The organism is Streptomyces sp. XM4193 (genome assembly GCF_023072595.1).
GTDB lineage: Bacteria > Actinomycetota > Actinomycetes > Streptomycetales > Streptomycetaceae > Streptomyces.
Genome location: NZ_JALLGK010000001.1, coordinates 288,358 through 346,028, shown reverse-complemented (window position 1 = coordinate 346,028; position 57,671 = coordinate 288,358). Strand labels below are relative to the sequence as shown.

Here is a 57,671-nt window from a genome sequence, read left to right as displayed (position 1 = left end):
AGATGTCACCACTTCTCGATCATTTCCCTTCAAGTAACTCTCGACCGCGGGGAAAGCTCAGGAGAACGCGCGCTAACCGAGCCCGGATAATCAACACCAAAGGGACATCGCGCCGCCGTTGAAACGATCTTCGAGATTTCCACAGCTTGGCCAGGTGAACTGTGGACAGAATGTGCGAGCGTCACCTCGCCTGTGGATAACGCAGGGCGACGACCTTCTTCCACAGGGTGCGGATTCAGTGGTCGCACGGGCCCGGCAGGCGACCCACCACGACCGGCGCGACCTCTCCCCACCCCCGGTCGCCCCACCCCGGCCACCCGTTCGGACCCGCCCGTTCGGACCCGCCTCGACCCACTCGGCACCCTCCGCCGCCCCCGGGCCGCTCCGCCGCGACGGGCCGGCACTCGCCGATACGACCGCACCGGCCGCTCGCCGAACCTCCCCGAACCTCCCCGACCGGAATCAGCCCTCACTGCAATAAAAGGCCACACTCGCCACCAAAAGGAACTATCGCCTGCGGCGGGATATCGCATGGCTCTCCGCCGTGCCGCACCGGTAGCCTGGCCCGGTGATTGACCTTCGCCAGCTTCGTGAGGACCCCGACCGTGTGCGCGCTTCGCAGCGCGCCCGAGGAGAGGACGTCGACCTCGTCGACGCCCTGCTCAGCGCCGACGAGCGACGCCGGTCCTCCAGCGCTCGCTTCGACGAGCTGCGCGCCGAGCAGAAGACCCTCGGCAAGCTCGTCCCCAAGGCACAGGGCGAGGAGAAGGCCGCGCTCCTGAAGAAGGCCGGGCAGCTGTCGACCGCCGTCAAGGAGGCCGACGCCGCGCAGAACGAGGCGGCCGAGGAGACCCAGCGGCTGCTGCTCCGCCTCGGCAACCTCGTCCACCCCGACGTTCCGGTGGGCGGCGAGGACGACTTCACCGTCCGGGAGACGCTCGGCACCATCCGCGACTTCGAGGCCGAGGGCTTCACTCCCCGGGACCACCTGGAGCTCGGCCAGCTGCTCGGCGCCATCGACGTCGAGCGCGGCGCGAAGGTCTCCGGTTCGCGCTTCTACTACCTCACCGGCATCGGCGCGCTGTTGGAGCTCGCCCTGGTCAACGCCGCCATCGCCCAGGCCACCGAGGCCGGCTTCACCCCGATGCTCACCCCGGCGCTGGTCAAGCCCCGCGCCATGGAGGGCACCGGCTTCCTCGGCCAGGCCGCCGAGAACGTCTACCAGTTGGAGAAGGACGAGCTCTACCTGGTCGGCACCTCCGAGGTCGCCCTCGCCGGCTACCACATGGACGAGATCCTCTCGGTGGACCAGCTCCCGATGCGGTACGCGGGCTTCTCGCCCTGCTTCCGCCGCGAGGCCGGCACCTACGGCAAGGACACCCGGGGCATCTTCCGGGTGCACCAGTTCGACAAGGTCGAGATGTTCACCTACGTCGCGCCCGAGGACGCGGAGGCCGAGCACCTGCGGCTGCTGGAGTGGGAGAAGCAGTGGCTGACCGGCCTCGAACTGCCCTTCCAGGTCATCGACGTGGCGACCGGCGACCTCGGCGCCTCGGCCTCGCGCAAGTACGACTGCGAGGCGTGGATCCCGACCCAGGGCAAGTACCGCGAGCTGACCTCCGCCTCCAACTGCAACGAGTTCCAGGCGCGCAGGCTCTCGATCCGCTACCGCGACGGCAAGCAGGTCCGTCCGCTCGCCACGCTGAACGGCACGCTCTGCGCCGTACCGCGCACCATCGTCGCGCTGCTGGAGAACCACCAGCTCGCCGACGGCTCGGTGCGGGTGCCGGCGATGCTCAGGCCCTATCTCGGTGGCCGCGAGGTGCTGGAGCCGGTCGCCAAGTGAGTTTCCCGTACCGGCTGGTGGCCACCGATCTCGACGGCACCCTGCTGCGCGGCGACGACACCGTCTCGCCGCGCACCAGGGCCGCGCTGGACGCGAGCGTCACCGCGGGCGCCGCGCACATCGTCGTCACCGGCCGGAACGTCCCCTGGGCCCGTCCGATACTGGAGGACCTCGGCCACGTCGGGCTCGCCGTCTGCGGCCAGGGCGGGCAGGTCTACCACGCGGGCGAGCGCCGCCTGTTGACCTCCGTCACCCTGGACCGCAGGGTCGCGGCCTCGGCGCTCGCCGAGATCGAGCGGGTCACCGGCCCGCTCGCGGTGGCCGCCTCCCGGGACGGGCTGGACGGCGAGGTGCTGCTCAGCCCCGACTACCGGGCGTACGAGGGCGAGCTGCCGTTCCGCAGGTTCGAGGACCCCGCGGAGGTCTGGGCCGAACCGCTGTCGAAGATCTACATCCAGAGCGCCGGCACGGGCGACGACGAACTGGCCAAGAAGGGCCGCGATCTGGCGGGCCACCTGGTCGACGTGGTGATGGCCGGCCCGGGCATCGTCGAGCTGATCCCGCTGGGTCTGAGCAAGGCCACCGGCCTGTCGCTCGCCGCACGGCGGCTGGGCGTGCAGCGGGCCGGGACGATCGCCTTCGGCGACATGCCGAACGACATCCCGATGTTCCGCTGGGCGGCCCACGGCGTCGCCATGGCGAACGCCCACGCGGAGCTGCTGGCCGTCGCCGACGAGGTCACCGCCTCGCACGAGGACGACGGCATCGCCCTGGTCCTGGAACGCCTCCTCGCCGAGTCCCGCTGACGCACGTACGGCCGGTGCATCCCGTACGGCCCGTGCAGCACCCGCGCCGCGGTGCCGTTCCGCGCAACCGGCCGCGGTCCGGCGGGCGTTGCGGGCGCGTCGGTACGGTTGCGGAAGCGGTGGGTTACTCTCCGCGTATGACTCGGACTGTGGTGATCAGCGGCGGTGGGACGGGCATCGGACTGGCCACCGCACACCGGTTCGCAGCCGACGGGGACCAGGTGCTGGTCGTCGGCCGCCGGGCGCGGGTGGTGCAGGAGGCGGCCGGGCGAGTGCCCGGCGCGCAGGCTCTCGCCGCCGATCTGGCGACCGTCGAAGGTGCCGAGCAGGTGGCGCAGTTGGTGAAGGCCGAGTACGGCGCGGTGGACGTGCTGGTGCACGGCGCCGGCGGGAACGGCCTGCTCGAACCGGACGCCGACGACGAGCGCGGCCCGGTGGCCGACGCGGCCCACCACTGGACGGCCAACTTCCGCCTCAACGTCCTCACCGCCGTACTGCTCACCGAAGCGCTGCGTCACCGGCTGGCGAGCCCGGGCGGGCGTGTCCTCTTCCTCAGCTCCATCGCCGCCCACCGCGGTTCGGGCTCGGCCGCGTACGCCGCGAGCAAGGCGGCGCTGCACCCGTACGCCTTCGACCTGGCCCGGCAGCTCGGCCGGCACGGCATCACGGTCAACCTGGTCGCGCCCGGCTATGTCGAGAGCACCGGTTTCTTCGGGCCGCGGGGGATGCCGGCGGAGCGGCGCGAGGAGCTGGCGGCCGAGACCTTCACCGGTCGCGTCGGCACACCGGGCGACGTGGCGGAGACCCTGCACTGGTTGGCCTCGCACGCCGCGGGTCATCTGACCGGGCAGTGTGTCCAGGTCAACGGCGGTGCACAGCTGGGGTGTTGACCCTCGGGGCACAGCCGCGGCGCACCGCCCGCAGCACACCGTCCGCATCGCACCGTCCGCGTCTCCGGGCCGCGTCGCGGACCACCCGCGAGCAGCACCGCCGGGACATCCGTGCGGCGCCGACGGGCCGTTCGTACGGCGCCGACGGGCTGTTCGTGCGGCGCGGCGCACGAGATGTACCACGAAACCATGATTGACGTGCCCATGCCTCGTGGGTAGACAGGGCGACACGTGTGTCTCCGTTCGCCGGACAACCGGCGGCCCCCCTCACGCAGGCATGGAGAGCTGATGACAAACCACCGTCACCGTTCCAGCGGTCCGAGAGCCAGACGCACCGCCCTCGCGGCGCTCGCCGTCGTCGCCGCCGGAAGCCTCGTCGTCACCGGCCAACTCGCGGGCGCCGCACCGGCACCCGAGAAGGCGGGCACCGCCTCCGTGGCCGACGCCTTCGGCGAGGCGGCCGAGGAGTACCAGGTCCCCGAGGACCTGCTGCTGGCCGTCGGCTACGGCGAGACCCGGCTGAAGGACCACGGCGGCAAGGCCAGTCAGGCCGGCGGCTACGGCCCGATGCACCTGGTCAGCAACCCCACCCACCGCACTCTCGACCGGGCCGCCGAGCTCACCGGCCTGGCCGAGGCCGAGCTGCGCACCGACCCGGCCGCCAACATCCGCGGCAGCGCCGCGGTGTTGAGCAGCGCCGCCGACCGGCTCGGTGTCCCGGACGCCGACCGCGACGACGTGAACGCCTGGTACCCGGTGGTCGCCGAGTACAGCGGCGCGAGCGAGGACGGCGGCGCCAAGCTCTACGCCGACCACGTCTACGAACTGCTGGAGTACGGCCTCGCCGCCGAGGTCGGCAAGGGCGAGCACGTCTCGGTCGCGCCCCGCGAGACCGCGCCCGAGCGGGGCCGCTACGCCTCCGTCGACTCGCTGGACGTCGCGCCCAGCAGCGACGACTACGGGCCCGCCAAGTGGGCCCCGGCGCACAGCTCCAACTTCACCGCGGGCCGCACCCAGTCCATCGACACGGTCGTCGTCCACGTCACGCAGGGCTCGTACGCCGGGTCGATCAGCTGGTACCAGAACCCCGAGTCCAACGTCAGCGCCCACTACACGATCCGCTCCTCGGACGGCGAGGTGACCCAGAGCGTCCGGGACGCCGACACCGCCTGGCACGCGCGGAACGCCAACTCGCACAGCGTGGGCATCGAGCACGAGGGCTACGTGGACGACGCCGCGTGGTTCACCGACTCCATGTACCGCTCGTCGGCCGCGCTCACCAAGCACCTGGCCGCCAAGCACAACATCCCCAAGGACCGTCAGCACATCGTCGGCCACGTCGAGGTGCCCGGCAACGACCACACCGACCCCGGCCCGCACTGGGACTGGGACTACTACATGGAGCTGATCGACGGCGACCCCGGTGACCCGGGCGATCCGGACGACCCGGTCGAGCTGGACTTCGGCTCCTACGAGACGCTGAAGGACGGTTCCTCCGGCGCCCAGGTCAAGGCCGTGCAGCACCTGTTGAACACCAACGGCCACGACGCCGGCGCGGTCGACGGGGCGTTCGGGCCCACCACCACCGCCGCGGTGAAGGCGTTCCAGACCGCCAAGGGCCTGTCCGCCGACGGCACCGTGGGCAAGCAGACCTGGACGGCGCTGCTCTCGGCCGGCGACAAGCCGACGCTGAAGCAGGGCAGTTCCGGCGCGGCGGTCTCCCGGGTCCAGCGCGCGCTCACCGCGGCACTCGGCAAGACCGTGGGGATCGACGGCAGCTTCGGGCCGGCGACCGACCAGGCCGTGCGCGACTACCAGACCGCCCGCGGCCTGGGTGTGGACGGCGCGGTCGGCAACGAGACCTGGACCGCGCTCCAGTCCGGCAAGTAGCCGCGCCGGTGGCGGGACACGGCCCCCGCACGAAGCACGGCAGGACGCGTCGCACGAGCACCGTACGACGCACCGCATGACGCACCGCACGACGCACCGCATGACGCACCGCATGACGGCGCCCCGCTCTGCGGCCGGTACAACTCCGGTCGCGGAGCGGGGCGTTCGTGTCTCCCGCGGGTGTACGGGTGCGGTGTACGCGCCGTACGGGGCGGTGGGCGCGGGCGGTCAGCCGCGGTAGGTCTCCAGCAGTCGGAGCCAGATCTCGCTCATCGTCGGGAACGCCGGTACCGCGTGCCACAGGCGCTCGATCGGCACCTCCGCGGCGACCGCGATCGAAGCGGCGTGCAGCAGCTCCGCCACGCCCGGCCCGACGAAGGTCACGCCGACCACCACCTGCCGGTCCTCGTCCACGATCATCCGCGCCCGTCCGCGGTAGCCGTCCGCGTGCACGGCCGCACCGGCGACGCTGCCCAGGTCGAAGTCGACGGCGCGCGCGTTGACGCCGCGCTGCTCGGCCTCCTGCGCGGTGAGCCCGACGGACGCGGCCTCGGGATGGGAGAAGACCACCTGCGGCACCGCGTCGTGGTCGGCGGTGGCCGCGTGGGCGCCCCAGCGGTCGTTCTCCAGCAGCGGTACGCCCTGGGCGCGGGCGACGATCGCGGCGGCGGCGATCCGGGCCTGGTACTTGCCCTGGTGGGTCAGGAGCGCACGGTGGTTGACGTCGCCCACCGCGTACAGCCAGCCTCCGGAGACCTCGCCGACCCGGAGGGTGTCGTCGGTCTCCAGCCAGCCGCCCGGCTCCAGGTCGACGGTCTCCAGTCCGATGTCGCCGGTGCGCGGCCTGCGCCCGGTCGCGAACAGCACCTCGTCGCAGACGAGTCGACCGCCGTCGTCGAGGGTCAGGGTCACCTCGCCGTCCGGCTGCGGGCGGCGCACCTCCGTCACCGAGACACCGAGCCGCACGTCGGCGCCGGCGTCGGAGAGGGCACGGTGCACCTCCTCGCCGACGAACGGCTCCATCCGCGAGAGCAGCCCGTCGTCGCGCACCAGCAGCGTGACCTCCGAGCCCAACGACTGCCAGGCGGTGGCGAGTTCGACGCCGACCGGGCCGCCGCCCACCACGGCGAGACGGCCGGGCACCCGCTCGGCGGAGGTGCCGCGGCGGTTGGTCCACGGCTCGGCCCCGTCGATCCCGGGCAGGTCCGGCAGCGCCGCGGAACTGCCGGTGCAGACCGCCACCGCGTGCCGGGCGGTGAGAGTGCGCCGCACGCCCTCGGGCGTCTCGACCACGACCCGGCGCGGCCCGTCGAGGCGCCCGTGGCCGCGTACGAACTCGGCGCCGGTGGAGTCGATCCAGTCGACCTGCCCGGAGTCGTCCCACTGCGCGGCGAAGGAGTCGCGGGAGGCGAGCACGGCGGGCACGTCGAGCGAGCCGGTCACGGCGCCGGCGGCACCGGGCGCCTGCCGGGCGTCGGCCAGCGCCGCGGCCGGACGCAGCAGCGCCTTGCTGGGCATGCACGCCCAGTAGGAGCACTCGCCACCGGCCAGTTCGCTCTCCACCACGGCGGCGGACAAGCCGGCGGCGCGGGTCCGCTCGACGAGGTTCTCGCCGACCGGACCCGCGCCGAGCACGATCACGTCAAAGAGGTCCATGTCGTCCATGATGCGGTCTGTGCGCCGTGTCACAACCGGCGAACGGGGACGGCGCCCGGACCCGCCCCGCCGCGCCCCCGTACGGAGGGGGTGGCGCGGTGCCCGTACGCCGTCGGGGAGGTTCAGGCCGGTCCGGTCGGCCGGTCCGGTCGGGTTCAGGCCGGTCCGGTTCGGGTTCAGGCGGTCGGGCGGTCCGCCGCGAAGGCGGCGAGGATGCCGGCGGCCAGCGCGGAGCGTTCCACCATCCCGGCCGCCGACACATGCTCGCTGCGCGCGTGCGCCCCGCCGCCGATCGCGCCCAGCCCGTCCAGCACCGGTGTGCCCGTGGCGAGGGCGAAGTTCCCGTCGCTGGCGCCGCCCACCGCCGTCTCCCGCAGGTCCACGCCGAGCGGGCGGGCACAGGAACGCGCCAGTTCGTACAGACGGGCTACGCCGGGGGTCCGCTCGAAGACCGGCCGGTTCCAGCCACCGGTGAGGCGCACCGTGGTGCGCGCGTCGAGCGGGGTGATCTCCGCCAGCGCGCGGGAGATGCGTTCGCGCTCCCCGGCGGTGGCCACCCGTACGTCCAGCTCGGCCCGGAAGTGCCCGGCGGTGACGTTGCTCCGGGTGCCGCCCGCGACCACACCGACGTTGACCGAGGTGCCGAGGCTGAGGTCCTGCAAGCGGTCCAGCGCGATGATCCGGTGGGCGGCCTCCAGCACCGCGCTCGCCCCGTCGGCCGGGTCGAGACCCGCGTGGGCCTCGACGCCCTCCACGGTCAGGGTGAAGAGACCGACGCCCTTGCGGGTGGTCTTCAGCGCACCGCCGTCGGCGCTCGCCTCGAAGACCAGCACCGCGCGCGCCGCCCGTGCCTCCGCCTCGATCACCGACTGCGAGGCGGCGCTTCCGGTCTCCTCGTCGCCGTTGAGCAGCAGTGTGCACGGCGGGGTGGGCAGTCCGAGCGCGTGCAGCGCCCGCAGCGCCCAGACCACCTGCACCAGGCCCGCCTTCATGTCGAAAACTCCCGGCCCGACGATCCGGTCGCCGTCCCGGCCGAACGGCCACTGCTCCAGCGTGCCGGTCGGCCAGACGGTGTCGTAGTGGGCGAGGAGCAGCACCGGCGGGGCGTCGCGCAGCGTGCCGGTGCCGGAGTAGCGGCGTATCAACACGTCGGCGGCACCGGGCCGTTCGCGGCGCTCCTCCCGCGCGGGCGCGCCCAGTGAGCGGTCCAGCCAGCCGCGCAGATGCTCCAGGCAGGTCCGGAGCGCGTCCAGGTCGTCGCTGGCGCTCTCGACGCAGGTGTAGGCGGCGAGGTCGGCGACCATCTCGTCGTGGTGCTCGGCGAGCCAGCTCTCCACCTTCCGCGCCTGCTCGACGTCGAGGCCGGGGTGACGCGGCAGCCCGGCCACCTTGTCCGCGGCGCCCTCGGACACGGAGGCGGATGCGGTGTCAGGGGTGGCTGCGGATGCGGCGGCAGGAGTGGCGGTGGATGTGGCGGCAGGAGTGGCGGTGGGGTCGGTGGCGAGGTGGTCGAGTTCGTCCAGCAGCTGTTCGGACATGCCGGCCGGGTCGCGCTCCAGCGCGCGCAGACCGTCCAGCACCGCCCGCAGCACGGGTGCCTCCAGACCTGCCCGTTCGGCGCCGGCCAGCACGGAACCGTAGTGCGTGGTCACCTCGACCGGACGGCGCCGAACGGCGAGATCGCGCCAGATGCCGCTGCGGTCCTTGGGCTGGCCGCGCAGCCAGCGGACGAGTTCGTCGCAGGCGGCCTCGCGGACCTCGGGCGCGGACCGCGGGCCCATCGCGACGGCGTCGAAGGCGTCGAAGGACTCGCGCCGCACGCCCGAGGCGTCGGCCACCGCGAAGATCTCCCGCACCAGCGCGAACATCGCCGGGCGGTGCCGGTCGATGAGATCGGCCATCGGTGCGTCGGCGAGGGCGGTGGCCGAGAGCATCGCGCCGAATCCGGCCTTCGCCCAGAGATAGCCCTCCACGTTGTCGCTCGCCAGGGCCGGGCCCCACGCCTGGAGATCGGCCACCATCGAGCGGACCCGCGGTGAGACGGGCGCTCCGCCGACCTCGCCGAGAACCAGGGCGCCGGGACCGCCGTAGCGGATCACCCCCGGCTCGGCGAGGTCCGCGAAGATGTTGACGAAGGCGGCGACCGTACGTCCGGCGCCGACGTACGAGGCGATCAGGTCCTCGTTGAACCCGTTCTGCACCGACACCACGCAGCCGTCCTCCGCCAGACGCGGCGCGATCCAGGCCATCGCGGCCTCGGTTGCCTGCGCCTTGACAGCCAGCAGCACCCGCCCCAGCGGCGGGCCCGCGTACTGCTCGGGGGTGGTGGCCTCCCGGGGCGCGACGGTCTCGCGCTCCTGTCCGCGCAGCACGGTCAGACCGTGTGCACGCACCTGCGCGACGTGCTCGGCGTCGGTGTCGACGAGGGTGACGGGGTGTCCGGCCGCGATGAGGCTGTGGGCCAGGGTGCCGCCGATGGCCCCGCCTCCCACCACGGTGTAGCCGGTCTGTTCGGGGACGCTCATGATTCGCGGTGCCTCCGTGCGCGGTGAACTGTCCGTTCGCCGCGCGGATTGGGGGTGGTACGTCGGTCGGTTGCGGTGGGAAGCGGTCCGGGCGGCCGGGCAGTCGGACCCGAGCAGCCGTCGGACCCGAGCAGCCGTCGGCGCAGTCGGCCCGGTGGGCCCGGGCGAGTCCCGGTGGGTCCGGGGGTCCGGGGGTCCGGCCGCGTGCTGTCAGCGCGCGGTCGGGCCGGCCGGAGGCTCCCACTGCGGTCGGTCCGGCCCGTCGGGTTCGTCGGGCGGCGGCCCGTCGGGTCCGTCGGGCGCCGGCCCGTCGGACGCGGGCCGGGCGGATACGCCGGGCCCGGGTTCGCCGGGCGGCGGCCAGAGGCGGGGCAGGCCGGGCGCCCCGGTGCTGCTGCCGCCGTCGACCCGCAGGATCTCCCCGGTCACCCAGGACGCCTCCGGCCCGGCGATCCAGTGCACGGCCCGGGCGATGTCCTGCGGAGTGCCGGGCCGGCCGAGCGGGTTGGTCGTGACGGCCGCGGTGTACTCCTCGGTCACCGGGTTGCAGGCGCTGTCCACCCGGACGAAACCGGGGCTGACGGCGTTGACGCGGATGCCGTACGGCCCGAGCTCCAGCGCGGCGGCGCGGGTGGCCATCTCCAGCGCCGCCTTGGACGCGGCGTACGGGCCGCCGCCGGGGCGGGCGCGGAGCGCGGCGCCCGAGGAGATGTTCACCACCGAGGCGGGCGTTCCGGCCGCTCGGGCGAGCCGGGCGAGTTCGGCCGTCGCCAGTACGGGGGCGCGGACGTTGAGCGCGAACAGCCGGTCCCACTGGTCGGCGGTGACGCCGGTCATCTCCAGCGAGGGGTAGACGCCCGCCGCGTTGACGAGGATCTCCACCGGTCCGGCGGACCCGGCCCGGCGGACCGCCGCGGCCGGGGCGTCCGCGTCGGTCAGGTCGAGGCACTGGTGGCGGGCGCCCAGTTCCCGGGCCACCGCGGCGAGCCGGTCTCCGTCGGCGTCGACCAGTTCCAGCCGGTGCCGGCCCTGCGCCGCGTACCGTTCGGCGACGGCCCGGCCGATGCCGCTCGCGGCGCCGGTGATCAGGACCGCGCCCACCGCATCGGGGGATTCGGGCGCTTCGGGAGTTCGCTGCGGGTGGTCGCTCATCAGGAGAACTCCTTGTCCTTCGTCTCCGGCATGGTCAGGTAGACCAGCAGCGACGCCAGGGCCGCGCCCGAGACGTAGAGCCACAGCAGATCGGCGTGGCCGGAGTCGCTGAGCCAGGTGGTGAAGTACGGCGCCGTACCGCCGAAGAGCGCGACCGCCAGCGCGTACGGCAGGGCGATACCGGTCGCCCGCACCTCCGGCGGGAACTGTTCGGCCATGATCACGGCGCAGTTCGCGGAGTAGCCGAGGATCAGCAGCATTCCGGTGAGCTGCACGAGGAAGAGCGAGAGAAAGCTGTCGTTGAGCAGGTGCAGCATGGGCCAGGCCAGCACCACGAAGCCGAGGGCGAAGCCCGCCATGGTCGGTTTGCGGCCCACCCGGTCGGAGAGCAGCCCGACGAACGGCAGCAGGATCACGAAGATGACCAGACAGAAGGTCTGTGAGAGCAGCGCGGTCTCCAGCGGGATGCCGGTGGTCAGATTGGCGTACGTGGGCAGGTAGTTGACCCAGATGTAGTACGTCAGGGTGCCGGCGATGGTGATGCCGGCGACGCGCAGCGCGGCGGCCGGGTGCTCGACGAACATTGCCTTCACCGGGTTGGAGCGGGCCCGACCGGCACTCTGGGTCTGCTGGAAGGACTCGGTGTCCTCCACCGACACCCGCAGCCACAGGCCGACCAGCCCGAGCACACCGCCGATGACGAAGGCGGCCCGCCATCCCCAGGAGTGCAGTGCGTCCTCGCTGAGCAGCGAGGTGCTCAGGGTGCCCAGCAGCGAGGCGATCAGGACACCGCCGGCCACCGAGACCTGCTGCCAGGAGCCCGCGAAGGCACGACGTCCGCGTGCCGCCGACTCCACCAGGAAGGCGGAGGAGGAGCCGAACTCGCCGCCCGCCGAGAAGCCCTGCACCAGCCTGGCCAGCAGCAGGACCAGCGGCGCGAAGATGCCGATCGCCTCGTAGCTCGGGGTGAACGCGATGACGAAACCCGAGCCGGCCATCAGGCCGATGGTGAGCGTGAGGCCCTTCTTGCGGCCGACCCGGTCGGCGTACGCGCCCAGCACGGCCGCGCCCACCGGACGCATCACAAAGCCGACCGCGAAGACGGCGAGGGTGGCCAGCAGGCCGACCGCGCCCTCGGACTTCGGGAAGAAGACGTCCGCGATGACGGCCGCGAAGATCGAGTACAGCGCCCAGTCGACCCATTCGACCGTGTTGCCGATGGTGCCGGCGATGATCGCCTTGCGCTGGCGCGGCGAGAGCCGGTGGCTGTCGCCGGGTGGGGCCTGGGAGGTGGAGAGTTCGGTGCTCACGAAGTCTGCTCCTGGTTCCGGGGAGGGGAGTTGAGGGGACGGGAGGGGTCCGGGGACGGGGTTCTGTGGACTCGGGCGTCGCCCGAGGGTCCGACCGGGGTGCGGGAAGCGGGGCGTACGGGGTCCGGTGCGGCGGGGTGCGGCGGGAAGCGGGGCCGGGGTCGCCGGGCCGGCGCGGAAACGGTCGTCTGCCGGGCGCGCGGAACGGGACGGACCGGCGGGGGCACACCGGCGGGGCGGATCGGCGAGAAGGTGCACCGGCGGCGGGTGGGCCGGTCGGGGCCGGAGCCCGGCGGGGTCGGCCGGACGGGGTCGTCGGCGGGGTGAGCCGAGCGAGCCGGGTGGGGTGACCCGGGCGGAGGTGCGGGCCGACGGGTGGGGCTGCGGGCCGACGGGTGGACGCGGTCGGTGGACCGGCTTCCTCCGGCGGCGGCCAGGGGGGATCGTGCGGTCAGGGGGTGCCGAGGGCGGGCACGGCCTGGCTCCGGCAGTGGTCCGCCAGCTCGCGGTGGGTCGTGAACCACACCTTGCCGCGTTCGGCGATGTGCGTCAGCAACTCGTCCAGCACCAGCAGCCGGGATCGATGCCCGATGATGTGCGGATGCAGGGTCAGCTGAAAGACCCCGCCCTGCTCGTACGCGGCGTCGAACTCGTCCTGCCAGATACCCAGCACGCTGCGCGGTGGCGTGTACGGACGCAACGAGGCGAAGCGTTCCATCATGAAGTACGGCGCGTCGTCGCGGATCCACTCCACCGGCAGCTCCACGACGCCCGTGGGTTCGCCGCGCTCCAGCAGTTCGTACGGCTCGTCGTCCGCCATGAGCGAGGAGTCGTAGCGCAGTCCCATTTCCCGGGTGATCGCCAGCGTGTGGGCGGAGAAGTCCCAGGAGGGCGTGCGGATGCCGACCGGGGCGGTGCCGGTGACGCTCTCCAGCACCTCCGCGGCGCGGTGCTGGAGCGTGCGCTCCTCGTCCTCGGACAGGGCGGTGTTGCGTTCGTGGATCCAGCCGTGCAGCGCCACCTCGTGGCCCGCCGCGACGTAGGAACGGGCCTCTTCGGGACGCAGCAGCGCACAGACCGCGGGGACGAAGAAACTGGCCGGCACCCGGTGGTGCTCCAGCAGCCGCAGAATGCGCGGCACCGCGACACGGGCCCCGTACTCGCCCTGGGCCATCTTCGCGGGGCTGGTGTCGGCGTCCCGCAGGGCGGGCGTCTCGTGGTCGGAGTCGAACGACACCGCCACCGCGCACCGGGCGCCGCCGGGCCAGCTCCGGGGAGCGAGGGAGCGGCCGGCGCGCACCTGCTCGACGTGGCCGCGCCAGGTTGTCTCGCTCCACTCCCACGGCTGCTGCGCATCCTGCTGAGGCACGGTGCACCGCCTCCTCTCCGCCGAGTCGCTGCCTCGGATCGTGCTCCTGGTTGCTCCGACGGGCACCTCGAAGAACCGTTTCGGGGACCGCTCTTGCGAGGTCGTCGTGTGGTGCTCCATCGTGGCGAGCACAATCGGACAACCGCCAAATCGTTGGGAACCGTCAGGGGGCGAGATCGGATGAAGGATTCCGTCAGAACGCCGGTCGAGCTGGACGAAACCGACCTGGCGCTCGCCCACGCCCTGCAGATCGCTCCCCGCGCGCCCTGGTCGACCGTGGGCGCGGTGCTGGAGCTGAGCCCGGTGACGGTGGCGCGCCGCTGGAGCCGTATCACCGACGCCGGCGTCGCCTGGGTCACGGCCACCGGTTCGCCCGAGCTCTGGCGCTCCCTGTGCAACGCGTTCATCAGTGTGAACTGCGAGCCGGCGCTGCGTTCCGAGGTCGCGCTCTCCCTCGCCCGCGACCCGCGGACGAAATCGGTGATGGAGCTCGCCAGCGGGCCGGACATCCACGTCAACACCGTGACCCGCGACCTCCCCGGCCTCTCCCGCTTCGTGCTCGACCAGGTCAGCCGCATCCCCGGCGTGCTGCGGGTCGAGACCCAGATCACCACCCGCATCCTGACCGCGGGCAGCGCCTGGCGCCTGGACGCCCTCTCCCGGGCGCAGCAGCAGACCCTCCAGCGGCACGCGGCAGAGACGGGTGCCGCGCCCGTCCCCCGTCTGAGCGACGCCGACCGCGCCCTGCTGCTCGCACTGGCCCCGGACGCCCGGCGCAACATCGCCGAACTCGCCCGGCTCACCGGCACCAACGAGACCGCCGCCCGGCGGCGCCTGCACCGGCTCGAACGCGAGGGTGCCGTGTCGTTCCGCTGCGAGGTCGCGCAGCACGTCACCGGTTGGCCGGTGACCTCGCTGATGTGGGGCAGCGTCCCCTCGGCGGACTGGCGGCGCGCCTGTGAGCAGCTCGGACGGCTGCCGCAGGTACGGCTGTTGACCACCACCAGCGGCTCCACCAACGTCTTCCTCAGCTGCTGGCTGCACTCCCTGGACGCCGCGCTGGACCTCGAGGAACGCGTCGCGGTCGCCTGCCCCGCCTTCGAACGGGCGGACCACGCCATGGTGATGCGCACCGTCAAGCGGCAGGGCTGGATCCTGGACGACCTCGGGCGGCGGCTCTCCAGCGCCCCCATCGACCCCTGGTACGAGGACGACGTTCCGCCGTTGCCGAACCTGGGCACCGAAGACGTCCGCCCCCGCGGCTGAGGCAGCGGCGCGCGGGCCGGGTGCGCGGGCCGTGGCGCGTACGCACTCGGCGCACTCGACGCACCCGGCCCGCACGCCAAGTGGCCAGAACGGGACGCGCCTGCGCCCGTGGGCGGCGCCCGTACCCAGGGCGTGCGCCGGTCCTTGCGCGACGCCGCCCGTACCGGCCGCGGGGCGGCAGTACGGGCGGCGCGGGGGCGGCGAGCCCGCCGCTGCGTGACGCAGCGGGGCGCGACGCAGCGGGGCGTGACGCGGCGGGGCGGGGTCAGCCGCCTGCGGGGACGCGTGCGGCGGGGGCGGTCAGTTCGGTCGCGCCCTCGGGCACCGGCACCGCGGCGAAGATCTCGCCCTGCTGCCTGGCCAGTTCCTCCACCCGCTTCGGCGGGGTGTCCGGCAGCCGCTGCTCCTCGTAGAGCGGGTGGGTGTCGGTGGCCGCCTGGCGGCTCGCGGGGGTGTGCAGCTGGATCTCGAACTTGTGCTTGGTCCGGGCGTCGGCCCAAGCGGTGTTGATGGCCTTGTAACTGGTGCGGTTCTTCCAGGTGTTGCTCCACCGCACGTTGGCGTGGCCGTAGTCGGTGAGCATCCGGGCAGCGGTCTCCGCGCCGTCGGTGTACGCCTCCTCGGGCCACTGGAAGGTGTACCGGATCGAGTCGTTGATGTCGCCGAGCGCGTCGTGCACGCTCTGCTCCGGGTCGGCCCGCAGCCAGGTGGCGATCTTGCGCTTGAGCGAGTCCTCGGTCTTCAACCGCTTGTCGAAGCCGACGAGTTCGGCGTCGCTCCAGGAGGCGACCGTGCGCACCTGGGCGCTGATCTCCTTCTCCGCGTCCCGGGCACGGTCCAGGAACGCGTCGACGGCCCTGTTCTCCTGGGCGTTCAGGCGCAGGCCGTCCTTCTGCCAGCCGGAGTCCTTGGGTGCTGCGGTGGCGGTGGCCGGTACGGCGACGGCCGCGGCGAGCGCGGTTGCCAGTACGGCACCGGTGACGGCGCGCGGCGCGCGGAGCTGCAACGACATCGAGTGGTTTCCCCTCGCTGGGTTGGGTGGATCGACGCCGCCATAACGCCGCTCCGCCCCCGCCCGTCACGGCCCCGCGCCGCGAGCACCCGAACGCGCAAGGGGGGCACGAGAGTGCGGGAGGGGCGCGGCGATCAACTCGCCGCGCCCCTCCCGCACTCCGGATCCCGACGGGCCCCGCCACGGCGTCCGGAACCTCCGCTCCGGGCCCGTGCGCGCCCGTACGGCTACTCCTCGCCGGCGAGCTTGAGCACCCGCAGCCGGTCGACGGCGAACCAGGTGCCGCCGACGGTCACCACCACGAGCAGCACGGCGGCCGTGGGCAGCGACACCGCGGAACTGACGTCCACCCCGCTGCCGGTGACCTTCTCGGCCAGTGCGAGCGCCCACTGCTGGACGCTGAGCGTACGGGCGCCGGGCACGAGCGAGCCGAACAGCGCCTCCCACACCAGCGCGTACACGAGGCCGATGACGACCGCGTTCCGGCTGACCGTGCCGAGCAGCAGGAACAGCGAGCAGTACGCGATCGAGGCGACCACGGCCGCGATCGCGAAGGCGACGGCGATCTGCTGGCTGGCCCCGACCAGGATGAATCCGGCCAGCAGCACCGGCAGCGCGGAGAAGAGCAGCGTCACCCCGATCGCGACGAAGAGCTTGGTGCAGATGATGGTCGACCGCTTCAGCGGTTTGGACAGCAGATAGACGATCGACCCGTCGTCGATCTCCGGGCCGATGGCGCCCGTACCGGCGATCACGCCGATCAGCGGCACCAGCGTGGCGAGGGCGAACCCGCTCAGCAGCTGGGTCGCGACGTCGTCGGTCGACGCGTCGAAGACACGCACCAGCGTCGCGATGAGCAGCAGCAGCGCGGGCAGCACCATGAGGATGAGAGCACGGCGTCGGCCGAGCAGCGCCCGGTAGGTGAGCCGGGCGACCGTGGGGTCGTACATGGCATGGCTCCTTGTGAGGCCGGGACGGACCAGTCCGTCGCTCAGGCCGAGACGAGGTAGGAGAAGACGGACTCCAGGGACTCGTCCGAGGGGGACACCGTGAGCAGCCGGATGTCGTGGCTGCGGGCGATCCGCGGGAGTTCCCTGGTGAAGCGGCCGAAGTCGATGGCCTGGACGCGCAACGCCTTCTCGCTCCAGTCGAGTTCGATGCCGGCGGTCGAGTCGTCGGCGATCAGCGCCGCGGCGAGCGCGCGGTCGTCGGTGGAGCGGATGAGGTAGCGGTGCGGACGGTCCGTCATCAGCCGGCGGATGCGCCGGAAGTCGCCGCTGGCCGCGTGCCGGCCGGCGACGATCACCTCGATGTGGGCGGCGAGCTGCTCGACCTCCTCCAGGATGTGCGAGGAGAACAGCACGGTCCGCCCGGCGGCGCCCATCTGCCGCAGCAGCTCCATGAGTTGCATGCGCTGGCGCGGGTCCATCCCGTTGAACGGCTCGTCCAGCAGCAGCACCGAGGGCTCGTGCACCAGCGCCGACGCCATCTTGACGCGCTGACGCATGCCCTTGCTGTACGTGGAGATCTGCCGGTCGGCCGCGTACTCCATCTCCACCGTGCCCAGCGCACGGGCGCTGGCCGCGCCGGGGTCGTCCAGCCCGTGCAACTCGGCGTTGGCGAGGACGAATTCGCGGCCGGTGAGGAAGTCGTACATCGCCTCCCGCTCGGGGACGATGCCCAGCCGCCGGTAGATGGACTCGTTTCGCCAGATCTGCTCGCCGTCCAGGGTGACGGTGCCGACGGAAGGGGCGAGGAAGCCGCCCATCATGTTGATGAGGGTCGACTTGCCGGCGCCGTTGGGGCCCAGCAGCCCGGTCACACCCGGGCCGATCCGGACGCTGACGTCGTTGACTGCGACGACGTTCCCGAACCAGCGGGAAGCGTGCTCGATGACGATCGTGCTCACGGGGTCTCCATCCTGGCTGCCGGGTGACGCGTGCGGCTCGTGCGGCTCGTACGGCTCGTGCGGCTCGTGCGGCAACGCGGGCGACGCGTGCGGAAAGCCGTACGGCTCGTGCGGCAACGCGGGCCGCTGGTGCGGGGGTCGGGCCGCTGGTTCACAGTCCGGCCTTCCGGTAGCGGGCGTTCAGCAGCAGGTACGAGCCCGCGATCACCGCGGCGATCACCAGCAGGTAGCAGATGCCCGCCGTGTTCGACGGCACGATGGAGCCCGGGAAGTCCGTGCTGCCGTCCAGGAACTTCGACTGGAAACCGTCCATCAGCGTGCCCGGCGACGCCAGGCCGAGCCAGCTGACGGCCTCGCGCGAACCCTCGTCGTAGACGATGAACTGCATGATGGTGGTGGCGAAGTAGGGGATGGTCAGCACACCGATGATCGCCGCGACACCGAAGCCGCGACGGGGCGTGATGGCGGCGACCAGCAGACCGATACCGGCGTGCAGCACCGAGAAGACCAGCGCCATCACGAGACCGAGCGCGAAGCCCTTGGTCTGGTCGACGAAGCTCAGCTTGGCCAGCAGCCCGCCCACGTACATCACGAGCATCGGCGTACCCACGAAGATCAGCAACGCCACCGACATCGCCGAGTACTTGGCGATCACGTAGTCGGTTCGCTCGATCGGGCGGGAGAAGTAGAGCGGTGTGGTGCGGAAGCGCAGATCTCGGGAGACCGACTGCGGCGCCATCGCCGCGACGTAGAGCCCGATCAGCGGGAGCATGGTCAACGGGTAGGCCGTGTACTCCACGGGCAGTTCTTTGGCGTCGGTCGCCACCGCGATCGCGACCATGATCAACGAGGGTGCGAGCACCACGCCGAAGAGGACCATCGGCAGTACCTTCGACTTGGCCGAGCGGCCGAGCCCGTACGCGCCGCGCAGCGACTGCACGAAGAGCGAGCGCCTGGCGTATCCGCGGCCGAGGCGTTCGCCGTCGTACTTGCGGTAGCCGATGTTGTGGATGGACGCCGCGGGGGTGCGCGGCGGCGCGGCGGCACCTGTCGCGGGGCCTGTTGCGGCGGGGCGGCCGGACGCGCCGGGGGTGGGGTCAGCGGACATGGCTGCCGCCTCCTTCCGTGTCGTCCCGGCCGGTGACGGTCGGCGTGACAGCCGGGTCGGCGGTGGAGCCGGACGCGGCGGGTTCTGTTGGGGCGGGTTCTGTTGGGGCGGGTTCTGTTGGGGCGGAGCCCGTGGCGGACTCCGTGGCGATCTCTGTTGCGGCGGAGTCCGCCGCGGCTTGCGGATCGTCCTGGAAGACCTCGGCGATGCGGTGCCGCCGCTGTTCCATCCGTACGAGCCCCAGGCCGAGTTCGACGACCGTGTCGCGGACGACGTCGTACGTGCTCTCGTCGGCGGCGTCGACCATCACCAGATGGCCCGCTCCGGGCAGGGTCTGCTCGCCGGAGCCGGGCGCGGCGACCCGCAGGCCCGCCGCGGTCAACGCCTCGCGGAGCGCGGTGGCGCCGTCGGGGCGAGCGGGGTCCGCGGCGTGCTCGGCGTGCTCGGCGTGCTCGGCGTCCGCGGGGGTTTCGGCCCAGTCGGTCACCTCCACCGCCAGGGTCGCGGTGGCCTGGGTGAAGTCCGCGGTCGAGGAGGACCGCAGCAGCTTGCCGCCGTCGATGATGACGACGTGGTCGCAGGTGCGCTCCAACTCGCCGAGCAGGTGCGAGGTCACCAGCACCGAGATGCCGAAGTCCGTGTGGACGCGCCGGATCAGCCCGAGCATGTCGTCTCGGCCGACCGGGTCGAGTCCGTTCGTGGGCTCGTCGAGAAAGACCAGATCGGGGTCGTGCACCAGCGCCTGGGCCAGCTTGACCCGCTGCTTCATACCGGTCGAGTAGCCGCCGATGGGACGGTAGCGCTCCTCGTAGAGGCCGACGTGCCGCAGGGTGTCCGCGGTGCGCTCGCGGGCCGCGGTCGGCGGCAGACCCGACATCCGGGCCATGTGCACGACGAACTCCGTCGCCGACACGTCGGGTGGCAGGCAGTCGTGCTCCGGCATGTAGCCGACCCGCTCGCGGATACGGGCTCCGTCGACCCGTACGTCCATGCCGAGGACACTGGCGCTGCCCTCCGTGGCGGGCGCCAGCCCCAGCAGGATCTTGATCAGAGTGGATTTGCCGGCCCCGTTGGCTCCGACCAGACCGGTGACCCCCGGCTCGATGCCGAGGTTCAGCCGATCCAGTGCGGTCACCCGTGGGTACCGCTTGCTGAGGCTTTCCGTCGCGATCACTGTCACGGGTTCGACGCTATGCCAGTACCCGGCCGTTGACGTCCGCCCCTGCGTCGGCTTTCTCCGCGCCGCGGGTCCGCCTCAGGTTGTAGGGGTTACCCCCTCCGGGACGCCCGTTGGTCGCGGCCCCCTCGACGAAAGTCGCGACGGGGCGGGGAGGTTGACCACCGGGTGCGTGGGCGGCGGGACGGCGGGCTTCGCGAGAGAGCGGCAGCGGTGGGGGTGACTGGCAGACGGTGACTGGGAGGTGGTGACGGGGAGGCGGCGGGCGGCCACGGGCGTGAACTCCGTTCCGGCGGAGAGGAGTTCACGCAGGTCAACCCCCGGGCGCCGGCGCCGTGCCCGGTCGCCCTCCGCGTACGGGCGCCGCGCCGTGCCGCGTTCCGTCGGCACGCCTCGGACGGCGTACGGCGGGCGACGGACGGCGGTTGCGGGTTGCGGATTGCGGGCGGCCGGTTCGGAGAGGGTGGACGGGCGGGTTGCGGGGAGGGGCAGTCGGGCCGCGACGGGTGCGTTACCAGCGGTATCCACAGGCTTCGGAGCACCCTTGACGCAGCCACGAGTCGTTGTCACATTCATCAGTGTCAGGTTGCGAACTCGTGACCGGTGCGCGTCCGTTCGGCGTTGTGGCGCCGTCGTCGACGCGTGCTGTGCGGCGGGCAGGAGGGAAGCGCATGGGAAGCGGTCTCGCAGGTGCGACCGGTCGGCGGCTGCGCACCGAGGAGGGTGTGGAGCTGGCGGTGCTGGAGCTGGGCGACCCCGCCCTGCCCACGGTGGTGCTGGTGCACGGCTATCCGGACTCCAAGGAGGTCTGGAGCGAGGTGGCTCCGCGCCTCGCCGACCGCTTCCACGTGGTCCTCTACGACGTGCGCGGCAGCGGCTCCTCCACCGCGCCCGTGCCGCTGCGCGGCGGGTTCACCCTGGAGAAGCTCACCGACGACTTCCTCACCGTCGTGGACGCCGTGAGTCCCGACCGCCCGGTGCACCTGGTCGGCCACGACTGGGGATCGGTTCAGGGCTGGGAGTTCGCCACCGTGCGCCGCACCGAGGGCCGGATCGCCTCGTTCACCTCGATCTCCGGACCCTCGCTCGACCACTTCGGGCACTGGATCAAGAAGCGCGCCGCCCGGCCGACTCCGCGTCGCGCGGGTCAGCTCCTCGGCCAGACCGCCAAGTCCTGGTACGTCTACGCCCTCCACACCCCGGCGCTGCCGGAGCTGGCCTGGAAGGGTCCGTTGGGCAAGCGCTGGTGGCCCCGGCTGCTGGAGCGGATGGAGAAGCTGCCCACCGACGACTACCCCACCAAATCGCTGCCCGTCGATGCCGCGCACGGCGCCTGGCTCTACCGGGACAATGTGCGCTCCCGTCTCGCCCGGCCGCGCGCGGACGCGTACGCCCACGTCCCCGTGCAGCTGATCACGCCCACCGAGGACGCCTTTCTCTCGCCGCGGCTCTACGACGATCTGGAGCTGTGGGCGCCCGAGCTCACCCGCCGCACGCTGCGGGCCAAGCACTGGGTGCCGCGCACCCGTCCCGACCAACTCGCCGGATGGATCGCGGAGTTCGCCGCGGCCCGGGAGGGCGGCAGGAAGTCGGAGCGGCAGATCCTCGCCGCCGGCCCGCACGCCGACCGGTTCGCCGGCCGACTGGTGCTGGTCACCGGCGCGGCCAGTGGCATCGGCGCGGCCACCGCCCTCGCCTTCGGCGCCGCCGGCGCCCGGGTCGTCGCGGTCGACCTCGACGAGCAGGGCGCGGCCGGCACCGCCGAGAAGGCGCGCGAGGCGGGTGCGAGCGAGGCGTGGTCCGAGGTGGTGGACGTCTCGGACGAGCAGGCCATGGAGAAGCTCGCGGCCAGGGTCGCTGCGGAGTACGGCGTCGTGGACGTCCTGGTCAACAACGCGGGAGTCGGTCTCGGCGGCGGCATCCTGGACACCAGCACGGAGCAGTGGAGGAAGGTGCTGGACGTCAATCTGTGGGGAGTCATCCACGGCTGCCGGCTGTTTGGCCGTCAGATGGTCGAGCGCGGGCAGGGCGGCCACATCGTCAACACCGCCTCGGCAGCCGCTTATCTGCCCTCCCGGGCACTCGGCGCGTACGGCACCTCCAAGGCAGCCGTGCTGATGCTCAGCGAGTCGCTGCGGGCGGAGTTGGCCGGTGAGGGGATCGGAGTCTCGGCGATCTGCCCCGGCGTGGTGAACACCAACATCACCCGCACCAGTACCTTCGCCGGCGCCGACCGGGGCGAGGAGCGACGGCGCCAGGAGAAGGCGGCCAAGCTGTACGCCCGCCGCGGGTACCCGCCGGAGAAGGTGGCCGCCGCCATCCTTCGAGCCGTGGTGCGGGACGAGGCGGTGGTGCCGGTCACCCCGGAGGCCCGGGCCGGCCGGATCGTCGCCCGCCTCTCCCCGCGCGCCCTCCGGGCGATAGCCAGACTGAAGCTGCCCGTCTGATCGCCGGGCAGCCCACCGCCACCGCCAACCACCACCAACCACCGCCACCGGCCCCAACTCCGCGCCTGCGGACGGCCGCACGGGCCGATCGGCAGCCTTCTGCAGACCCGCCGGCCGGCCTAGTCCGGGCGAGGCCGGGCGACGGGCGGGCTTCGGCGCACCGGGCGGGGACGGGCGGCCGGGCGTACGTCCGGGCGAGACGCATGTGGTTGGCCGGGTGCCGTGGACGCGGCCGTAGAGGTCGCGGCCGGGCGGACTGCCCGCCCCGCGAGCGTCCCGCCCGGGGAGCGTCCCGGCTTCTGCCGGCTCTGCGGCGCACTGCCCCGTGCACACCGCATGCGACCCACATTCGGCCGCGTGCAGCCGGCGACCCACAGTCGGCGGCATGCGGTCGGTGACGCACAGTCGGCGGCCGGGAGGGTGCCGTACGCCGTCGGGCTGGTCCTTCGCCCGGTGACGCTCGGTGGTCTCGCCGGGGTCCTGCCGTTCGGGTCTTCCGCCGGGCTCGTCGCGACGCCCGGCGCGAGCACCTGACCTCGCCTCCGATCCGCCAAAGACCCAAACAGCAGACCTAGCCCAGGAGTTCTCGTGTCCCCCGATTCCCGTGCGCCGTACCGCATCGAGGGTCTGGCCCAGCACAGTGGCACCTCGGTGCGCACGATCCGCGCCTACCAGGATCGCGGGCTGCTGCCGAAGCCGGAGCGGCGCGGCCGGGCGAACGTCTACGACGACTCGCATCTCTCCCGGCTGCGCCGGATCAGCGCTCTGCTGGAGCGCGGGTTCACGCTGGCGAGCATCAAGGAGCTGCTGGGGGCTTGGGATTCGGGAGTCGGGCTCGCCGGAGTCCTGGGCCTGGTGGCCGAAGTGGACGGGCCGTGGTCGACCGAGTCCCCGACGGTGGTGACCCGGGCCGAGCTCGCCGAGCGGTTCGGCGCGGCCGGGCGGGAGACGTCCCGCCCGGCCGCGCCTGTCGGGGAGCCGAGTGAGCGGGAGCCCGAGCACGGAGGGCCGCAGGGCTGGCGGTCGGGGGCGGTTGGTGTGTCCGGCGAGGAGACGCCGGAAGAAGGGCGGGTGGAGGCGCCGGAAGAAGGAGAGCTGGACGACGAGGCGTTGGCGGAGGCCGTCGAGCTGGGGGTGCTGATGCCGGTGCCCGGGAAGACCGGCGTCTACCACGTCCCCAGTCCCCAGGAGCTGGCCGTCGCGACGGAACTGCACGCGGCGGGCGTGCCGTTGGGCGCGGTCACCGGGCATCTGCGCGAGCTGCGCGGGCAGATCGAGCACATCGCCGGGCGCTTTCTGGACCTCACCAACGCGCACGTGTTCGCCCGGTATCTCGACCACACCCCGTCGGATCACGAAGTCACCGAAGCAGCCGACCTGGTACGCCGTCTTCGCCCGCTGGCTCAGCAGACCGTCGAAGCGGAACTGGCCCGGGCGATGAGCCAGTTGGCCTCCGAGCAACTGCGTCATCACCTGTCGGTGCTCCCCCTCACCGGTGAGTCGGTGCCCCGGCCGACGGCAGGGGCACGGCCCTTCCCTCGTTCGGACTCGTCACCGCTCAAGGCCGGCCGTGGCGGCGCCGGCACAGCCGAGACCGCTGCCGCGGCAGGTTCAGGGCCGACCGCACCGCAGCACGGGACCTCTGACGTCGGGCCGGTCCTGGCCACGGCTCCGGATTGTTGTGCGACGCCCGGGCTGCCGGGAGAGCCGGACACACCAGCAGGCTCCTCCAGACCCACCGGCCCCACCGGATCAGCCGGGACAGCCGGATCAGCCGAGCCCACCGGCCCCGCTGCCTCTGCTGTGCCCGCTGCCCCTGCTGTGTCCGTCTCGCTGCCGGAGGCGACCGTGAGCGCGGTGCGGCAGCTGGTCGGCGGTGAGGAGGCAGGGGCCGAAGAACGCCTGTCGGCCTTCATCACCGCTGCCGCCGAGCGCGAGGTGCAGGCCCGCACACTCGACCGTCTCAGCAGACGCCCGGCGGAGACCGCCACAGGTCTGCCGGCGAACGAAGGGAGAGAGCCCGGCAGTTGACGCGCGCACAGTCGGCTCGTCGCACCGGGCCGGGCGCGACTGAGAGGCGGCGTGCCCCGGCACCGAAGTCGTCGGAACGCTCACTTCGAAGCGTAGACAGAGGTCAGAAGCGCGGCCAGAGTAAGACCTTCAGTGCGTACAGGTCCGTATGCGTTCAAGGGGGGATCCACCATGCGAAGACGTCAGTTCCTCACTGGTGTGGCGGGAGCTGCCGGCACCGGTGTCGCCGCCATGGCGCTCGGCTCGATGGCGGCCGGCTCGGCGCAGGCACGGGGGCGTTCGTCCACCGTCTCGTCAACCACCGGCAGCTGGACGGCGGTTGACGCGCCGCCGGCTGCGGGCAGTGCCCGTCTGGAGTCGGTGGCAGCGCAGAGCGCGAACCGTGCTTGGGCGGTCGGCTCCCAGCTCAGGGGCGAGGGCGACACCCCGCCGGCTCCGTTGGCGCTGGTCTGGGACGGCACCTCCTGGTCCGAGGCCGACACCGGCCACTTGGGGCGCAACGGCGGTATCCGCTCGGTCAGTTCCGCCGGCGACGAGAACGCCTGGGCGGTGAGCCACGGCCCGGACGGCGGCGGGCAGTTGCTCGGCTGGGACGGCACCACCTGGCAGCACACCCCGTACCCGGACGAGGGTCGCTCGGGCGCCGGGCTCAACGCGGTGCTGGCCGTGGCGGGCGGAGAGGCTTGGGCGGTCGGTTCGCGCGGCGAGGGCAGTGAACCCGCCCTGCTGCGGTGGAACGGCAGCGTCTGGCAGTGGACGGACCCGCTCCCCGCCGGAGTCAGCCCCAGCCTGCTCGGCCTCAGCCGTGCGTCGGACGGAAGTGTCTGGGCGTACGGCGCCGAAGCGGTCGTGCGCTGGGACGGCGGCTGGACACAGGTCGGCTTCACGCCATCCATACGTTCCGGCATCACCGGGCTGGTGCCCACCGCGCCCGACGACGTCTGGTTGATCGGCTGGGCGTACGGCGTCGGCGGGCCGCCCGGGAAACCGCCCGCGCCCGTGCTCAGCCGTTACGACGGCACGGACTGGTCCTCGCAGGACAAGCCCTTCAGCCCGGGCGCGCTGGCCGCGATCACCGCGGACGGCCAGGGCGTTCCCGAGCTGCTCTGCGGTTGGGACTTCTGGGAGCAGACCAGCGCGCACTACGCGCGTTGGGAGCCCGCCGGTTCCGGCAGCGGCGCATGGGTCAGCGAGCGCGGGCCGGACGCCGGCACCGGGAGCAGCGTCACCCAGAGCGCCCTGACCGCCATCCCGGGCACCACGGGCGGCTACTGGTCCGTCGGGCACCTGGGCGACAACACCCCGCGGATCGAACGACGCACCTGACCGAATCCGTCGCGGGCGTTCCGGAGCAACCGCGACGGAACGCCCGCCGGTTGAGACACCCGTCGCCGGCCCGGCAGCCTGCCCGACAGCCCCCTCCCGGGGCTCCCCGCCCGGTGCTCCCGCGCGCCGAGGCGTCCCCGTGTTCCTCCCCTCGGTCTGGGCGGGAACGCGGAGGGTCGCGCTCGGCCGGCGATGCCGCAGCCGTCCGCAATTCACTCGCGTTCTGCCGACGTGCGTACCACCATCGGCAGATGGATCGGCACCAACCGCACACCGCACCCTCGACGTTCACCGCACCGCAGTTCACCGCACCGCCCGTCGCCGCACCGCCCGTCGCCGCGCCGCCCGTCACCGCGCCGCCGTGCGCCGGACTGACGACCGAGCGCCTGCGGCTGCGTCCCTTCGAGATCCGGGACGCGGAGGAGCTGCTCGCGCTGCACACCGATCCCGAGGTCATGCGCTACCTCGATGATGCGGAGCCCGCGACTCCGCAGACGATCGAGGAGCGCACCCTTCCGCACCTGATGCGCCACCATCCCTGCCTCGGCGGTCCGGCCTACTTCGCGGTCGAGGAGTCGCAGAGCGGTCGCTTCGTCGGCTGGTTCGAGCTGCGGCCGGTGAACGAGGGGGATGTGTCCGTTCTGGAGCTCGGCTACCGGTTCGGACGGGTCGCCTGGGGCCACGGCTACGCCTCCGAGGGTTCAACCGCCCTGCTGCACAAGGCGTTTACCGCCTCGGGCGCCGAAACGGTCGTCGCCGAGACGATGTCGGTCAACGCTCGTTCGCGCCGCGTGATGGAGAAGGTTGGGATGCGCCATGTGCGCACCTTCTTCCAGGAGTGGCCCCACCCGTTGCCGGGCTCCGAACACGGTGAGGTCGAGTACGCGATCAGCCGGGAGGAGTGGACGAGGAGTCGGCAGGACCCCTCGGCGGCCCGCGTACGCCCCTGAGCACGTTCACCCCTGAGCGCGGTCGCCCCCTGTCGCGGTCGTCCCTGAGTGCCCCGGCTCCGCCGGTGCAGGTCGACCCCGCCGGGACGGGCGCCGCAGCCCCGGCGCCCAGCCCGCCGCGGTCCGCCCCGCGCCCCGGACGCCCGCCCCGCGCCACGGAGTCCCGGCCGCCGCCCACAGGGGTGTGCGGTGCCGGGCCCCCCTGCGTCCACAGCGAGGCCGCAGCAGCCGAGACGCTCCAACCCGCTGGACTGGGTTGCCGCGAACCGGGTAGAAGCGCCGCGGAACAACTCCAAGGGCGGGTCGGCCGCGGGGAGGTACAGGAAATGCACAGCACACACCGAACGTTCAGTGGATGAGGACCCGGCACCCACTGCACCCAGCCGACCGCCGGAGCCCGCACACCGGACCGTTCCGGCCCGAGGCGCCGACCGGCCACGCGTACGGACACCACATGTACGAGCGCGACAGTCACGAGCACGGCAGTCACGAACACGACAGTTGCGAGCGCGACAGTCACGAGCACGGCACCGGCTTCGACAGACACCACTCGTACGGCACCGTGCCCGACCCACCGGGCGCGGGCCCTCGACCGCGGCAGGAGGACGGCTGACCGCCTCCCCGCCGACTGTTCACGCCGCTCGGCCCCGCCCGCACGCCGACCGCGTCCGGCCGGAACGCCGGCGCCGCCAAGGGGACCGCCGCGCTCCCGCGTCGATCCGCGGGCCGCACGGACCCACGTCCGGCAGGTGCTGATCCAGCCCTGCCCGGCGACGTCCCGGACCAGCCGCGCCCACCGGACACAGCGCACCGCACACCCGCACACACACCGACGTCGATACGTACCAACGGCAGAGCAGAGACTCACAGAGGGGGGCACGTGGAGCTACGACAGCTGAACGAGGAGCTGCTGCAGGAGTTGCTGGAGGCAGCCGTACGAGACGCGGACCCCGGTGAGGTGATGCCTCCGGTCGGAGGGCCGCCGGGCTGGACGAGACGGCGACGCGAGGCGTTCGTGCGGTTCCACCGCGAGCGTGCACTGGCGCCGGACCCGGTGGAGGCGACGTTCGCGATCCTGCACGAGCACGCGGTCGTCGGAGCTGCCCGTCTGGAACGGTTGCCGGACGAGCCGGGCTCGGTGGAGCTCGGAGTGTGGCTGGGACGTTCGGTGCGCGGTCGCGGCATGGCCCACAAGGTGCTGCTGGGGCTGCTGGAAGAGGCTCGTTCGCTGGGTTTCCGGCATGTGGTGGCCAGTACGACCACCGGCAACACGGCGGCGCAGCGCGCCCTCGCCGCACTCGGCGCGGATCTGACCCCGGTGGGCGCGACGACCGTCACGGCGATTCTGCTGCTCGTCCCGGCGGACACCTCGGCGGTCACCACGAGCGCCCGCCCGCCCCAGGTCTCCGGTCGCGACACCGGCACCGGCACCGGCACCGGCACCGGCAGCACGGTCGCCGGACCCGCGCGGCGCGAAGGCGGCAGCCACCCGTACCGCACCTCGGCACACCGGGGCTGACCCGGGGCACCTCCACAGCCCGGCCCCGCCCTCTGCCCAACGCCTTGCCCCCGACTGCACGCCCGAAGCCCTTGCCCGCTCCACGGGCCGCCCCCGGCTCGTACGCGCTCTCGACCCACAGTCCGAACCCCTGCCCACGGTGGTCCGGCGGGCGGAGACGGTCGCCGGAAGTGCGGCGGCGGTCCCCGGGGCCCACGGCCCCTCGTCAAAAGTCCCCGCCCTGCCCCGGCCCACCGACGGCAGGGATGGGTGGCGAGGCACGGGCGCGGGGGCTCGTTCCGCAGAGCTCCGGCAACGGTGTCGCCTCCCACGGTCAGGGAATTCGGCCGACCCCCACCCAGGAGTTGAGGTGGCTGTCCGGCGGCAGCACGTCGCCGTCGTCGGGCCGCCACCGTGCGGCCGAGGCGATGCCGGGCCGGACTTCGTGCGGCCCGGCGTCGACCATCTCCAGCCCGTCGAAGAAGGTGGCGAACTCCGCCAGGTCGCGTGGGACCAGCGCGGTGATGGAGCTGCTGTAGCGGCGCGCTGAGTCGTGCACGAGCTCCGGCGCGTGGTCCGCCGTCAGATGGCTCACGACCAGGCAACTGCCTGGTGCGAGACGGGAGATGAGGGCGCGTACCGTGTCGTGCGCACGTTGGTCGGGCACGAAGTGCAGCAGAGCCAGCAGGCTCAGAGCCACGGGCTGGTCCAGGTCCAGGACATCGACGACCGCCGGCAGGTCCAGCAGCCCGGGGTCCGCGATCGCATCCGCTCCTGCGTACGACGTCCGCCCGTCGGGGGTGCCGGTCAGCAGCGGCTCCGCATGGGCGAGCACGATCGGGTCGTTGTCGACGTAGACCACTCGCGCGTCGGAGCGGACCTGCTGCGCGATCTCGTGCAGGTTCGGCGATGTGGGGATGCCCGACCCCAGGTCGAGGAACTGGCCGATCCCGGCACGTGCCAGGTGCCGCGTCGCCCGGTGCATGAAAGCCCGGTTCGCCCGCGCACTGGTCGCGGTGTTCGGCGCGTGCTCCAGCAGGGCGTGGGCGGCGTGCCGGTCCGCGGCGAAGTTCGTCCGGCCGCCGAGGAAGTAGTCGTAGACGCGGGCGGAGTGCGCACGCGAGCCGTCGATGGGTGTGGCCTGTTCGGTCATGGGCGTCTCCCCTCGAAGCGGAGCCGGTCGGCGTCCGCGCATGTCCGGGAAGCTACCCAGCGTCACGTCTCCGCAGATGTGCGTGACCGACGTGGTCTCCACTGCCGGGGCGGGGTGAGTCGTGTGCACGAGGTGAGCGGCGCCGACGGCCTGGCTCAGGCGCCGGTGGAGCGGCGGACCGATGCCGGACCGATGCAGTGGAGCCTGCTCGAACCCGCGGGCGCCCCCGTGGTGGACGCCCGCGCGGCCACCGCTTCCCGGGCGGGCCCGGTCAGCGGCCGGACCGGTCACCCGCGCTCACGCGCCGCAGGTGCGGGCTACGGGCGGCCCAGCTCCCGGGAGATGCGGGAGAGCTGGTCCAGCCGCTGCTCCAGCGTGGGGTGCGAGGAGAGCAGCTTGCTGAAGGACTGACCGGAGATCGCGGGTGCGAAGAAGAACGCGTTGAACGGCTCGGCCTGGCGCAGGTCCCGGGTGGGAATCTGCGACATCTGCCCGGTGATCTTCGTCAGCGCCGCGGCGAGCGCGGAGGGCCGGCCGGTCAGCAGGGCGGCGCCGCGGTCGGCGGACAGCTCGCGGTAGCGGGAGAGCAGCCGGGTGAGCAGGAAGCTGATCACGTACACCACCACGCTGACCAGCGGAATGATCAGCGCCAGGATCGCGGTGTTGTTGTTCCGTCCGCCGCCGCGCATCATGCCGCTCCACAACGCCATCCGTGTGAGCGATCCGGCGAGCACCCCGAGGAACGAGGCGAAGGTCATCACCGCGACGTCGCGGTGCGCGACGTGCGAGAGCTCGTGCGCCAGCACGCCGTCGAGCTCCTCGGGCTCCAGTCGGCGCAGCAGTCCCGTGGTGGCGCAGACCAGCGCCTTCTTCTGGTTGCGACCGGTGGCGAAGGCGTTCGGCACGTCGGTGTCGGCGATGGCCACTCGCGGCTTCGGCATGTCCGCGAGCGCGCACAGGCGGTCGATGGCGCCGTGCAGCTCGGGTGCCTGCTCGGGGGTGACCTCGCGGGCGCCCATGCTGTACGCCGCGATCCGGTCGCTGAACCAGAACTGCGCGATGAACATGCCGCCGGTGAACAGCAGGATCAGCGGCCAGGCCTTGCCCAGCAGCGCGATCAGCACCCCCATGAAGGCCACGTACAGCAGGCCGATGAGGAACATCGTGAACACCATGCGGCGGGTCAGCCCTCGGTCGGGCGCGTACCGGGTCTGTGCCATCTGCGTCACCCCTTCACCTCTGGAGCGTAACGCGCCCGCACTCGGTGCACCCGCCCGTGCGTACGCACCGCGGACGCGTCCCTGTGCACGCCACCCTGTGCGCACCGCGGACGCGTCCCCGGGCCCACCACACGCACGCAACGCACGCGGCGCGCGGCCCGCCCGCGGTACGGACCGGCCCGGGGACTACACGGCGCTACATGCCCGGTGCGCCCCAGACCGGGAACCAGCGGCTCAGATCGTCCTCCATCGGCAGATCGTCACCGAGCGTGGACCGCATCTGGAGCTCCAGCGCGTTGTCGCGCTTCTCCCCGGGCAACGGCGCGAAGGGGTAGAACGTGCCCCGCTTGTAGAGGTAGACGAGCGCCAGCGAACGCTGCTCCTCGTCACGGAAGGTGATCAGCGAGCAGAGCAACTGCGGTCCGAACCCGCCGTCCTGGAGGAAGGTGTTGACCGCGTGCAGGTCGTTCACCAGCGCGGCCAACTCCCCCGACTGCTCGGGCCCGTGGCGGGAGACGACCCAGGTGTAGCCGTAGGAGTCGCGGGTGAACTCGGCCTCGCCGAGCAGTCCGCGCACCTCCTCCTGGAGTCGGTTGAAGGCGCCGCCCTCGACTCCGGCGAAGCAGACCGAGCCCACTCCGGTCGGTTTGAAACCGGCTGCCGCCTCAAGGGTGATCGCCGCCGACGGCAGCGAGAAGAGCCGGTCGAGGTCGGGCCGTACGGGCTTCTTGCGGCCGAGAATCGCGTCGAGGAATCCCATGGCTGTCAGCTCCCGATCTGCTGGACACCGCGCGTCGCGATCTCCTCGAACACTCGCTCGTCGGCCTCGAACCGGGTGCCCGGCAGCGGCCAGTGCAGGATGATCTCGTCGAAGCCCAGCTCGGCGTGGGCGCCGGCGAAGTCGACGAAGGAATCCACCGACTCCAGCACACGCTCGGGCACGAAACCGGTCAACAGGGTGCGGCCGAGGGCGGCCGGATCGCGTCCCTCCTTCTCGCAGGCGGTCGCGAGCCGTTCGAGCTGGCCGCGCAGTGCCGCCCTCGACTCCTGCGCGCCGGCGTCCGGGCCGATGCGCCCGTCGCCGGTGGTGACCCAGCCCTGCCCGTGGCGCGCGGCGAGCCGCATCCCGCGCGGGCCGGTCGCCGCCACGGTGAACGGCAGTCGCGGCAGCTGGACGCAGCCGGGGATGTTGCGCGCTTCGTGCGCCGAGTAGTGGGCGCCGCGGTGTGTGGTCTCGTCCTCGGACAGCAGCCGGTCCAGCAGCGCGGTGAACTCGGCGAAGCGGTCTGCCCGTTCCTTCGGGGTCCAGGGCTCCTCGCCCTCGGGGAGCAGCGTCGTCGCGTCGAAACCGCTGCCTCCCGCGCCGATGCCGAGCGTGACCCGGCCCGCCGAGATGTCGTCGAGGGTCAGGAGTTCCTTGGCCAGCGTGACCGGATGCCGGAAGTTCGGCGAGGTGACCATGGTTCCGAGGCGGATCCGCTCGGTGACGCCCGCGGCGGCGGTGAGCGTCGGCAGCGCGCCGAACCACGGGCCGTCGCGGAAGGGCACGCGCCAGGAGAGGTGGTCGTAGGTGTACGCGGTGTGGAAGCCGAGTTCCTCGGCGCGACGCCACCTCTCGCGCCCGCCCTCGTGCCACCGCCTGACCGGAAGGATCACCGTACTGAGCCGCATCCAGCCAACCTAACCCCTTTCGGTGGCGGTCAGTTCGGCACACGGAGACAGTGGGCCGCGGCAACCCGACCGCACCGGAAGGGAGCATTCCCGGTCCGGAACGGGCAGACCAGTACGTGAGAAAGCGCTCAATCGGGCACGAGAGCGCACGAGTGTGCATCTGCTGCGCGAGGATGATGACCGTGACTCGACTCCCCGTTACTCGCCGTGTACAGGGTCTTCCCCGACTCATCGCCACCGATCTTGACGGAACGTTGCTGCACGACGACAAGTCCGTCTCCGCCCGTACGGTCGCCGCGCTCGCCGCCGCCGAACGGGCCGGGGTGGAGGTCTTCTTCGTCACGGGACGGCCGGCGCGCTGGATGGGCGTGGTCAGCGAGCACGTCCACGGGCACGGCCTGGCGATCTGCGCCAACGGCGCGGCGGTCGTCGATCTGCACGCCGGCCGCAGCCTGGTGAAGGTGCGGGAGCTGCCGGTGCCGACCGCCCGCGAGGTGGTGGCCGCGATCAGGAGGGCGGCGCCGGGAGCGACCTTCGCGCTGGAGCGGACGACCGGCATGACGTACGAGCCGCAGTACACGCCGTACTTCCACGGTGACGACGGGCCGGTCGCCACCGCCCCCATCGACAAACTGCTCTCCTCCGACGGGCCGGCGGCCGGGCAGCAGACCGGCGGAGACGCCGGGCGGGGCGGCAGCGGGCAGGGCGGGGACCCGGTGCTCAAACTGCTGGTGCGGCACGCCGAGTTGTCGCCGGACGGGTTCCTCGAACTGGCGAGGTCGGTGGCGGGCGATCTCGCGGAGATCACCCGATCGAGTCCCAGCACGCTGCTGGAGATCAGCGGCCGGGGAGTGAGCAAGGCCAGCACCCTGGCACAGTGCTGCGCCGAGCGCGGCATCGGACCCGAGGACGTCATCGCGTTCGGGGACATGCCGAACGATCTGGAGATGCTGGACTGGGCGGGGCGCTCCTACGCGATGTCCAACGCCCACCCCGCCGTGCTCGCCGCCACCAGCCACCGCACCGTCGGCAACAACGAGGACGGGGTGGCAGCCGTCATCGAACGCCTGCTGGCCACCGACCCACCGCACTGAGCAACCGCGCGGCACCCGGTCCGGTCGGTTCGCCGCGCGGCGGCGGCACAGCTGTGGACGTCATCGGTGGGAAGGGTGCACCAAAGTGGCCGGCAGGCCCGTCGGTTGCTGCCGGCCGGCCTCAACGGCGCCCGCTGCGGCCCCGGTTGTGCCCCCGGCTCGTTGCCGCTGCCGTGGCAGGGTGGGGAGTCGAACCCGTTCCGGTGATCGCACCCGAGGCGGAGCACGGTGGCGGACATGGGACGACGCGGAAGGCGGGACGAGGTGGAAGAGGGGCCCGGCTTGTCGCGCAGCGCTCGTCTGGGAACCCATGGCGCGGTTTCCACCTCGCTGGCGCTGCGCAGTGACCGCGATCTGCGCGAGTGCGTGGCCGCCGCCGCACCGATGGGATCGGGCATCGGCGGGAGGACGGCCCTGCTGGAGGTCGAGGGGACCCGGGTCTTCGTCAAGCAGGTACGGCTGACCGACCTTGAGCGGCGGCCCGAGCATGTTCGCTCCACCGCGAACCTGTTCGGGCTCCCGGCCCACTGCCACTACGGCATCGGTGCCGTCGGCTCGCCGGGGTTCGGGGCCTGGCGGGAGTTGGCAGCGCACACCATGACGACGAACTGGGTGATCGCGGGAGATCACGAGGGCTTTCCGCTGATGCACCACTGGCGGGTCGTCCCGGACTCCGCCGGGCCGCTGCCCGAGGAACTGGCCGATGTGGAGCGGGCTGTCGCCTACTGGGGAGGCGGATCAGCGGTGCGCCGGCGGATCGAAGCCCTTCAGGAGTCCACGGCGAGCCTCGTGCTGTTCCTGGAGTACATCCCGCAGAACCTGCACGACTGGCTGGGCGGCCGGATCGAGGCCGGCGAGGAGACGGCCGAGAGAGCATGCGCCCTGGTCGACGAGGAGCTGAGAGCGGGCATCTCGTTCATGAACGCCCGCGGCCTTCTCCATCTCGACGCCCACTTCGAGAACATCCTCACCGACGGCCGACGGCTCTTCTTCACCGACTACGGCCTCGCGCTCTCCTCCCGCTTCGACCTCGCAGAGGACGAGGCCGACTTCTTCGACCGGCACCGCACCTACGACCCGCACTACGCCGTCACCCATCTGGTGAACTGGCTGGCCGTGGCCCTCTACGGGTACTCGCCGGAAGAACGCAGGGCGTTTGTGGACGCGTGCGCCCACGGGGACACACCACGGGGCGTTCCCGCGTCGATCGCGGCGCTCCTCGTCCGCGGTGCACCCGTCGCCGCGGTGATGGGCGACTTCTTTCGCGAGTTCCGACAGGTGAGCCGGACGGCTCCCTTTCCGACGGCAGCCATCGGTCGCACGGAACGAATCACGTAGTCAGCGGCAGCAGGTCACGGGCCGGGCGGCGGATCGGCCGTCGGTGAACGCACCACGGCCCGCTGCGGTCGGACGAGCGCGACCGGTTCTCCGGTCGGCGGTTCTGCTCCACGCCTCGGGTGCGGTGCGGGGTCCGCGGACCCGGCGGCGCGGGCACCGACGATGCCGAAGGGCGGACAGCGCGGCGGTCCCGGCCCGGAACGTGCCGCGCCGCGAGGGCGCGAGGGGGTGCGGCATTGCCCGGCCCGCCCACGCGTGGCTACGGTGCGGTGGTGAACATCGCCGGTGACAGGACGAGGCGAGCGAAGCCCGCCTTCGCCGCGCGAAGCAGGCTGGCCTTCGCCGCGCTGCTCGCCACGCTGCTCGGCCTCGGCGTCGCGCCGCAGACGGCGCACGCCGCGCAGACCGCCCTCGCCGCAACCGCCTCCGCCGCGCCTGCCGCCGCCGAACTGCACCTCGGCCACGACGAGAACCGGACGCCGGACCGGGCACCGAACCGGGCACAGGACCGGGACCGCACCGGACAGGAGCGGTCGGAGCGGCAGAGCGAGCAGCTGCGGCACTCGCCGGTGGCGACGACCGTCCCCGGCACGCTGCCCTACGCCCCGCGCGAGCAGCACGGTCCCGGCGGCCCCGGCGGGCTGCTGCCGCCGGCCGCGCACCAGCACCGTCCGGCGCAGGCCGGCGTCGCCGCGGAGGACGTGCCCGCGCTCCTGCCCGGCTCCGCGCCCGGCGCACTGCCCGATGTGCGCGGGCCTCCGGGAGCACCCGGACACTGACCGAGCCCCCGCCCTGCCAACCGGCCGGTCGCGGCGGTTCCGGGCGGTGCCCCGCTCCCCAGGACGTCACAACCGCCCTGGCCACCACCACCGTTCGCCCTCTCCGGGGCTCCGGCCGAGCTCCCCGCGCTCACGCGCGACCGGCTCGTACGGACCCGTGAGCAGGGATTCCGCGTACGCGCGCGACGCCCGCGCCCGGCTCCGTACGTCCGCAGCCGCCCGGGTGCGCACACGGGCGCCACGCCCCGTACCGCCGGTGCACGACGCGTATGAGTCGCGCCCGTGCCCCGGGGACGTACGGAGCCGGGACCGCCCGCTCCGGCGCTCGGCGCCGCGCACGGAAGCGTCGCCGCGTCCGAACCGGTGGATGGCCGCCGCCTGATGGAGGCCCTGTATGTCTCGCCCCACCGTGGTGCGAGCAGTCGTCGCTGTCGTCGTACTGCTCGTCTCCGCGTTCCTCGTCCTCACCGGCTCGCCACGGCTCGGGCTCGACCTCCAGGGCGGCACCCGCCTGGTCGTGGAGACCCGGAGCACCAGCACCACCAAGGCCGACTCCGACACCACCGATCGCACGATGGAGGTGCTGCGCCACCGTGTCGACGCGCTCGGCGTCGCCGAACCGACCCTGACCCGTTCCGGCGAGAACCGGATCGTCGTGGAACTGCCCGATGTGCAGGACCCGCGCGAAGCCGTGAAGGTTCTCGGCCGCACCGCACAACTCACCTTCCACCCCGTCGAAGGGCCCGGCGCTCCGCAGGACGCCGAGGACAAGTCCGCCGAGAAGGGCAAGGAGCCCGACGAGCGCAGGGACCAGTCCCGGGCCGGCTCCTTCCCCGACGAGTCCGGCCGGATGCTGAAGCTCGGCAAGGCGGAGATGACCGGCTCCACCGTCAAGGAGGCGGAGGCGCAGCTGGACCAGCAGGGCGCCGCCGGCTGGTTCGTCGGGCTCGACTTCCACGGGGGCGGCAAGGACTGGGCCGCGCTGACCGGCAAGGCCGCCTGCCACCCCGCGGGCGACGACCGCCGCCGGGTGGCGATCGTCCTGGACCACGAGGTCATCTCCTCGCCGCAGGTGGACCCCGGGGTGCGCTGCGGTTCCGGCATCTCGGGCGGATCGACCCAGATCACCGGCACCTTCGACCAACAGGAGGCCAAGGAGCTGGCGCTGCTCATCAAGGGCGGCGCGCTGCCGGTACCGGTCGACCTGGTCGAGCAGCGCACGGTCGGTCCGACGCTCGGCGCCGACGCGATCGAGGCGAGTGCCAAGGCGGCGGTGATCGGCGTCGTGCTGACCTCGCTCTTCGTCATCGCGATCTACCGGTTCTTCGGCGCGCTCGCCGCGATCGCGCTCGCCGCGTACGGGCTGATCTCCTACGCCGCGCTGCTGGCGCTCGGCGTCACCCTGACCCTCCCCGGGCTGGCCGGCTTCGTGCTGGCGATCGGAATGGCGGTGGACGCCAACGTCCTTGTCTTCGAACGCGCCAGAGAGGAGTACGCCGCCGGAACGGGCGGTTCGCGACGGAACAAACGCACCAAGCGCTCCCTGCGCACCGCTGTCACCGCCGGTTTCCGCAACGCCTTCAGCGCCATCGCGGACTCCAACATCACCACGCTGATCGCGGCCGGGCTGCTCTTCTTCCTCGCCTCGGGACCGGTCAAGGGCTTCGGTGTCACGCTCGCCATCGGCGTACTGGCCTCGATGGTCTCCGCACTGGTCATCGCCCGCGCGCTGGCCGAGATCGCGAGCGAGCGCGACGCCCTGGTGCGACGTCCCCGCCTGAACGGCATCGCTTTCCTCGGACGCGTCCGCACCTGGCTGATCAAGCGCAAACCGGACGTGCTGCGCCGCACTCGGCTGCTGCTGACGGTGTCCGCAGCGGTCGTGATCGTCGCCGGTTCGGGAGTGGTGCTGCGCGGTCTGGACTGGGGCGTCGAGTTCACCGGCGGTCGACTCACCGAGTACGCCACCACGCAGCCCGTCGAGGTGGAGACGGCCCGTTCCGCGCTCGCGGACGCCGGCTTCGACGACGCCGAGGTCACCACCTCAGGCGACAGCGACCTCAGCGTCCGGATGGCCGACCTCAGCAACGAGGACGAGGCGAAGGTGCGCGCGGCACTGGCCGAGGAGGGCGGCGAGGTCACCAAGCTCAACGACGAACTCATCGGCCCCAGCCTCGGCGACGAGCTGCGCCGCAACGCGCTGATCGCCCTCGGGGTCGCCGTCTTCGCCCAACTCGCCTATCTGGCCTTCCGGTTCCGCTGGACGTTCGCAGCGGGTTCGGTGGTGGCGCTGACCCACGACGTGGTGGTGCTGCTCGGCGTGTTCGCCTGGCTGGGCAAGCCGATCGACGGGATCTTCCTGGCCTCGCTGCTGACCGTCATCGGCTATTCGGTCAACGACTCGGTGGTGGTCTTCGACCGGGTGCGGGAGTTGTGGGGGGCCGACCGCCGCAGCCGGTTCCCCGAAGTGGCGAACACCGCCGTTCTCCAGACCGTGCCACGCACCGTCAACACCGGAATGGGCGCGATCTTCATCCTGGGCGCCCTGCTGATTCTGGGTGGGGAGTCGCTGGCCGACTTCGCGCTGGCGCTGCTGATCGGCATCGTCGTGGGCACCTACTCCTCGGTCTTCACCGCCGTGCCGCTGGCGATCGAGCTGGAGGCCGCCCGTCGCAACGCACCGCCACCGCGGCCCGTCTCCCGCACCTCCGGCGCGGCCAAGGACCGTACCGCCGCACGCAAGGCGCTGGACGACAACGGCGCCCGGGTGTAACCGAGTTGCGCACGTCCGCCCGGTCCCACAGGACCGGGCGGACGTCCCTCATGCGCGAGTCACCACACCGGGCGACCGGTCAACAGGGCTGCCCACAAACCGAGTTCGACAAACCGCCGGACCGATGCCCCTGCCACAGCGACCGGTTCAGCGCCGCCAACCGCGAACAACGGGACCGGTTTCCCCGCCGACGGCACCGTGAGCCGCGCGCTGTCCCCCGCCGACGACCGCGTGAGCCGCGCACCGTCCCCTGCCGACGGCGCCGTTCGCAGCCCGCCCGTCGGCGAGCGCCACCCGCCCGGACGCGCGAGCGCCACCCGCCCGGACGCGCGGGCGGCGCCGGCCACGGTTCACCGCCCGCCCGGGAGCTGGTCAGGCGTGCTCCGCCGCCACGGCCCGATCCGCGTCCGCCCCGCCGGGCCGGTCTCCGTCGGGGCGGTCGGCGAGGGGCTTCTCGGCGAGAGGCCGGCCGGTGGCGGTGAGCAGGGCGTCCTGCGCCCGTTCCCGAGCGAGCATCGCGGCGAACGCCCCGCGCCGGGCGAGGAGTTCGGCGTAGGTACCGCGCTCGGCGACCCTGCCGGACTCCAGCACCACGATCTCGTCCACCGCGTCGAGCCCGCGCAGACGGTGCGTGATCAGCAGCGTCGTACGTCCCTCGGTGACCGCGAGGAGGTCCGCGGCCAGTGCGTCGGCGGTGGCCAGATCGAGGTGCTCGGCCGGCTCGTCGAGCAGCAGCACCGGGAAGTCGGCGAGCAACGCCCTTGCCAGCGCGAGCCGTTGACGCTGGCCGCCGGAGAGCCTGGCACCGTGTTCGCCGACCTCCGTGTCCAGGCCGTCCGGCAGCCCGTCCACCCACTCCAGCAGCCGCGCACCGGCGAGTGCGGACCGCAGTGCCGCCTCGTCGGCGTCGGGTCGCGCCAGCCGCAGGTTCTCCCGCAGCGTGCTGTCGAAGAGGTGCGCGTCCTGCGCGCAGAGCCCGATGCGCCGCCGCACCTCGTCGGAGTCCAGCCGCCGGGTGTCCCGGCCGCCGAGCAGCACCCGGCCCGCCGCCGGTTCGACGAACCGCAGCATGGCCTGGGCGAGCGTCGTCTTGCCCGCGCCCGAGCGCCCCACCACGGCGACTCTGCGCCCGGCCTCCAACCGCAACTCCACGTCCTCCAGGGCGAGTCGGGCGGCGCCGGGGTGACGCACCGACAGTCCGCGCACCTCCACCGGGAACGGCGTCCGCGGGGCCGGCTCGGGACGGTCCGGCTCCGCCACCGGTACGGGCGTGTCCAGCACCTCGTACACCCGCTGCGCGCTGCGGCGCACCCGTTGGCGGTGCTGTACGGCCTGCGGCAGGTCCAGCACCGCCTCGAAGGCGGCCAGCGGTGTCAGCACGACCACCGCGAGCCACACTCCGGCCAACCGGCCGTCGGCCACCGCGGCGACACCGACCAGCGCCGCCACCGTGACCGTCAACCCGGCGGTGAGCAGGATGAGTCCGCCCGCCAGCGCCGTGCCCGCCGCGGACCGCCGGGCCAGCCGCGTCAGCTCGGTGTCGCTCCCGCGCACCGCCGCCAGCCGGTCGCCCAGCGCGCCCGCGACCGTCAACTCGCCCACGCCGGAGAGCAGATCGACGATCCGCACGTGCAACTCTCCGCGGGCCGGGGCGAGTTGGGACTCGGTGCGACGCGCGACCAGTACGGTCAGCAGCGGTACCGCGACACCGGCGACCAACAGACCCGCCGCCAGCACCGCGCCCGCCGCGGGCAGCAGCCACGCGGTGAAGCCGACCGCCGCCAGCGAGACGCCGGCCGCCACCCAGGCAGGCAGCAGCCAGCGCAGGAAGTAGTCCTGGAAGTCGTCCACATCGCTGACCAGCCGGGCCAGCAGATCCCCGCGCCGGCTCTCGCGCAGGCCCGCCGGTGACAGCTGCTCCAGGCGCCGGTGGACGCCGACCCGAAGATCGGCCAGCACTCTCAGCACCGCGTCGTGGGAGACCAGCCGCTCCGCGTACCGGAAGACGGCCCGGCCGATGCCGAACGCCCGGGTCAGCGTCACCGCGACCAGCAGGTACAGGATCGGCGGCTGCTCGGAGGCGCGCGAGATCAGCCAGCCGGAGGTCGCCATCAGCGCCACCGCGCTGCCGAGCGCCAGCGCGCCGAGCACCCCGGCCAGTACAAACCTGCCCCGCTGCCCGTGCCATCCGGCCCGTACCCGCCGCAGCGCCGGCTCCGGCAGCCGCGGCGCCACCGCCCCGCCGCCGTCCTGCTCGAAGGCCGCAGACGTCTTCGTCGCCGCACCTGCCCCTTCCGCCGCAGGCGTCTCCGCCACCGCGGTCTCCCGTACGGCAGCGGCGCGGACAGCCTCCGTACGCGCACCGGCCTCCGGCGGGACGGTGTCCCCCGGCGCCGGGCGGCGGGTCGGGCCCGGCAGCTCCACCACCCGGTCCGCCACTTCCAGCAGCGCGGGCCGGTGCACCACCAGGAGTACGGTGCGGCCGACGGCCAGCCGCCGCACCGCCGCCACCACCGACGCCTCGGTCTCGCCGTCCAGCGCGGCGGTCGGCTCGTCCAGCAGGAGCACGGGCCGGTCGGCGAGGAACGCCCTTGCCAGCGCGACACGTTGGCGCTGGCCGGCCGACAGCCCGGTGCCGCCCTCGCCGACCGTGCGGTCCGGCGACAGTTCCGGCGCCGCGGCGTCCCGCAGCGCGGCGCGCACCTGCTCCTCGTCGGCGTCGGGACGCGCCAGCCGTACGTTGTCGGCGACCGTCCCGGCGAAGAGCGTCGGATGCTGCGGCACCCACGCCACCCGGCGGTGCCAGCTCTCCCGCGAGAGCGCCGCGAGCGGAGTCCACTCCACCCCGTCGACCGACTCCGGACCCGTGACCTCCGGGACCGCGACCTCCGGCCGCTCCGGCCCCGGGCTCGTGCCCGGGTCCGCGCCGCCCACCAGCACCCGGCCCTCGCTCGGGTTCACGAAGCCCAGAACTGCGCTCAGCACGGTGGACTTCCCCGCTCCCGAGGGACCGGTCAGCGCCACCGTCTCGCCGGGCGCCACGGCGAACGACGCGTCGTGCACCGCCGGTTCGCTCCGGCCCGGCCGGCGCACCGTCAGCCCCTGTACGGCGAGCGCGTACGGACCGTCGCCCGCCACCCGGCGCCCACCGTCCTGCGGCAGCGGCTCGGCGAGCACCTCGAAGACCTGCTCCGCGGCGGCCAGCCCCTCCGCCGCCGCGTGGTAGTGGGTGCCGACCTGCCGCAGCGGCAGATACGCCTCGGGTGCCAGGATCAGCACCACCAGGCCGCTGTAGAGGTCGAGTTGGCCGTGCACGAGCCGGGTGCCGATGCCCACCGCGACCAGCGCGACCGAGATCGTCGCGAGCAGCTCCAGGGCGAAGGAGGAGACGAAGGCGACCCGCAGCGTGCGCATCGTCGCCCGCCGGTAATCGCCGGTGATCCGCCGCACGCTCTCCGCCTGGGCCTTGGCGCGGCCGAAGACCTTCAGCGTGGGCAGGCCGGCGACGACGTCGAGGAAGTGGTGCGAGAGCCGCGAGAGCATGCGCCACTGGCGGTCCATCCGAGCCTGCGTCGCCCAGCCGATCAGCACCATGAAGACGGGGATGAGCGGCAGCGTCAACGCGATCGTCAACGCGGCGATCCAGTCGGACCACACGATCCGGGCCAGTACCGCGACCGGCACCACCACCGCGAGCCCCAACTGCGGCAGATAGCGGCCGAAGTAGTCGTCCAGCGCGTCCACCCCGCGGGTGGCCAGCGCGGTCAGCTCACCGGTGCGCCGAGCGGCCGGAGCGCCCGGCCCGAGCGCCGCCGCCCGTTGCAGCAGCCGCAGCCGCAGCTCGGACTTGACCGCCGCGCTCGAACGGTGCGCCGCCAGCCCGGTCAGCCAGCCGACCACCCCCCGGCCCACCGAGACGGCCGCCAGCAGCCCCAGCGGCCCGGCCAACTCCTCGGCGCCCGCCCCCTGTTGGAAGGAACGTACGACCAGTTCGGCGACGAGCATCGCCTGCGCGACCACCAGCCCCGCGGTCAACAGGCCCAGCGCCACGGAGGCGAGCAGAAAGCCGCGGGTGGCGCGTGCGTACCGCAGCAGCCGCGGATCGACGGGACGCACGGCTCACTCCGCCGTCGTCTTCGGATGCACCGGCTCTGCGATGTGCTGCACACCGATGCGCTTGCGGAACACCCAGTACGTCCAGCCCTGGTAGAGCATCACCACCGGCGTCGCGACGGCGGCGCACCAGGTCATGATCCGCAGGGTGTACGGGCTGGAGGCCGCCCCCTCGACGGTCAGGCTCCACTCCTCCCGCAGCGAGGAGGGCATCACGTCGGGAAACAGCGCGAGGAAGAGCATCGCGGAGAACGCCGCGATCGCCACCCCGGACCAGCCGAACGACCAGCCCTCCCGGCCCCGGGCGTTGGCGATCAGCGCCGGCACCAGCGACCCCACCGAGACGGCCATGGCCACCGCGCTCGCCGTACCACCGCGCTCCGCCTGGGTCCAGCCGAGCGAGGCCACCGCCAGCACCGCGGCGGCGAGCCCCAGGCCGCCGGCCGTGCGCCGCGCGCGCAGCCGGATCTCGCCGACGGTCTTGAGCGCGGCGAACACCGCGCCGTGGAAGGTGAAGAGCACCAGCGTCAGCAGACCGCCCAGCAGCGCGTGCGGGCCGAGCAGTTCGAGCACGCTGCCCTCGATCTCGCCGCTCTCGCCGATCGGGGTGCCGTGCACCAGGTTGGCGAAGACGACGCCCCACAGGAACGCGGGGCCGAGCGAGGTCCAGAAGATGGCCCGCTCCCAGTTGCGCTGCCAGCGCTCCTCGGGCCGCTTCGCCCGGTACTCGAAGGCGACACCGCGCACGATCAGGCAGACCAGGATAACCAGCAGCGGCAGGTAGAAGCCGGAGAAGAGCGTCGCGTACCAGTCGGGGAACGCGGCGAAGGTGGCTCCGGCCGCGCTCAGCAGCCAGACCTCGTTCCCGTCCCAGACCGGGCCGATGGTGTTGATCAGCACCCGCTTCTCGCGACGGTCGCGGGCGAGGATCCCGGTGAGCACGCCGATGCCGAAGTCGAAGCCCTCCAGGAAGAAGTAGCCGGTCCACAACACGGCGATCAGCACGAACCACAGGTGGGGGAGTTCCATAACACACTCCAGAGCAGGTGGCGGGGAGCGGGCCGTCGTCCTCGACCCGGCGGGTACGGCGGCGCACACCCGTGGGCGCCGCGGCGGGGGTCAGTAGGAGAACGCCATGGGCCGCTCCTGCTGTTCGGGATCGTGAGGGTCCCCGCCGATCCGCTTGGGCGGGTTCAGATCCGCCTCCGTGAGCTCCGGCGGCCCGGCCTTGGCGTACTTCAGCAGCAGCTTGATCTCCACGACGGCCAGCACCCCGTAGAGCAGCGTGTAGATCGCCATCGAGGTGATCACCTCGCCCTGTGAGACGCCGGGGGAGACCGCCGAGGAGGTGGGCAGCACCCCGTACACCACCCAGGGCTGACGGCCCATCTCGGTGAAGATCCAGCCCCAGGAGCTGGCGATCAGCGGAAAGCCGATGGTCAGGACGGCGAGCCGCCAGTACCAGCGCTCCAGCCGGCTGCCCAGCGTCCGGCCGCGGGTGAGCGCGAGCCGGGGCACCTCGTCCTCGCCGGTGCGCAGTTCGGGTGCGAGCAGGAATCTGCGCCGGGTCAGCCACAGTCCGAGCAGCCCGACACCGAGCGAGGCCATGCCGAAGCCGATCATCCAGCGGAAGCCCCAGTAGGTGACGGCGATGTTCGGCCGGAAGTCGTCGATGCCGAACTTCTCGCCGTACTTCTCCTTCAGCTCCTCGTTGGTGTCGTTGATGCCGGGGACGGCCTCGTAGAAGTTGTCGTGGGCGAGGAAGGAGAGTATTCCGGGCAGTTCGACGGCGACCGTGTTGTGTCCCTTGTCGACGTCCCCGATCGCGAACAGCGAGAACGGCGCGGGCGCCTCGGTGTCCCACAGCGCCTCGGCGGCGGCCATCTTCATCGGCTGCTGGTCGTACATGATCTTGCCCAGCCGGTCGCCGCTGGCGGCGACGAGCAGCCCGGAGACCACCAGCGTCACCAGGCCCACCCGCAGCGAACTGCGCATCACCGGGACGTGGTTGCCGCGCATCAGATGCCAGGCCGCGATGCCGACCATGAAGGCGCCGCCGGCCAGGAAGGCCGCGGCGATGGTGTGGAAGAACTGCGCCACCGCGGTGTTCTGGGTCAGTACGGCGACGATGTCGGTCAGCTCGGCGCGCCCGCTCTCCTCGTCGATCCGGTAGCCGACCGGATGCTGCATCCAGGAGTTGGCGGCCAGGATGAAGTACGCGGACAGGATGGTGCCGATCGCGACCATCCAGATGCAGGCGAGGTGGATCCGCTGCGGCAGCCGGTCCCAGCCGAAGATCCACAGCCCGATGAAGGTCGACTCGAAGAAGAAGGCGATCAGCGCCTCGAAGGCGAGCGGCGCCCCGAAGACGTCACCGACGAAGCGCGAGTAGTCGGACCAGTTCATGCCGAACTGGAACTCCTGCAGGATGCCGGTGACCACGCCCAGCGCGATGTTGATCAGGAAGAGCTTCCCCCAGAACTTCGTCGCTCTGAGGTACTTCTCCTTGCCCGTCCGCACCCAGGCGGTCTGGAGGCCGGCGGTGAGCGAGGCCAGCGAGATCGTGAGCGGCACGAAGAGGAAGTGGTAGACGGTCGTGATGCCGAACTGCCATCGCGCCAGGGTCTCCGGTGCCAGTGCGAGGTCCACGTCGCGTTCTCCTTCCGGATGCGCGGGTCCGTCGCCGGGCCCTTCGACATAGAGGATCTTCTTCCGCGAATACGGAGGAAGCCACCGCGCTTGTGAATGTGAATGCATTCACAAGACCCATTATGGCGCACCCTGCAACGATCTCCGAAGGAGGGTCGGTCCCGGGGCGAAAGCCCAGCTCGGAGCCGGTGCCCGAGCCCGCCGACCGGGGTCGGGAGCGCGTCGCGGGGACGGGTTGCGGAGGTGCGGGGACGCACGGACACGTGCGGGGACGGACACGTGCGGGGACGCGCGCCCGGACGCACGTACGGGCGGTACGGCTGTCGTGCCCGTACCGCCCGTACCGCCCTGTACCGCCCGTCTCGCTCGTGCGGCTCTTCCGGCTGCCCCGCGGTCCGTGCCGTCCGCGGCGGTGGCCGCTACCGGCCGGCCCGGAACTCCGCCGCGGCCTTGAGGAAGATGTCGTTCGCCTCGCGCTCCCCGATCGTCACCCGCAGGCCCTCGCCCGGGAACGGCCGCAGGACGACGCCGGCGCGGTCCGCGGCCTCCGCGAACTCCACCGTGCGCTCGCCCAGCCGCAGCCAGACGAAGTTGGCCTGCGAGTCCGGCACGGTCCAGCCCTGTGCGGCCAACTCGGCCTGCACCCTGGTGCGTTCGGCGACCAGTCCGTCGACCCGCTCCAGCAGTGCGGCCTCGCTGCGCAGCGAGGCGACGGCGGCGTTCTGTGCGATCTGGCTGACGCCGAAGGGCACCGCGGTCTTGCGCAGCGCCGCGGCCACCGGCTCGTGCGCCACCGCGAAACCGACCCGCAGACCGGCCAGGCCGTACGCCTTGGAGAAGGTGCGCAGCACGCAGACGTTCGGCCGGTCGCGGTAGAGCTCGATGCCGTCCGGCACCTCCTCGTCGCGGACGAACTCCCGGTACGCCTCGTCGAGCACGACCAGCACCTCGGCGGGCACCCGGTCCAGGAAGCGCTCCAGTTCCGCACGGCGGATCGAGGCGCCGGTCGGGTTGTTGGGGTTGCAGACGAAGATCAGGCGGGTACGGTCGGTGATCGCGGCGGCCATCGCGTCGAGGTCGTGCTCCTCGCCCGCGGTGAGCGGCACCTTGACCGAGGTGGCGCCGGAGATCTGGGTGATGATCGGGTACGCCTCGAAGGAGCGCCAGGCGTAGATCACCTCGTCGCCGGGGCCCGCCGTGGCCTGGAGCAACTGCTGGGCGACGCCCACCGATCCGGTGCCGGTCGCCAGATGGGCCACCGGGACGTCGAAGCGCCGCGAAAGCTCCTCGAAGAGCTCGGTGCAGGCCATGTCCGGGTAGCGGTTGAAGCTCGCCGCCGCCGCGACCGCCGACTCCAGCACACCGGGCAGCGGAGGGTGCGGGTTCTCGTTGGAGGAGAGCTTGTAGCCGACGGGCCCGTCCTCGCCCGCGTTCGCCGGCCTGCCGGGCCGGTACGTCGGCACGCCGTCGAGCGCCGCACGCAGCCTGGGCGTCGTGTCCGTCTTCTGGTCGGCCATCCCCATCCTCCTTGACAAGGCGTGCGGCGTGGGCGGCGTCCCCGCCTCCGCACCCGGTGCGCCGTCGTCCGACGTCGTTCGCAGTCGATTCCTATCCACCATAAAAGGAATAGCCGCGGCGGCGTACCCGTGCGGAGCACTCATCCCGGCGCCCGCCGGCCCGGCCGGGTGCGGCGACGGTGCCGCGGCGCGGCGACGCGGCGGAAAACATGTACGGACAACGCAAGTCCTCCGCACGGCGCACGCCGTCGAGCGCGCGCCGGTAGCGCAATCCCTGGCGCTCGTCACCCGTGAAGGTGAGTTGAGACCTGTTCGCAACCTGCAGAGAACACGGGGAGCGAGGCCCAGAAGGACCGCTCAAATTATCTGTTGGATCGTCAACTGACGTATTTTCCAAGGCAGTTCATCGTTTATGATCTTGCAGAATCGTGACTTCCGACCCTCCGTCGAGCGCTCCCGTCAACGTTCGGAGTCAGCTCTACTATCAGCACGCCATGACAGCAGCAGGGAAGCACCAGGTGAGCCGTTCCAGCGGCCGTCGGCTGGGGCGAGCCGGGATCCGAGACGTCGCCGCAGCCGCCGGCGTCTCCATCACTACGGTCTCCGACGCCCTCAACGGCAAGGGCAGACTGCCCGACGCCACGAGACGGCACGTCCGCGAAGTCGCCGACCGACTCGGCTACCGACCCTCCGCCGCCGCCCGGACACTGCGCACCGGCAAGTCCGGCCTCATCGGGCTGACGGTGACCACCTACGGCGAAGAGCCCTTCAGCTTCACCGAGTTCGCCTACTTCGCCGACATGGTCAGGGCCGCCACCTCCACCGCGCTCGCCCGCGGCTACGCGCTGGTGATCCTTCCCGCACCCGCGCGCCAGCGCACCGTCGACGTCTGGTCCAACGTCGCTCTGGACGGCACCGTCGTCATCGACCCGGCCGACCACGACCCGGTCGTCACCGAGCTGGTCCAGCAGGGCATCCCGGTCGTCTCCGACGGCCGGCCGGCCGGTTCGCTGCCCGTCACCGCCTGGGTCGACAACGACCACGAGGCGGCCGTCACCCATCTGTTGGACCATCTCGCCGAGTCCGGCGCCCGCCGCATCGGGCTGCTCACCGGCACCAGCACCGACAGCTACACCCGGCTCTCCACCACCGCCTATCTGCGCTGGTGCGAGCGGGTCGGCCAGGACCCGGTCTACGAGGCCTACCCCGCGCACGACCCCCGCCAGAGCGCGGTCGCCGCCGACCGCCTGCTCGCCAGACCGGACCGGCCCGACGCGGTGTACGGGCTCTTCGACCCCAACGGCACGGACCTGCTGGCCGCCGCCCGCCGCTACGGCCTGCGCGTGCCCGAGGATCTGCTGCTGGTGTGCTGCAGCGAGTCGACCGTCTACGCCGCGACCGAACCGCCCATCACCACGCTCTCGCTCAAGCCCGGACGCATCGGGACCACCGTCGTGCAGCTGCTCATCGACGCGATCGAGGGCGAGGGCTCGGGCCCCTCCGCCGAGGCCGGCGACAGCGCGGCGACGGGCGACCCGCGGCAGCAGATCATGCCCACCGACCTGATCGTGCGGACCAGTTCGCAGCGCCGGACCAGGCGTACCACCGTCAGCGCGCCGAGGGCCCCGTCCGGCGATGACTGACCGGTCCGGGCACCCCGGGGACGGCTTGCCCGACCGGCGGAGGGCGTTGTTCCGCCACCGTGCACGCCCCTCGCACAAACGGAGAATTCAGGAGGAATTCACGCTCCCGGGTCGCACCCGCTTCAATTGCCACCCCCTGGTGCGTCACAACTCCCGGCCCTCGTTCCTATGATGGGCGGACAGCATCCGCGTCGGACGCGGTCGACAGGACGTACCCAGGGTGCACAGCGGCGGAAAACGGTGGAGGGGTCGATGACTCAGGGGGCCGGTCAGGGACCCGATGTGTGGCAGCAGGTACCCGCGAGCGCCGCCCCGGGGGCTCCAGCCGGAGTGCCCGGAGGCCCGGTCGTCGCCGCGGCTGCCGCAGCCGTTCCGCAGCGGTCCGCGCCCGCGCCGCTCACAGCGGTACGGCTCGCGCCCGTCCCACCGGCGCCCGCGCCCGTCCAGCCGGCAGCTGTTCCGGGCCCCGTGCCCGTGACACCGCCCGTTGCGGCAACCTCCCCCGTGGCGGCGCCGGTTGCCGCCGTCCCGCCCGTCGCCGCCGTTGCGCCCGTGCCCGTGCGGGCGAGCGCGCCGGGGCCGGTCGCGCCGGGGGCTCCCGCGCAGCCGCCGCACCTGCCGCCGCCCGCGCCGGACGAACCACCGCTGCCGGACGACGGATACACCCCGACCGAGCGCAACCTCCCCGTCATCGGCCGGGATTCCGCCCCCGCGCCCACTCCCACGCTCGTCGACACCCCGCTGCCCGCCTCCGCCGTCTCGGCCGAGGGGCAGAGCAGCGCCCCCGGCCCGCTCTACGTCGTGGGCGACGTCCACGGCTACCTCGACGAGCTGCGGCAGGCGCTGCGCGAAGCCGGTCTGACCGACGCGGAGGACCACTGGGCGGCCGGCAAGGCGCGGCTGTGGTTCCTCGGGGACTTCACCGACCGCGGGCCCGACGGCATCGGCGTCATCGACCTGGTGATGCAGCTCTCCGCCGAGGCGGCGGCGGTCGGCGGCTACTGCAAGGCGCTGCTCGGCAATCACGAGCTGCTGCTGCTCGGAGCCCGGCGCTTCGCGGACACCCCCATCAACTCCGGTGCAGGCACGGCCTCCTTCCAGGCCGCCTGGCTGCTCAACGGCGGCCAGCGCACCGACATGGAGCGGCTGCAGGAGCACCACATCCGCTGGATGTCCCGGCTCGACGCGATGGCACTCGCCGACGAGCACCTGCTGATCCACTCCGACTGCTCGGCCTACCTCGACTACGGCGACACCATCGAGGAAGTCAACGACGTGATCACGGAGGCGCTGGACCAGCGCGACCCGGACATCACCTGGGACCTGTTCCGCAAGTTCACCAAGCGCTTCGCCTTTCGCGACGAGGAAGGACCCCGCGCGGTCCAGGAGTTGCTCGCCACCTACGGCGGCGCACGGATCGTGCACGGGCACAGCCCGATCCCGTACCTGCTCGGCGAGACCGCCACCGAGGAGGCGGAGAAGGACGAGGAGGGCGCCGTACAGGTCCACGGACCGTACGTCTACGCCGACGGACTCGCGATCGCCATGGACGGCGGCGTCACAATGGCCGGAAAACTACTCATCGCGGAACTCCCTCTGCACGAACTCTCCACAGGTGTTGAGGAAACCGCTTGACCTGGCCATACAGTGGGCAAGCCACTTACGGGGAGTCGTCCGCACACGCCTTCACGGCGTGAGCAATTTCGACGACACCCTGTCACCCCGTGCGCGAAGCGATCTAACATCAGTCCAGCCGCCCGCGCGCTGCGCCACAGCCCACTGCCACAGCCGCCCGGCCCACCACCCCTGAGGTCGGGGGCACGACACCCGACCCCACCGATTCCGGAGCCGACCCGCGCCCCGGTCCTACGGAGCATCGGGGGATGCACACATGAACAGCGCTCCGCACCTGCGCCTTGAGGACCGCCCCGAGTTCGAGCGAGTGCTCGACGAGGCGCTCCGCACCATGGCCAGGGCCGAAACCGAAACCGCGCCGCCGCTCGCCACAGCCGATCTGCGCACGCTCGCGGTCGCCGACGCCGACGCCATCGCGGCCCACGCCTCCGAGGAGTACGGCGAGTTCGTCCGCGTGCGCGAGCGGCTGCGTCAGCCCGCCGGCACGGCCGCGCCGCCCTCCGGCACCTCTCCCGGCGGCGCCTCCTCCGACCGCACCGACCCGTCCGGCAGCGCCGGCGGCAGCCCGCCCGGGCCGGCCGACAGCCCCGCGGACAGCTCCGGCGCCGGTGCCTTCGTGGTGCTCTCCCTGCTGCTGCCCGTGCTCTCCGGCTCGGCCGCGGTCATCTTCCTGCTCGTCGGCTACGCACTGGGCGTGGTCTCTCCCGAACCGGCGCTCGCCGTGGCGATGCGCAACGTCGGCTGGGTCTTCGCCGTGATCACCGTCGCGACCGGGCTGGTCGGCGCCGTCAGTCTGCTGCTGTCCGCCTCCAGAAACGCACCAACCGCCAGACGGGGGTCGGATTCCGGACGGAATGACGGCCCGTCCGACGAGATCACCGTCGCCCGCGCGGCCTGGCGGCACGCACTGCTCCAGCGCGGCATCCTGCCTTTCCTCCGGGACGCCCAGGAGCGCGCCGCACAGGGCCAGGAGGGGTACCGCACCCCCGGGCCCCGGCTTGCCGAGGACGACCACCGCACCCCCCGACTCGGCTACTCCGGCCCCGACTTCTCCGCGCACAAGGCCGGTGCGGCGCAGGAGAGCACCGTCGAACGCAACCGCTTCTCCAGCCCCAAATACGGGAGTTCACGCTTCTCCAGCCCCAAGTACTCGACGGACGGCCCGACTTCGGGCGAGTACGAGGGTGCGGATTCCGGCGAGGGCTCGGACTCCGGCTCGAAGAGCTCCGGGGGCCGCTTCTACAGCCCGAGCTACCAGAGCGGGTCCACGGACAGCCCCGCGGAGGGCCGCAAGTTCTCCAGCCCCGGCTTCAAATCCGGCTCCACGGACAGCCCCGCGGAAGGGCGCAGATTCTCCAGCCCCAAGTACCAGAGCGGGTCCACGGACAGCCCCGCGGAAGGGCGCAGGTTCTCCAGCCCCAAGTACCAGAGCGGCTCCACCGACAGCCCTGCGGAGGGCCGCAAGTTCTCCAGCCCCGGCTTCAAATCCGGCTCCACCGACAACACCGCCGAAGGCCGCAAGTTCTCCAGCCCCAAGTACCAGAGCGGCTCCACCGACAGCCCCGCGGAAGGCCGCAAGTTCTCCAGCCCCGGCTTCAAGTCCGGTGCCACCGACAACACCGCCGAAGGCCGCAAGTTCTCCAGCCCCAAGTACCAGAGCGGCTCCACCGACAGCCCCGCGGAAGGCCGCAAGTTCTCCAGCCCCGGCTTCAAGTCCGGTGCCACGGGCCGCGACCGCGCCGAGGACACCCGGGACCAGCGGGACGACGAGGACCCGGGCCCGGTGCCCGACGGCGACGACGCCCGCTCGCGCTGACCCACGGCGGGCAGGCACTCGCGCCGGGCCGGGCGGAGCACGGCGTGTGATCGGCGCGCGGGCCGCGTACGCGCCTCCCCGCGACGGAGGGCGACACAGACGGACCGACCCCGCCGCGTACGGAGTCGTACGTCTGCATACCTCTGCGGTCCTCCGCAGTCGTCCCCGTACGAAGCCGTACGTCTGCGGTCCTCTCCGTACGGAGTCGTCCGAAGCCGTACGAAGCCCGTACGAAGCCGTACGGCCGCGTACGGAGTCGGGCGTACCCCGCGGGCTGTGCGCCGCTGCCGCTGCAGGGAGGGGCGCTCCGGAGCGGGCGGGACGGGGCGGGGCAGCGGTGCTGTGTCGCAACCGCGGTCAGTCGACGGGGAGTGCGGTACCGCAGCGGGTGCAGAAGCGCGCGGTGCGCTCGGCGGCCAGGCGCCCGCATTCCGGGCACACCTGCTGGAGCAGGCAGGCCGCCTCGCCGCCCTCCTCCACCCGGTCACCGGACGGCCGCCCGATGCTCATCCCGGGTCGGCGCCGGTGGACGGTGAAGTACGCCAGCCCTTCGCTCCCGGCGGCCAGGGAGCGTTCCGTACCGCGCGCCAGCCAGGCGACCGCGCCGGGGGTCAGCGGCTGCTCGCCAGCGACGGTGGTGAGCCGGCCCCCGCCCTCGAACACGACGAGCAGAACGTCCAGGTCGGGTTCGGTGTGCGCGGTGACCTCCGCACCGGCGGGCAGCCGGATCAGGTTGGCGTCCAACTGCCGTTGCCGCACCGCGAGATTCCACAGGGCCCCGCCCTGTTCCTCCGCTGTCTCGGCCAGCAGATCGCTCGCCCCGGTCAACACCCCGTACTGCGGCGGGTTCTGCACGATCCGCCCCTCCCCGTGCTCGCGGTCCTCTGTCCCTCTGGGTATCAAATTCCGTGCGCACGGGAGACGTGGACCCGCCTCTTCGGCAGGTTCGTGACATCTGCCGCGCCCGCCTCCTCCGCACGCGTCGCGGCGGCTCCGGTGCGGGATCTTCGTGCGTCACAGATCCTGGGCGGACGGAGCGCAGCACCGACTCTGTGCGCAGGCTGCTCGCGCCGCCGCGTTCGTACGCGTCCTCGCAGGCGCCGTTCGCGTCTGCGCAGGCGCCGTTCGCGTCTCCGCAGGCGCCGTTCGCGTCTCCGCAGGCGCCCCTTGGACCACAACCGCCGGAGGACTCGGTGTCACACCCGCGACCGCTTGCCCCCGAGGAGAAACTCGCCGACGCGAAGAGGCAGTTGGGCCTGCCGCGGATCGTGGTGATCTGTGGCTCCACCCGTTGCATGGCCGAGATGGGCGAGGCCGACCTGCGGGAGACCGCAGCCGGAAGGATCGTCGTCAGGCCGGGCTGCGATCTGAAGTCGCCGCACGGCCTCTGGTCCGATCCTGCCGAGGCCGAGGCGCTGAAACCCCGACTCGACGATCTGCACCGGTCGAAGATCCGGCTCGCTGACGAGGCGCTCGTGGTCGGCGACTACATCGGGGACAGCACCCGGGCCGAGATCGCCTACGCGCGGTCGCTGGGCAAGCCCGTACGGTTCACACATCCCGAAGTCGACCCCGATGCCCGACCCGGCCCACCGGCCGACCGTCACGCGGGCCCACCGCCCGACCGTCACGCGGGGGCTCCGGCCGACCGCGGGCACTCGTGAGACGCGGTGCGGCGCTCCCGCGTCGGGGGAACGGTCCGCCTCTCGACGAGCGCTGACCGACGGCACCCCGCGAAGTGCCGTCGATCAGCCTCGTCCGTGCAGGTCAGTCAGCCATCGGAAGGTAGACGCGGTTGCCGGAGGCGGCGAACTCCTTCGACTTCTGCGCCATCCCGGCCTCGATCTCCGCCGCCCCCATGTCCGTTCCGTGGTCGCGGCGGATCTCGTGCGAGATCTTCATCGAGCAGAACTTCGGCCCGCACATGGAGCAGAAGTGCGCCGTCTTCGCCGGCTCGGCGGGCAGCGTCTCGTCGTGGAACTCCCGCGCCGTGTCCGGGTCGAGGGCCAGGTTGAACTGGTCCTCCCAGCGGAACTCGAATCTCGCGTCGGAGAGCGCGTCGTCCCAACTCCGGGCGCCCGGATGGCCCTTGGCCACATCGGCCGCGTGCGCGGCGATCCGGTACGTGATCACACCGGTCTTGACGTCGTCCCGGTTCGGCAGGCCCAGATGCTCCTTGGGCGTGACGTAGCAGAGCATCGCCGTGCCCCACCAGCCGATCATCGCCGCACCGATCCCCGAGGTGATGTGGTCGTAGCCGGGTGCGATGTCGGTGGTCAACGGGCCGAGCGTGTAGAACGGCGCCTCGTCGCAGATCTCCTGCTGGAGGTCGATGTTCTCCTTGATCAGATGCATCGGGACGTGCCCGGGCCCTTCGACCATGGTCTGTACCTCGTGTTGCCGCGCGATCCGGGTCAGCTCACCGAGCGTCCTCAACTCGGCGAACTGCGCCTCGTCGTTGGCGTCCGCGACGGAGCCGGGCCGCAGGCCGTCGCCGAGCGAGAAGGTGACGTCGTAGCTGCGCAGGATCTCGCAGAGCTCCTCGAAGTGGGTGTAGAGGAAGCTCTCCCGGTGGTGCGCCAGACACCAGGCGGCCATGATCGAGCCGCCGCGCGAGACGATCCCGGTCCGGCGGTTCGCGGTCAGCGGCACGTGGCGCAGCAGTACGCCCGCGTGGACGGTCATGTAGTCCACGCCCTGCTCGCACTGCTCGATCACGGTGTCCCGGTAGACCTCCCAGTTCAGCTCCTCGGCCCGGCCCTCGACCTTCTCCAGCGCCTGGTAGAGCGGCACGGTGCCGATCGGCACCGGGGAGTTGCGCAGGATCCACTCGCGGGTGGTGTGGATGTTGCGGCCGGTGGAGAGGTCCATGACGGTGTCCGCACCCCAGCGGGTCGCCCAGGTCATCTTCTCCACCTCCTCCTCGATGGAGGAGGTGACCGCCGAGTTGCCGATGTTGGCGTTGACCTTCACCAGGAACTTCCGGCCGATGATCATCGGCTCGATCTCCGGGTGGTTGATGTTGGCCGGCAGCACCGCCCGGCCGCGCGCGATCTCCTCGCGCACCGTCTCCGGCTCCAGGCCCTCCCGCAGCGCGACGTACTCCATCTCCGGAGTGACCTCGCCCCGCAGCGCGTACCCGAGTTGGGTCACCGCACGGCGGCTCCCGTCGGCGGCGGTACGGGCGCGGCGCGGCAGTCGCGGACGGCCTGGAAAGACCGCGTCCAGATTGCGCAGGCCGCCGCGCGGGCTGGTGTGCTTGACGCCGTCGTCCTCGGGCCGGACCTCCCGGCCCGGGTACTCCTCGGTGTCGCCGCGGGCGACGATCCAGTTCTCCCGCAGCGGGGCGAGCCCTCGGCGCACGTCGGTGTCGATGGCGGGATCGGTGTGCGCGCCCGAAGTGTCGTACAGCGTCACGTCCTTGCCGTTGGTCAGGTGCACCCGGCGGACCGGAACCCGGATGTCGGGACGCGAACCGCTCAGATAGCCCTTGTGCCAGCCGATCTGTGTCGGCTCCCCGGCCGCCGGGCTCTCGTCCTCGCCCGGCCCCTCGGGCATGCGTGATTCCTGCATGGTCATGAGACCCACTCCCTACGCCGGCATTACCCGGTAACAGGTTCGGCGGTCGACGCAGCTGTGCCCGTACTCGCTCGTACGGAGGTCAGCGCCCTCTCAGCCCCGTGCTCGGAGCTCCCGCGATGTGCAAATGCACCCTCACGCTAGCGGTTCGACTTCCCACCCCGCCAGGGGGCCTTGCGATGATCTGACCGTGAACCAGTCCCACAGCGAGCACGACGGTGACCGCCCCGGCCAGTGGCCCGGCGACGAGAACTCAGGTCAGGGCGGTGGTGCCGCCTGGGGACCCAGACCCCCGAAGCGCCGGAGGACGGCACCCGGGGGCGGCTCCGGACACGGCGCCGACGGGCCCGGCGACCCGACCGCGCACGCACACGCCCACGGACACGCCCACGGGCACGGGCACGGGCCGGCCGCGCCCGTCTCCCGCCATCTGCGGAAGGTCATCGCGGCCGTGTTGATCCCGTTCGCCGCCGCGGTGCTCGCCGGACTGGTCCTGATGTGGCCGGGCGGCACCCCCGGCAGCGACGGCGGACGCAGCGGCGTCGGTTTCGACCGGCAGATGGAGCAGGCCAGGGTCGTACAGGTCCAGGAGGTCGACTGCGGGGACGTCAACGCCGAGGGCAGGCAGGAGGGCGACACCTCCGCGAAGGGCATGTGCCAGCAGGCGACGATCAAGGTCACCTCGGGACCGCACGAGGGGCGGGAGTTCACCGAGGTCATCACGCCGGACGACACCCGCAGGCTCTCCACCGGCCAGGACGTGGTGGTCGCCCACGCGCCGCAGGCACCCGAGGAGCTGCAGTACAGCGTCATCGACGTGGACCGCGACTTCCCGATGGTGCTGCTCGCGATCATCTTCGCGCTGGTGGTGGTCGGCGTCGGACGGCTGCGCGGTCTGCTGGCGCTCGTCGGTCTGGTGATCACCTTCGGAGTGCTGACCCTCTTCATCCTGCCGGGCATCCTCCAGGGCTCGAACCCGCTGGTGGTGGCCGTCATCGGCGGCAGCCTGATCATGCTCGTCACCCTCTACCTCTGCCACGGACTGACCGCCAGAACCTCGGTGGCGGTGCTGGGCACCCTCATCTCGCTGGTGCTGATCGGGCTGCTCGGCTCGCTCTTCATCGGCTGGGCGAACCTCTCCGGCAACACCGACGACCAGACCGCGCTCGTCCACAGCCTCTACCCCGACATCGAGATCCGCGGTCTCCTGCTCGCGAGTGTGCTGATCGGTTCACTCGGCGTGCTCGACGATGTGACGGTCACCCAGACCTCGGCGGTCTGGGAGCTCAAGGCCGCCGATCCGTCGGCGAGTTGGCGGCAGGTGTACCGCTCGGCCATGCGCATCGGCCGCGACCACATCGCCTCGGTCGTCAACACCCTCGTACTGGCCTACGCGGGTGCGGCGATGCCGCTGCTGCTGCTCTTCTCCATCGCCAAGGCGGACACCGCGACCGTGGCGACGAGCGAGCTGGTGGCGGAGGAGATCGTACGGACACTGGTCGGCTCGATCGGCCTGGTCGCCTCCGTACCGGTCACCACGGTCCTGGCCGCGCTGGTAGTCTCGGCCGGCTTCGGCAAGGACGGCGAACCGCCGATCCGTCCGACCGGCGGCGACGGGGCCGACGGCACCGGCGGCGGACACTCCGGCGACGCATGGGGCGACGGCCCGGCCGGCGACGGCGCCGGCGGCGGTGCGGGCGGCGGCAACGGGGCGGCGGGCGCGGGGAGTTCGAGCGGCCCGGCGTCGGTGCGCGGCGGGCTCGGCGGCGGCAGCGGACGCCGCAGACGCGCCAAACGCTGACCCAGCGGCCCGCGGCCCGCGGCGGGCAGGCGGACAGGCGGGCAGACGGGCAGACGGGCAGACGGGCAGTCCGCTCGTCGCGGCACCGCCGGCGAACGCGGGAACGACGACGGGCGGTGCGGCCCGGGTGACTTCACCCGGGCCGCACCGCCCCGCTGAACCGTTACGGCATGCGCCCGCCGGCCAGAATCCTGTCCAGTTCGGCGTCGATGTCCTGCTGCGCCTCCTCGTGCCCGAGCGGCACCAGGCGGTCCGTACGGTCGAGGAACGCCACCAGCGGCGGCGCACTCACGCGGAAGACCGCGCGCTCCGAACCGGCGAACAGCTGGATGTGCAGATCCGCCAGCCGCTCGGCGCAGACCGGAGCGATGTGCACATCGCCCTCGCCCGAGGGATGGCTGATTCCGTCGACCAGCAGCTCCCGTCCGAACACCCAGCTCACCGGGGCGTCGCCCGGCAGGCAGAAGGTGAAGCGCACGGCGTACGGATCCTCTGTCTCGTAGACGAGATCGACCGGGATGAGGAAGGCGAGCTCCTCTGAGGCCAGGAAGCTCATCATGACCTGAGCCCGGACCGTGTCACCCATTGCGCTGCCCCCGATTTCTCGTACTCGGCCGTGATCGGTAGCTGTGGAACTCAGGTGAATCGTCTACGAAGATCCACAAACCCCACAATCCCGGATGCTTCAAAGTCACCCGTTTGACAACGGTGTTGGCACCGCT

At 72.4% G+C, this 57,671-nt stretch carries 39 protein-coding genes, 1 pseudogene and 1 riboswitch; of the genes and pseudogenes, 19 read left to right on the top strand and 21 right to left on the bottom strand.

Going from position 1 to position 57,671, the window contains the following annotated elements; translation table 11 throughout:
• The first annotated feature begins 568 nt into the window (after window positions 1-568).
• The 4 genes from serS to MTQ01_RS01385 all read left to right on the top strand — a co-directional run bounded on the left by serS (window position 569) and on the right by MTQ01_RS01385 (window position 5,432).
• A complete protein-coding gene (gene serS, locus MTQ01_RS01400) occupies window positions 569-1,846 on the top strand; it encodes a serine--tRNA ligase (RefSeq protein ID WP_247486445.1) in 1,278 nt (425 codons plus the stop codon).
• Window positions 1,843-2,652 (top strand): HAD family hydrolase, encoded by an 810-nt coding sequence (locus MTQ01_RS01395; RefSeq protein ID WP_247486444.1) that lies wholly within the window; start codon window positions 1,843-1,845, stop codon window positions 2,650-2,652. Before serS ends, MTQ01_RS01395 begins: the two co-directional genes overlap by 4 nt.
• A 137-nt stretch (window positions 2,653-2,789) precedes the next feature.
• Window positions 2,790-3,542, top strand: coding sequence for an SDR family NAD(P)-dependent oxidoreductase (locus tag MTQ01_RS01390; RefSeq protein ID WP_247486443.1), 753 nt, complete (start codon window positions 2,790-2,792; stop codon window positions 3,540-3,542).
• A 288-nt stretch (window positions 3,543-3,830) separates the two neighbouring features.
• Window positions 3,831-5,432 (top strand): peptidoglycan-binding protein, encoded by a 1,602-nt coding sequence (locus tag MTQ01_RS01385; RefSeq protein ID WP_247486442.1) that lies wholly within the window; start codon window positions 3,831-3,833, stop codon window positions 5,430-5,432.
• 228 nt (window positions 5,433-5,660) lie between these two features.
• Here the strand turns inward: MTQ01_RS01385 and MTQ01_RS01380 are convergent, their stop codons facing one another.
• From MTQ01_RS01380 to MTQ01_RS01360, 5 genes are all read right to left on the bottom strand, one after another.
• Entirely contained in the window at window positions 5,661-7,088 is a 1,428-nt protein-coding gene (locus MTQ01_RS01380; RefSeq protein WP_247486441.1) for an NAD(P)/FAD-dependent oxidoreductase, read from the bottom strand.
• A gap of 176 nt (window positions 7,089-7,264) precedes the next feature.
• Window positions 7,265-9,613, bottom strand: coding sequence for a 2-dehydropantoate 2-reductase (locus tag MTQ01_RS01375; RefSeq protein WP_247486440.1), 2,349 nt, complete (start codon window positions 9,611-9,613; stop codon window positions 7,265-7,267).
• Between the two features lie 210 nt (window positions 9,614-9,823).
• Window positions 9,824-10,714 (bottom strand): SDR family oxidoreductase, encoded by an 891-nt coding sequence (locus MTQ01_RS01370; RefSeq protein ID WP_308294367.1) that lies wholly within the window; start codon window positions 10,712-10,714, stop codon window positions 9,824-9,826.
• Between the two features lie 50 nt (window positions 10,715-10,764).
• Window positions 10,765-12,075 carry an MFS transporter gene (locus MTQ01_RS01365; RefSeq protein ID WP_247486438.1) on the bottom strand — a complete coding sequence of 437 codons (1,311 nt, stop codon included), beginning with the start codon at window positions 12,073-12,075 and terminating at the stop codon, window positions 10,765-10,767.
• A gap of 451 nt (window positions 12,076-12,526) precedes the next feature.
• Window positions 12,527-13,444: a polysaccharide deacetylase gene (locus tag MTQ01_RS01360; protein ID WP_247486437.1), complete on the bottom strand. Its 918-nt coding sequence runs from the start codon at window positions 13,442-13,444 to the stop codon at window positions 12,527-12,529.
• Between the two features lie 180 nt (window positions 13,445-13,624).
• Between MTQ01_RS01360 and MTQ01_RS01355 the strand changes: the two genes are divergently transcribed.
• A complete protein-coding gene (locus tag MTQ01_RS01355; RefSeq protein WP_247486436.1) occupies window positions 13,625-14,710 on the top strand; it encodes an Lrp/AsnC family transcriptional regulator in 1,086 nt (361 codons plus the stop codon).
• Between the two features lie 265 nt (window positions 14,711-14,975).
• Here MTQ01_RS01355 and MTQ01_RS01350 read toward each other — a convergent pair whose 3' ends face one another.
• The 5 genes from MTQ01_RS01350 to MTQ01_RS01330 all read right to left on the bottom strand — a co-directional run bounded on the left by MTQ01_RS01350 (window position 14,976) and on the right by MTQ01_RS01330 (window position 19,913).
• Window positions 14,976-15,722: an ATP nucleotide 3'-pyrophosphokinase gene (locus MTQ01_RS01350; RefSeq protein ID WP_247486435.1), complete on the bottom strand. Its 747-nt coding sequence runs from the start codon at window positions 15,720-15,722 to the stop codon at window positions 14,976-14,978.
• Between the two features lie 227 nt (window positions 15,723-15,949).
• Window positions 15,950-16,672: an ABC transporter permease gene (locus MTQ01_RS01345; protein ID WP_247486434.1), complete on the bottom strand. Its 723-nt coding sequence runs from the start codon at window positions 16,670-16,672 to the stop codon at window positions 15,950-15,952.
• Between the two features lie 41 nt (window positions 16,673-16,713).
• Window positions 16,714-17,631 carry an ABC transporter ATP-binding protein gene (locus MTQ01_RS01340; RefSeq protein ID WP_247486433.1) on the bottom strand — a complete coding sequence of 306 codons (918 nt, stop codon included), beginning with the start codon at window positions 17,629-17,631 and terminating at the stop codon, window positions 16,714-16,716.
• Window positions 17,632-17,782: 151 nt separating this feature from the next.
• Window positions 17,783-18,739: an ABC transporter permease gene (locus tag MTQ01_RS01335; protein ID WP_247486432.1), complete on the bottom strand. Its 957-nt coding sequence runs from the start codon at window positions 18,737-18,739 to the stop codon at window positions 17,783-17,785.
• Window positions 18,729-19,913 (bottom strand): ABC transporter ATP-binding protein, encoded by a 1,185-nt coding sequence (locus MTQ01_RS01330; RefSeq protein WP_247487636.1) that lies wholly within the window; start codon window positions 19,911-19,913, stop codon window positions 18,729-18,731. The genes MTQ01_RS01335 and MTQ01_RS01330 overlap by 11 nt, the downstream gene beginning before the upstream one ends.
• A gap of 674 nt (window positions 19,914-20,587) precedes the next feature.
• Here MTQ01_RS01330 and MTQ01_RS01325 point away from each other — a divergent pair.
• The 5 genes from MTQ01_RS01325 (at window position 20,588) to MTQ01_RS01305 (ending at window position 28,189) form a co-directional block, all read left to right on the top strand.
• Window positions 20,588-22,363 carry an SDR family oxidoreductase gene (locus MTQ01_RS01325; RefSeq protein ID WP_247486431.1) on the top strand — a complete coding sequence of 592 codons (1,776 nt, stop codon included), beginning with the start codon at window positions 20,588-20,590 and terminating at the stop codon, window positions 22,361-22,363.
• 588 nt (window positions 22,364-22,951) lie between these two features.
• Window positions 22,952-24,394 (top strand): MerR family transcriptional regulator, encoded by a 1,443-nt coding sequence (locus tag MTQ01_RS25205; RefSeq protein WP_374207566.1) that lies wholly within the window; start codon window positions 22,952-22,954, stop codon window positions 24,392-24,394.
• Window positions 24,395-24,565: 171 nt separating this feature from the next.
• Entirely contained in the window at window positions 24,566-25,720 is a 1,155-nt protein-coding gene (locus tag MTQ01_RS01315; protein ID WP_247486430.1) for a hypothetical protein, read from the top strand.
• A gap of 251 nt (window positions 25,721-25,971) precedes the next feature.
• Complete coding sequence (locus MTQ01_RS01310; protein WP_247486429.1) at window positions 25,972-26,670, top strand: GNAT family N-acetyltransferase; 699 nt, start codon at window positions 25,972-25,974, stop codon at window positions 26,668-26,670.
• Between the two features lie 880 nt (window positions 26,671-27,550).
• Window positions 27,551-28,189 carry a GNAT family N-acetyltransferase gene (locus MTQ01_RS01305; protein WP_247486428.1) on the top strand — a complete coding sequence of 213 codons (639 nt, stop codon included), beginning with the start codon at window positions 27,551-27,553 and terminating at the stop codon, window positions 28,187-28,189.
• Between the two features lie 313 nt (window positions 28,190-28,502).
• On the opposite strand, the gene MTQ01_RS01300 is transcribed toward MTQ01_RS01305, so the two are convergent.
• From MTQ01_RS01300 to MTQ01_RS01285, 4 genes are all read right to left on the bottom strand, one after another.
• Window positions 28,503-29,321: an SAM-dependent methyltransferase gene (locus MTQ01_RS01300; protein WP_247486427.1), complete on the bottom strand. Its 819-nt coding sequence runs from the start codon at window positions 29,319-29,321 to the stop codon at window positions 28,503-28,505.
• 317 nt (window positions 29,322-29,638) lie between these two features.
• The gene (gene htpX / locus MTQ01_RS01295) at window positions 29,639-30,541 is read right to left on the bottom strand and encodes a zinc metalloprotease HtpX (RefSeq protein ID WP_247486426.1); all 903 of its coding nucleotides are present in this window, start codon (window positions 30,539-30,541) and stop codon (window positions 29,639-29,641) included.
• A 196-nt stretch (window positions 30,542-30,737) separates the two neighbouring features.
• Window positions 30,738-31,301, bottom strand: a complete 564-nt coding sequence (locus tag MTQ01_RS01290) for a hypothetical protein (RefSeq protein ID WP_247486425.1) — start codon at window positions 31,299-31,301, stop codon at window positions 30,738-30,740.
• A gap of 5 nt (window positions 31,302-31,306) precedes the next feature.
• Window positions 31,307-32,212, bottom strand: coding sequence for an LLM class flavin-dependent oxidoreductase (locus MTQ01_RS01285; RefSeq protein WP_247486424.1), 906 nt, complete (start codon window positions 32,210-32,212; stop codon window positions 31,307-31,309).
• Between the two features lie 176 nt (window positions 32,213-32,388).
• On the opposite strand from MTQ01_RS01285, the gene MTQ01_RS01280 reads away from it, so the two are divergent.
• From MTQ01_RS01280 to secD, 4 genes are all read left to right on the top strand, one after another.
• Window positions 32,389-33,306, top strand: a complete 918-nt coding sequence (locus MTQ01_RS01280; RefSeq protein WP_374207627.1) for an HAD family hydrolase — start codon at window positions 32,389-32,391, stop codon at window positions 33,304-33,306.
• 237 nt (window positions 33,307-33,543) lie between these two features.
• Complete coding sequence (locus MTQ01_RS01275; protein WP_247486422.1) at window positions 33,544-34,644, top strand: protein kinase family protein; 1,101 nt, start codon at window positions 33,544-33,546, stop codon at window positions 34,642-34,644.
• Between the two features lie 272 nt (window positions 34,645-34,916).
• Window positions 34,917-35,423: a hypothetical protein gene (locus tag MTQ01_RS01270; RefSeq protein WP_247486421.1), complete on the top strand. Its 507-nt coding sequence runs from the start codon at window positions 34,917-34,919 to the stop codon at window positions 35,421-35,423.
• Between the two features lie 394 nt (window positions 35,424-35,817).
• A complete protein-coding gene (gene secD / locus MTQ01_RS01265; protein WP_247486420.1) occupies window positions 35,818-38,196 on the top strand; it encodes a protein translocase subunit SecD in 2,379 nt (792 codons plus the stop codon).
• A gap of 372 nt (window positions 38,197-38,568) precedes the next feature.
• Here the strand turns inward: secD and cydD are convergent, their stop codons facing one another.
• The 4 genes from cydD to hisC all read right to left on the bottom strand — a co-directional run bounded on the left by cydD (window position 38,569) and on the right by hisC (window position 46,475).
• The gene (cydD, locus tag MTQ01_RS01260; protein WP_247486419.1) at window positions 38,569-42,312 is read right to left on the bottom strand and encodes a thiol reductant ABC exporter subunit CydD; all 3,744 of its coding nucleotides are present in this window, start codon (window positions 42,310-42,312) and stop codon (window positions 38,569-38,571) included.
• Window positions 42,313-42,315: 3 nt separating this feature from the next.
• Entirely contained in the window at window positions 42,316-43,338 is a 1,023-nt protein-coding gene (cydB, locus tag MTQ01_RS01255; protein ID WP_247486418.1) for a cytochrome d ubiquinol oxidase subunit II, read from the bottom strand.
• A gap of 90 nt (window positions 43,339-43,428) precedes the next feature.
• Window positions 43,429-44,958, bottom strand: coding sequence for a cytochrome ubiquinol oxidase subunit I (locus MTQ01_RS01250; RefSeq protein ID WP_247486417.1), 1,530 nt, complete (start codon window positions 44,956-44,958; stop codon window positions 43,429-43,431).
• A 419-nt stretch (window positions 44,959-45,377) separates the two neighbouring features.
• Complete coding sequence (gene hisC / locus MTQ01_RS01245) at window positions 45,378-46,475, bottom strand: histidinol-phosphate transaminase (RefSeq protein WP_247486416.1); 1,098 nt, start codon at window positions 46,473-46,475, stop codon at window positions 45,378-45,380.
• Window positions 46,476-46,969: 494 nt separating this feature from the next.
• On the opposite strand from hisC, the gene MTQ01_RS01240 reads away from it, so the two are divergent.
• The 3 genes from MTQ01_RS01240 (at window position 46,970) to MTQ01_RS01230 (ending at window position 51,569) form a co-directional block, all read left to right on the top strand.
• Entirely contained in the window at window positions 46,970-48,118 is a 1,149-nt protein-coding gene (locus tag MTQ01_RS01240) for a LacI family DNA-binding transcriptional regulator (protein ID WP_247486415.1), read from the top strand.
• Between the two features lie 552 nt (window positions 48,119-48,670).
• Window positions 48,671-49,753: a metallophosphoesterase gene (locus MTQ01_RS01235; RefSeq protein ID WP_308294343.1), complete on the top strand. Its 1,083-nt coding sequence runs from the start codon at window positions 48,671-48,673 to the stop codon at window positions 49,751-49,753.
• A gap of 256 nt (window positions 49,754-50,009) precedes the next feature.
• On the top strand, window positions 50,010-51,569 hold the full coding sequence (locus tag MTQ01_RS01230) for a hypothetical protein (RefSeq protein ID WP_247486413.1): 1,560 nt from the start codon (window positions 50,010-50,012) through the stop codon (window positions 51,567-51,569).
• A 357-nt stretch (window positions 51,570-51,926) separates the two neighbouring features.
• Here MTQ01_RS01230 and MTQ01_RS01225 read toward each other — a convergent pair whose 3' ends face one another.
• Entirely contained in the window at window positions 51,927-52,424 is a 498-nt protein-coding gene (locus MTQ01_RS01225) for a hypothetical protein (RefSeq protein ID WP_247486412.1), read from the bottom strand.
• 338 nt (window positions 52,425-52,762) lie between these two features.
• Here MTQ01_RS01225 and MTQ01_RS01220 point away from each other — a divergent pair.
• Window positions 52,763-53,149 (top strand): annotated as a pseudogene (locus tag MTQ01_RS01220) (hypothetical protein); the annotation flags it as partial.
• 187 nt (window positions 53,150-53,336) lie between these two features.
• Here the strand turns inward: MTQ01_RS01220 and thiC are convergent.
• Window positions 53,337-55,148, bottom strand: coding sequence for a phosphomethylpyrimidine synthase ThiC (gene thiC, locus MTQ01_RS01215; RefSeq protein WP_247486410.1), 1,812 nt, complete (start codon window positions 55,146-55,148; stop codon window positions 53,337-53,339).
• A riboswitch (TPP riboswitch) is annotated at window positions 55,141-55,276 on the bottom strand. Its footprint overlaps the gene before it by 8 nt.
• On the opposite strand from thiC, the gene MTQ01_RS01210 reads away from it, so the two are divergent.
• Window positions 55,276-56,949 (top strand): YibE/F family protein, encoded by a 1,674-nt coding sequence (locus tag MTQ01_RS01210; RefSeq protein WP_374207564.1) that lies wholly within the window; start codon window positions 55,276-55,278, stop codon window positions 56,947-56,949. It overlaps the preceding riboswitch by 1 nt.
• A 163-nt stretch (window positions 56,950-57,112) precedes the next feature.
• On the opposite strand, the gene MTQ01_RS01205 is transcribed toward MTQ01_RS01210, so the two are convergent.
• The gene (locus tag MTQ01_RS01205; protein ID WP_211039689.1) at window positions 57,113-57,535 is read right to left on the bottom strand and encodes an SsgA family sporulation/cell division regulator; all 423 of its coding nucleotides are present in this window, start codon (window positions 57,533-57,535) and stop codon (window positions 57,113-57,115) included.
• Between the last annotated feature and the right edge of the window lie 136 nt (window positions 57,536-57,671).

Coding starts and splice junctions, on each gene's coding strand:
- MTQ01_RS01310 (WP_247486429.1), top strand. CDS start 25,972: ATGGATCGGCACCAACCGCACACCGCACCCTCGACGTTCACCGCACCG.
- MTQ01_RS01380 (WP_247486441.1), bottom strand. CDS start 7,088: ATGGACCTCTTTGACGTGATCGTGCTCGGCGCGGGTCCGGTCGGCGAG.
- MTQ01_RS01345 (WP_247486434.1), bottom strand. CDS start 16,672: ATGTACGACCCCACGGTCGCCCGGCTCACCTACCGGGCGCTGCTCGGC.
- MTQ01_RS01390 (WP_247486443.1), top strand. CDS start 2,790: ATGACTCGGACTGTGGTGATCAGCGGCGGTGGGACGGGCATCGGACTG.
- MTQ01_RS01385 (WP_247486442.1), top strand. CDS start 3,831: ATGACAAACCACCGTCACCGTTCCAGCGGTCCGAGAGCCAGACGCACC.
- MTQ01_RS01325 (WP_247486431.1), top strand. CDS start 20,588: ATGGGAAGCGGTCTCGCAGGTGCGACCGGTCGGCGGCTGCGCACCGAG.
- MTQ01_RS01285 (WP_247486424.1), bottom strand. CDS start 32,212: ATGCGGCTCAGTACGGTGATCCTTCCGGTCAGGCGGTGGCACGAGGGC.
- secD (WP_247486420.1), top strand. CDS start 35,818: ATGTCTCGCCCCACCGTGGTGCGAGCAGTCGTCGCTGTCGTCGTACTG.
- thiC (WP_247486410.1), bottom strand. CDS start 55,148: ATGACCATGCAGGAATCACGCATGCCCGAGGGGCCGGGCGAGGACGAG.
- MTQ01_RS01280 (WP_374207627.1), top strand. CDS start 32,389: ATGACCGTGACTCGACTCCCCGTTACTCGCCGTGTACAGGGTCTTCCC.
- MTQ01_RS01290 (WP_247486425.1), bottom strand. CDS start 31,301: ATGGGATTCCTCGACGCGATTCTCGGCCGCAAGAAGCCCGTACGGCCC.
- MTQ01_RS01375 (WP_247486440.1), bottom strand. CDS start 9,613: ATGAGCGTCCCCGAACAGACCGGCTACACCGTGGTGGGAGGCGGGGCC.
- MTQ01_RS01230 (WP_247486413.1), top strand. CDS start 50,010: ATGAACAGCGCTCCGCACCTGCGCCTTGAGGACCGCCCCGAGTTCGAG.
- cydB (WP_247486418.1), bottom strand. CDS start 43,338: ATGGAACTCCCCCACCTGTGGTTCGTGCTGATCGCCGTGTTGTGGACC.
- MTQ01_RS01350 (WP_247486435.1), bottom strand. CDS start 15,722: ATGTCGTTGCAGCTCCGCGCGCCGCGCGCCGTCACCGGTGCCGTACTG.
- MTQ01_RS01300 (WP_247486427.1), bottom strand. CDS start 29,321: ATGACCGAACAGGCCACACCCATCGACGGCTCGCGTGCGCACTCCGCC.
- htpX (WP_247486426.1), bottom strand. CDS start 30,541: ATGGCACAGACCCGGTACGCGCCCGACCGAGGGCTGACCCGCCGCATG.
- MTQ01_RS01240 (WP_247486415.1), top strand. CDS start 46,970: ATGACAGCAGCAGGGAAGCACCAGGTGAGCCGTTCCAGCGGCCGTCGG.
- MTQ01_RS01205 (WP_211039689.1), bottom strand. CDS start 57,535: ATGGGTGACACGGTCCGGGCTCAGGTCATGATGAGCTTCCTGGCCTCA.
- MTQ01_RS01315 (WP_247486430.1), top strand. CDS start 24,566: ATGCGAAGACGTCAGTTCCTCACTGGTGTGGCGGGAGCTGCCGGCACC.
- MTQ01_RS01275 (WP_247486422.1), top strand. CDS start 33,544: ATGGGACGACGCGGAAGGCGGGACGAGGTGGAAGAGGGGCCCGGCTTG.
- hisC (WP_247486416.1), bottom strand. CDS start 46,475: ATGGCCGACCAGAAGACGGACACGACGCCCAGGCTGCGTGCGGCGCTC.
- MTQ01_RS01355 (WP_247486436.1), top strand. CDS start 13,625: ATGAAGGATTCCGTCAGAACGCCGGTCGAGCTGGACGAAACCGACCTG.
- MTQ01_RS01335 (WP_247486432.1), bottom strand. CDS start 18,739: ATGTCCGCTGACCCCACCCCCGGCGCGTCCGGCCGCCCCGCCGCAACA.
- MTQ01_RS01210 (WP_374207564.1), top strand. CDS start 55,276: ATGCACCCTCACGCTAGCGGTTCGACTTCCCACCCCGCCAGGGGGCCT.